Here is a 57,671-nt window from a genome sequence, read left to right on the forward strand (position 1 = left end):
TCGCCGATTCCCGGTCACGCGCGTCGATCGGGATGATCGGCACGTCCTCGGAGATCGCGAGGGCCGCCCGAATGTCCTCGATCGGATAACGGGGGGCGTCGTCGAACTCGTTGATCGCGACGAGGAACGGCAGCTGCCGGGCCTCGAAGAAGTCGACCGCCGCGAAACTCTCGTCCAGCCGGCGGGTGTCGATCAGGACGATCGCGCCGATCGCACCGCGGATCAGGTCGTCCCACATGAACCAGAACCGGTGCTGACCGGGCGTGCCGAACAGGTACAGCACCAGGTCGTCGGCCAGGCTGATGCGACCGAAGTCCATGGCGACGGTGGTCGTGCCCTTCTGCGGTGTCGCAGCCAGGTTGTCGACGCCGTCGCTGGCGTTGGTCACGAGCGCCTCGGTGCGCAGCGGGACGATCTCGGAGACCGCCCCCACCAGCGTGGTCTTGCCGACGCCGAACCCGCCGGCGATCACGATCTTGGTCGAGGTCACCCGATTGCGGGGATCAGATTTCGCGAAGTCCACTGAGGACCCTTTCGATGAGTTCACGACGTTCGGAGTCGGTCGAGTCTTCCTTCAGGGTGGCCAGGATCTGAAGATGACCGGCCTCGACCAGGTCGGCGACGAGGACGCGTGCCACTCCGAGGGGCACACCCACCCGGGCGGCGATCTCGGCGACCGAAGGCGACTGCTGGCACAACGCGACGATGGCCGCGTTGACGTCGTCGAGTTCCCACTGCCGGTCCACCGACTGCGGCAGTGCCTGAATCAACGCTTCGAGCGCGAGCTCGACCGCGGGCCGGGTCCGGCCCGACGTCAGCGAGTACGGGCGCACGATGTTCGGGCCCCGCTGCTCCGAGTGGTGGTCGTTCATGGGCATGGGCTGGTCAGAGGCCCTGCGGGGTGCGGGCCGTGGCCTGCACCGATGCGCCGACGCGGTCGACCAGGATCGCCATCTCGTAGCCGACCTGCCCGATGTCGCACTCGGCGTCCGTGAGCGTCGCGAGGTGCGAGCCGTCGCCGACGCTCATGAGCAGCAGGTACCCGTGCTGCATCTCGACCACCGACTGCAGCACGCCGCCGCCCTCGAAGAGCCGGGACACGCCGGCCGACAGGCTTGCGAGCCCCGACGTGACCGCGGCCAGCTGCTCGGCCCGGTCGATCGGGAGGTGGGCGCTGGCCGCCATCAGGAGACCGTCCGCGGACACCAGCACGGCGTGCGAGACACCGGGGACGTCACTGGCGAAGTTCGACACCAACCAGTCGAGAGGTCGCGTGACGTCGGATCCATGAGCGGTGTTCATCGGTCTCCTTCAATGCTGTTACGTTCCGCGAGCCTCGTGGCCCTGCCGTTTCGGACGCCCTGCTGGTGACGACTGAGATTGGCGCGAATCGTCTCGGGGTCGCGCACCCGGCGCAGGGTCCCCGTATTGTGCGCGCCTTCGACCGTGCCGGGAACCAGCCGGTCACCGGGGCGCCGCTTCGGCAGTCCGATCTCCGGGTCGACCTCGACGGGGGTCTCGCTGATCCGTTCCGCGGCGGACCATCCGGCGTCGCCGGCGGAGTGCCAGACGCCGGGTGCGCCCTCGGCGCCGGTCGGATCGGTCAGCCAGTCGGACACCATGTCGGAGAAAATCGGGGTGCCGCCGCCGGGCCGCGGGGTCGCCGCGGCCGGGGGCGGATCGATCCGCGACTGGAAGAACGACGCGGTCTTCGCCGAGTTGGTGCGGTAGCGGTGCCGGACCGGTGCCTGGTCGTCGCCGTTCGACAACAGGGGCGCCGGTTGTTCCGCGGTCCGCGCCTCGATGCGGTTCTCGCTGCGGGGTGCGTGCGGTGCGTGCTGCGGCTGCGATTCCGCCGGCGCCGTCTCCGGCCGCGATGCCGGGGTCGCCGCCTGCGGCCGCCGCACGGGCAGCTTCGGCATCGCTCCGGATCCGCGGACGTTGACGGTGTCCTGGGACTGCGCGGCCGGGGCAGCGGCCGACGATCCCGCGCCGGCCGCGATGCCGCTGGCACCGGGCTGCCGTCGGGGCAGGCTGGTGCCCGACGCCGTCGTCACCGCACCCGCGGGAGCCGGGCTCGGCGCCGGCGGAGGCGTCGACGGGGTGCGGGTCGGCAATCCGTTGCGGGTCGCYGGCAACTGCGGGGTGTCCTTGCGCGGCGCCGGGGCCGCGGGCGCCGGGATGGCGGTCCGAACCGGTGCCGCGGGAATCTTCCGCTGCGATCCCGTGTCCTGCCGCGCCGCCTGCGACACGATCAGCGCGTTCGGGATGTGGATGCTCACGGTCACACCCGGGTTGCGGGCGGTGTCGAACGTCGACCGCAGGCGCACGGTCAGACCGTGACGCTTCGCGAGCCGGCTCACGACGAACAGGCCCATGTGGCGGGCGGTCTCGGGACCGACCTCGCCACCCGACGCCAGGCGTTCGTTGACGGCGCGCATGTCGTCGGCGGGGATACCGATGCCGCGGTCCGCGATCTCGAGCAGCACTCCACCGTCGACGGCGCGAGCGAAGCTGAACGTCACCGCCGTGTCCGGCGGCGAGGCGCGCAGCGCGTTGTCGACGAGTTCGGCGAGCAGGTGCACGACGTCGGTGACGACGGTGCCGCTGAGCGCACCTTCGGGGGTCGCACCCATCTGGACCCGCTGGTAGTCCTCGACCTCGGAGATCGCGGCGCGCAGCACGTCACCGAGCGGGATCGGCGCCGCCTGGGACCGACGCACGCGGGTGCCGGCCAGAATCAGCAGGTTCTCGCCGTTCCGGCGCATACGCGCGGCCAGGTGGTCCAGCCGGAACAGGCTCTCGAGGCGCTTCGGGTCCTTCTCCTCGAACTCGAGATTCTCGATCAGGCCGAGCTGCTGGTCGACGAGCGACTTGCTTCGGCGGGCGAGCGTTTCGAACATGTCGTTGATCTGCAGACGCAGTTGCGCCTGCTCACCGGCGAGCTTGAGTGCCTGCCCGTGGATGTCGTCCACGGCGCGGGCGAGCTGCCCGATCTCCTCGGAGGAGTGCACGGCCACCGGTTCGAACGACAGCCCCCTCGGATCGTCGCTGGCCTTGATCTGCTCGATCGCGTCCGGCAGGTCGCGGCGGGCGGCCTTCAGCGCGCCGTACCGCAGTCGGCGGATCGGGCCGATCAGCGACCGCGACACGAGGAGCGCGAGAACGAGCGCGGCGAGCAGCGTTCCGAGGACGATCGCCGTGTCACGCAGCGCGGCGGACCGGGTCTCGGCGGCGCGGATCTGCACGGTGGACGCGATGTCCTTCGCCACTTCGCTGGTCAGGTCCTGGTAGATGTCGCGGCTGGCGATGAGCGAGGAACGCAGCTGCAGGATGGGCAGCACCCCGCCGCGTGCCGCGTCGGCCAGACCCCGGTCGATGAGGGCGTTGCGGTCGTTGATGTTGTTCCGCAGCGTCTGGAGGCGCTCGTCGCCCTTCGGGTAGTACCGGTCGAGGACGTCGAGGAGGCTCGATTCGGCGCCGGCGGCCGCGACGACGGCCGAGGTGGGAATGTTGCCCGTGCGGGCCTTCTCCCGTCCTTCGGGACTGGCGTACACGTCCTTCACGATCACGAGACCCATGGCCTGTTCGAACAGGCGACGCTGCGCCTGCCAGGCGTTGGTCAGCTGGTAGCCCTTGTCGACGACCTCGCTGTCCTCGATGGGGCGGACGATGTCGTCGACTTCCCGGATGAAGTCCGCGGCGAACGCGCGCTGGCGTTCCGCGAGCAGATCGGTGGCGACACCCGGGGAGTCCATCAGATTGAGGAGGGCCCGGCCGTCCGAGACGGTCTGGTTGATGGAACTCGCGACGGCGGGATCCAGTTCGGGGTTCCGGGCCTGTTCGGACACGTCGTTCATCAGGGATTCCGCGACCGCACGGTCTTCCTTGGTGAGGGTGCCCGAGGCGTAACCACTGGTCACGGTACCCATCGAGGCCTCGAGGGCCACGATGTCCGGGACGACGACGATCTGGTCGGCGGCCTCGGTGAAGTGGACGGCGTTGCTCAGCTCGCCCTGCACGCGGAGCCCGCCGAGCACCATGGCGACGGTGACGGGAACTGCGAGTACCGCAGTGACCTTCCACCGCAGGCCCCAGCCCTCGATATCCCAGAACTTTGCCCGGGGCGGCGAATCGTCGCTCATCCCACGCTTCCTTTCCAACCACTCATAGCTTGTCGCTCTGTGCTCGTGACCCCGCCCGCGAGAGGGCAGCCGTACCGGATCGGACGACACGCGTCGACAGAGGAAAGTGATCGATCAGTTGCGCTGTGCGCAGCGCTGCCCGACGCACCGATTTCCGAATGTAACGAGTTCATCACATCCCCATGGGGAACGTTCTTACCACAGAAATTCCCCGATCCTTACTTCCAAGTAACATCCGCACCACTGATCCCAGACGTTGCCGCCGCGGGGTCGATCAGCCGACCAGGCTACACAGAATCGCCGTTCACAGTCGAGGACGGAATTCTGCGTCATCCGTTCCCGCAACCGGCCCAGACGGGTGCAGCCACCGGGGTCTTCCGACCACCGGTGGCTGCACGCGATCCGTATTCTGTTGTGCCGGATACCTAGACGTCGAGGAAGCGGACGTCCTTGGCGTTACGGGTGATGAAGCTTCGCCGGGCCTCGACGTCCTCGCCCATGAGGACGCTGAACAACTCGTCGGCTGCGGCCGCGTCGTCGAGCGTCACGAGACGCAGGACACGCACGGTCGGATCCATCGTGGTCTCCCACAGTTCCTTGGCGTTCATCTCGCCGAGACCTTTGTAGCGCTGGATGCCGTCGTCCTTGTTGATCTTCTTGCCCGACTCGAGGCCGGCCTTGACGAGGGCGTCGCGCTCGCGGTCGGAGTAGGCGAACTCCGGGTCGGCGCGCTGCCACTTGAGCTTGTACAGCGGGGGCTGCGCCAGGTACACGTGGCCGTGTTCGACGAGCGGCCGCATGAAGCGGAACAGCAGCGTGAGCAGCAGCGTTGCGATGTGCTGGCCGTCGACGTCGGCGTCGGCCATCAGCACGATCTTGTGGTACCGCAGCTTCGCGATGTCGAACTCGTCGTGGATGCCGGTGCCGAACGCGGTGATGATCGACTGGACTTCGGTGTTCTTCAGCACCCGGTCGATGCGTGCCTTCTCGACGTTGATGATCTTGCCTCGCAGCGGCAGGATCGCCTGGTACATCGAGTCACGGCCGGACTTCGCGGAGCCGCCTGCGGAGTCGCCCTCCACGATGTAGATCTCGGACTTGCTCGGGTCGTTGGACCGGCAGTCGGCGAGCTTGCCCGGCAGGCCGCCGAGGTCGGTGGCGCTCTTGCGCCGAACCAGTTCGCGGGCCTTGCGGGCGGCGACGCGGGCCTGCGCCGACGACACCGCCTTGTTCACGATGGTCTTCGCGTCGGCCGGGTTCGCCTCGAACCAGTGCGACAGGTGCTCGTTGCTCGCCTTCTGCACGAACGACCGGACCTCGGTGTTGCCGAGCTTCGTCTTCGTCTGACCCTCGAACTGCGGTTCACCTACCTTGACGGAGATGATCGCCGCTAGGCCCTCACGGATGTCGTCACCGGTGAGTTTCGGGTCCTTCTCCTTGAGGAGTTTCTTGTCGAGCGCGTACTTGTTGACCGTCGCCGTCAGAGCGGACCGGAAACCCTCTTCGTGGGTGCCGCCCTCGTGGGTGTTGATGGTGTTCGCGAACGTGTGGACCGACTCCGAGTAGCCGGAGTTCCACTGCATCGCGATCTCGAGTTCGTGGCCGGTGCCCTTCGCGGTGAACCCGACGACGGAGTTGTGGATCGGCTGCTTCGTGCGGTTGATGTGCCGCACGTAGTCCTCGAGGCCGCCCGGGTAGTGGTAGACGCGGGTCTTGACCTTGTGGACGGCCGGCGCATCGGCTTCGGCGTGCTCGTCCTCGGCGGACTTCGGGGCGTCCGCGACCTGGCTGACGACCTCTTCCGTGACCTCGGCGTCGCTCACGCGCTCGTCGGTCAGGGTGATCGTCAGGCCCTTGTTGAGGAAGGCCATCTCCTGGAGGCGGCGCGCGACCGTCTCGAAGCTGTAGACCGTGGTCTCGAAGATGTTCGGGTCGGCCCAGAACGTGACCGTGGTGCCCGTCTCCTTGGTGGCCTCGCCCTTGACGAGTTCACCCGGCTTCGAGTCGGTGTAGGTCTGGTTCCAGCGGAAGCCGTCGCGCTTGATGTCGACGTCGAGCCGGGTGGACAGCGCGTTGACGACGGAGATACCGACACCGTGCAGACCGCCGGACACGGCATACGAGTCGGAGTCGAACTTGCCGCCGGCGTGCAGCTGGGTGAGGACGACCTCGACGGTGGGGACACCGGAGGCGTGCATCCCGACGGGGATGCCTCGGCCGTCGTCGACGACCTGGACGCCACCATCTTCGAGAAGGGTGATCTCGACCTTGCTGGCGTAGCCGGCCATGGCCTCGTCGACGGAGTTGTCGACGACTTCCCAGATCAGGTGGTGGAGACCGCGTTCACCGGTGGAACCGATGTACATACCCGGTCGCTTACGGACGGCTTCGAGTCCCTCGAGGACGGTGATGGAAGAAGCGCCGTAGTCCTTGCTGGAGGTGCTTTTGTCTGACTTCTGGGCAGCCACGGGTGGGTAGCTCTCCTTCTCCGTCCAATGCCCGACGCAGGCGCCCACCGCCCTGGTCGGGCACGCGGGAGACGAGAATCGGGAATCTTGCCGCTAGTTACCTCGGCCATCTTACTGGTACGTCTGGCCCAGGAGCGGGCTATGACACCCCTGAGCGCCCCGTAGACGAATTTTCAGGGCGCCTCGGGAGTGAAAACCTAGGCTGACGCACTCTCGGACGGCCCGTCCGGGGCATTTCCCCATTGCCGGTCCTCGACGTCCAGCACGAACTCCGCGGCGAGTTGCGCAATGTCCTCGGCGTGGGAGATGGGCGACCAGTGACCGGCGTCGACCCCTCGACGGCGCAGATCGGGTGCCCATTTCTCGGTGTCCTCGTACCCGACGGGCCGTACCGCCTTGTCGTTCTCGTTCAGGATCAGCTGGACGGGGACGTCGGTGTACCGCTCACGCGGCCGCAGCAGGCTGGTCCGGATGTTCGCCCGGTACAGCTTGAGACCGTTGACCATGTCGTCCGCCAGCGTCGGCGCCGGACGCACCAGGGCCGGGTCGAGGCGGTCGAAGAACTTCAGGAACGCCGGCCAGTGCCGGGAGAACCCCAGCCGCAGCGGCAGCGTCGCCAGGCCCGGGATCTGGAACAGGACGGTGTAGCCGGACGCGACGGCCTGCGCGAGCGGCCCGCCGAACCGGCGGTCGGAGATGCGGCGGCGCATCCACTTCCCGAGGTGGTCGAGGTTCGGCCCGGAGACGGACGTGAACGACGCGATCCGCGTACGGGCGCCCGGTTCGCAGACCGCCTCCCACGCCTCCACCGACCCCCAGTCGTGCGCGAGCACGTGCACCGGCCTGCCCGGGCTGACGGCGTCGATCACCGCGAACAGGTCGCCCGCCAGGGCGGGCAGCCGGTAGTCCTCGACCCGGGTGGGCACGGTGCTCTCGCCGGCGCCGCGGCTGTCGTAGCTGACCACCCGGAACCGTTCCTTCAGGAACGGCACCACCCGGCTCCACAGTTCGTGGGTGTCGGGCCAGCCGTGAACGAGCACCATCGTCTCGCCGGCGGGGTTGCCTTCCTCGAACACGGCGAGGTCGACGGAACCGTTGGTGATCCGCCGGGCGGTACCGGACGTGGATGGAGTCATGGGTGTCCTCTGGTTCGGGTTCGGGTTCGGGAATCGGTGGATTACAGGTCGAGGACGAGGCGGCCGCCGTCGGCGCGGGACACGCAGATCAGCATCTCGTTCTCCTGCTCGGCGTCGGTGAGCCGCGTCTCGCGGTGGTCCGGGGTGCCGGACAGCACCTTGACCCTGCAGGTGCCGCAGAATCCCTGCTGGCACGAATACCCCACTCCGGGCATCGTCTTCTTGATCACCGTGAGCGCGGATTCGTCGGCGGGCACGGTGAGCACCTCACCCGTGCTGACGAGCTGCACTTCGAATTCGGTGCCGCCCCGGACCGGCGGCGCCCCGAATCGCTCGAAATGCAACGCGGTGGCGGGGCTTCCGGGAAAGGCGCGGCGCACCGACTCGAGCATCGGCGTCGGCCCGCAGCAGTAGACGGCGCCGCCGGGCGCGGCACGCTCGAGCAATTCCTCTGCGATTGGCAGTCCGAATTCGTCGTCGGGGCGGATGAAAATCCGTGACGGATCGAATGTTTCGATCTCGTCGAGGAACGGCATCGACTCGCGGGACCGGCCGGAATACACGAACTGCCAGTCCATCCCGAGATCGCGCGCGGCGCGCACCATCGCCAGGATCGGCGTGATGCCGATGCCGCCGGCGACGAAGAGCGCGCTCCCCTCGCCCACGAACGGAAATCCGTTGCGGGGTCCGCGAACCGTCACCGACGCCCCCGGCTCGAGGGCATGCATCTCGAGGGATCCGCCACCTCCGTCGGGGATCCGGCGGACGGCGATGCTGTAGCCCGTGCGGTCGGACGGATCCCCGCACAGCGAGTACTGGCGTCGCAGCCCGGACGGCAGGTGGAAGTCGAGGTGCGAACCCGGCTGCCACGCAGGAAGTTCGGCGCCGTCCTCGGCCTCGAACCGCAACTGCACGACGTTGTCGTCCAACGCGACGACGTCCCGTTGGGAGACAACCATTTTCATCGCCACATCGGGGTTGTGACCGGCGACGCCGGGGTCGTACTCGTACGCGGTGAGAACACGAAGGTACTTGGCGGCCACGGCCTCGGTGATCCGCATGGCGCGGTCGGGACGCGAGCGGCCCTTGATGTCTGGCGGCGCGTCGTACCGGGGCAGGCCCTGCCCGGTGAACACCTCCCGCACCTGGGACAGCTTCATCGCTCGGCCGCCTGAGCCGCCGGCGAGGACGCCAGGTACTTCACGGCCTGCGCCGTCGAACCCTCGTTGCTCGGGTGGTACGACCGCGTGAAGTACGTCGACATCCGCTTGCCGAGTTCGCGGGCCGTCGGGAGGGTGCCGCGCTTGCCCGCCGCGAAGAAATCGGTCAGGTGCGGCTTACGCCGGTGCGCCGACCACTGCGCGAGCTCCGGATCGTTCCGCATGAGGAATCGGGTGCCGCGTACCCACAGCCATACGATGACCGGAGTCACGATCAGCTGGGTGCGGATCCGCCGCGACTCCCGCTTGTCGAAGTACCGCATGACGTCGTACGCCACCGACCGGTGCTCGACCTCCTCGGCGCCGTGCCAGCGCAGCAGGTCGAGCATCGTCGGATGCATCCCCACCCGATCGAGGCCCTCGGCGCCCAGGACCCAGTCGCCGAGGAACGCGGTGATGTGCTCGATGGCGGCGATGACCGCCAGCCGCTCGATCAGGTAGTTCTTCTCGCGCAGACCGGTCAGCGGTCGCGGTCCGAGGATCTTGGAGAAGGTCCATTCCATCTGCTCGGTGAAGGGTGTCGGATCGAGCCCCTTCTCCTTCAGGTGCACCAGCACGCCGGTGTGCGCGTTGGCATGCATCGCTTCCTGGCCGATGAACCCGACGACGTCGTCGCGGAGCTGCTCGTCCTCGATCAGCGGCAGGGCCTCTTTGAACGTCTCGACGAACCACTCCTCGCCCGCGGGCAGGAGGAGGTGCAGGACATTGAGGACGTGCGTGCTGAACGGGTCGCCCGGGATCCAGTGCATCGGGAGGTTCGACCAGTCGAACTCCACGTTTCTGGCCTGCAACAGGATGTGGTCCGGTTCGGGGATCGCGTTCCGGGGCGCAGTCGGGGCGGACATCTCATTACTCCTTCGTGCCGGCGGCTGCGCCACGACGAAGGCTTGTGGCACAGTTCACTCGATGACTTGGAGTAACTGTAACACCGGGTAATAGACAAAACTAGGGACCGAACGCCCGCTCCGGCCTATCCGTAGGTGTCGCGGGGGCCGCGCCCCCGGATGTGCCGTTCCCCTTTTCGCCAGCTCGGCGCGGTCGGACCGGTGATCCGCAGCGACTTCACGACGCCGTCGCCGACGGCCGCGGCGATCTTCGCGAGAATCTGCGACTGCATCATCCGAAGCTGGGTCGCCCAGGCCGTCGACTCCGCGGAGACGCTGAGAATCCCGTCCCGCAGCCCGGTCGGCTCGGCGTGCGCGGCGATGTCCTCACCGACCACCTGCACCCACCGACCGAGGACCGTTCCCTCGGACACCTTGGGAGACCAGCCGCGTTGTTTCGCGAGCGCGCTGGTCAGCGCACCGAACGGCTGGGGATCGCGGTCGTCGGGCCCCGGACCGGACCAGCCTCGCCTGCGCCGGGCGCGCAACGCCCGCACACCGGTCCCGGACCGGCGGCCCTGCCCGACGGATTTTCCGCTCGCCTTCGCCGCGGCCCGCGCCTCCTCGAGGGCACGCCGGGCGAGATCGATTCCCTTCACCTCCGGTTCGGGGGTCGCCGCGGGCACGGTGGGTTCGGCATCATCCGTCACGGCGGTCCTCCGTCTCTTCCAGGATGTGTGAGATTCTTCCTCGATCGGTGTCGCGGGCCTCGACGCCGTACCGGACTGCGTCGAGTTCTTCCGGTACATCTTCCGGTACGGCGGCCGTGATCAACACCTGTTCGGCGTCCAATGCGACCTTGGCGAGGGCGCGGCGACGCTTGCGGTCGAGTTCGGCGAACACGTCGTCGAGCATGAGGACCGGATCGCTGCCTTCCGACCGCAGCAGGGCGAATCCCGCGAGCCGCAGCGACAGCGCGAACGACCACGACTCGCCGTGACTCGCGAATCCCTTCGCCGGGGTGTCGCCGAGTTGCAGTTCCAGATCGTCACGATGCGGTCCGACGAGGCACACACCCCGCTCGATCTCCTTCGAGCGCATCACGGACAACTCCTGGAGAAACCGCTCCTCGAGGAACGCGATGTCGCCGGACTCGGGCGCTCGCGCCGGTTCGGTGAACTCCGGCGGCAGCGAGGACCCCAGACTCGAGCGGTAGCGGATGCTCGCGGGCCTCGACTCGGGTGCCAGCGACTGGTACGACTCGGCCAGGTGCGGCGCGAGGTCGTGGACGAGATGCAGCCGCCCGGCGAGCAGCTGGGCGCCGTGCGCAGCGAGGTGTCCGTCCCAGACCTCCAGTGTGGCAAGGGCACTCGCACCGTCCTCGCCCGGCTGACCGCTGCCCCGCGAAGACCGCCGCAACGCGCCGCCCGCGGTCTTGAGCAACGCCGACCGCTGGCGCAGCACCCGTTCGTAATCGGCGCGCACCGCCGCCATCCTGGGGATCCGGGACGTGAGGAGTTCGTCGAGGTACCGGCGTCGCTCCCCCGGATCTCCGCGGACCAGCGACAGATCCTCCGGCGCGAACAGCACCGTCTGCAGAATCCCGAGAATCTCCCGCGGCCGCCGGGTTGGCGACTGGTTGATCCGCGCGCGGTTCGACTTGCCCTCGTTCAACTCGAGATCGACGGTCAGTTCCCGGCCAGTGTTGACGACGGTGGCCCCCGCGAATGCCTGAGCGGTACCCGTCCTGATCAGCGGTGCGTCGGAGCTGACCCGATGCGACGAGAGCGTCGACAGGTAGCCGAGCGCCTCGAGCACATTCGTCTTGCCGTGCCCGTTGGGTCCGACGAAGACGGTGCAGCCCGGACGCAGGTTCAGACCGAGGGCGTCCCAGGAACGGAAATCTCTGAGCGAGAGTGCGCGAACGAACACCTACGTTCCAGAACCGGCTTCTGCCTCGCCTGCCGCCTTCTTCACGGCGTGACCACCGAACTGGTTGCGCAGCGCGGAGACGGCCTTCATCGCGGGGGAATCGTCCTGACGGGACGCGAACCGCGCGAACAGCGCGGCCGAGATCACCGGCGCGGGCACGGCGTGGTCGATCGCCTCCAGCACGGTCCAGCGGCCCTCACCGGAATCGTCTGTGTAACCGGAGATCTCGGCGAAATCGGGATCCTCACCCAGTGCCTTGACGAGCAGTTCCAGCAGCCACGACCGGACGACGGTGCCGTTGGTCCACGCGCGCAGCACACCGTGGACGTCGGTGACGAGGTCTTCGGCCTCGAGCAGTTCGTAGCCCTCGGCGTACGCCTGCATCAGCCCGTACTCGATGCCGTTGTGGATCATCTTCGCGTAGTGGCCGGCGCCGATCGGGCCTGCGTGAACGAACCCGTCCGCACGCTCACCCTCCGGGCGCAGTGCGTCGAAGATCGGCAGCGCCCGCTCGACGTCCGCGGCCGACCCGCCGACCATCAGCCCGTAGCCGTTCTCGAGTCCCCAGACCCCGCCGGACACACCGCAGTCGAGGTAGCCGATGCCGTGGGATCCGAGCAGCTCACCGTGAATCTTGTCGTCGGTGTATCTCGAGTTGCCGCCGTCGATCACCAGGTCGCCACTCTCGAGCACCGACGCCAGCCCGGTCACCGTGTCCTGGGTGATCTTTCCTGCCGGAACCATCACCCACACGACGCGCGGAGACTCGAGTCGCTGGGCGAGTTCCGCCAGTGACGCCACATCCGTGACCTCGGGGCGGGGGTCGTAGCCGACCACCTCGTGCCCGTGCGCGCGCAACCGCTCGCGCATGTTGAATCCCATTTTTCCGAGCCCGACCAACCCGATCTGCATCGTGATCTCCGTCCACTCGTGAGATTTCTTACGGCAGTACTGGTTTCGCTTCCGCGAATCGTCAGCCCGGCAGACGCACCGGCATCAGCAGGTACGTGTACGCGCTCTCCGGTGCCGCGAAATTGCCGGAATCGTCGGGCTCGATCTCTTCCTCGGTGGCCGGACGCAGCACCGCGGGGCGGCTGGGGGTCGTGAAGCCGAACAGCACCTGCTCGCTGTGCAGCGAGGACAACCCGTCGATCAGGTAGCCGGGGTTGAAGGCAATGGTGAGCGGCTCGCCCTGGAACACCGCGTTCAAGCCTTCCTCGGCCCGACCGGCGTCGTCGCCGCCGGCGGAGAGCAGCAGCCCCTCGGTGGAGAACTGCAGGCGGACCTGCGCACCACGCTCGGCGACGAGCGCCACACGCTTGATGGCCTCGACGAGCGGAGCGATCTCCACGGTGGCCAGTGCAGTGTGCTCGGACGGCAGCAGCTGCCGGAACTTCGGGAACTCGGCGTCCAGCAGTCGGGTGGTGGTGCGACGGCCTTCGTTGACGATGCCGAGGAGGCCGTCGTTTCCGACCGCGGAGCCCGAGCCGAGAGCCAGCTCGACCGGTGAAGTGGCATCTCCCGCAAGCGTTTTCGCCGACTCGGAGAGGGTCTTGGCCGGGATGAGGACGGCCGCGGCGGTGTCGGGGTTCGCCGGCGACCACTCGAGTTCACGAACCGCGAGACGGAACCGGTCGGTGGCCGCGAGCACGATCGCGTTGCGTTCGATCTCGACCCGGATGCCGGTGAGCATCGGCAGGGTGTCGTCCTTGCCCGCCGCGACAGCCACCTGACTGATCGCCTCGGAGAACAGGTCCGCGGGAATCGAGCCGGTCTGCTGCGGCAACTGCGGAAGCTGGGGGTAGTCCTCGACCGGCATGGTGGGCAGGGAGAACTTGGCGCTACCGCAGGTGATCAGCACACGAGTGCCCTCGAGCGTCACGTCGACGGGCTTGTTGGGAAGCGACTTCGTGATGTCGGCGAGAAGCTTGCCCGAGACCAGGACCTGACCGGCGCTACCGACCTCGGCCCCGACCCTGACCTGGGCCGACACCTCGTAGTCGAATCCGGAAACCGTCAACCCTTGCTCGGTCGCGTCCAGGAGAACTCCGCCGAGGACGGGCACGGGAGGCCGCGACGGCAGACTGCGAGCGACCCATGCCACTGAATCAGCGAATTCTTCCCGGGAGACACGAAACTTCAGGCTTCCAAGCTCCATCGCCGGGTTGTTCCTCTCGGTAGGCACGGTTGTTCGCCACGGTCGGGCCGTGACCACAGCACTGCAGTCTTTCACAGAGCGGCGATGCATAACCGTATGCCCTCGAGGACGAACTTGAAAGCGGAACGCCTCCGTCCTCGAGTCTCCGACGGAGGCCTGTGAACGGACGCGATCCCCAACCCTGTTTTCAAAGAGTTTTTTATAAGAATTAATGAGAAGTACTATTAGGTCCTGTGGAATCTGTGGACGAACAGCTGTAGACGCTGGTCCCTCCGCGTACTTGTATGGGGAATTCTCGAGGACAAACTCGAGGACCGATCCGGCACCCGTGTGGACTACTCGAGGTTGTTCAAAGTTCTGCACGTTCTGTCCACAGAGATTCCACCTCATCCCCACATTTATCCACAGGTGTGCATGCTTTATCCCAGGTCCCGGCGTCGGCGTGTTGCCCCGGTGTGTCGCGCCGGCGGGGGTTTGCGCGAGCCTCGAGTAGACCCTCGAGCGGTGCCTCGAGGACCCGCTCGAGCCCACCCTCGAGGACCCGCTCGAGGAGCCCCTCGAGTTGCTTGCGGCGGCGGAGTCGGACCATCACGCCCGCAAAACGACCTGTGCCCCCGGTAGGCGAGCTACCAGGGGCACAGGAGAGGCAGAGGCGGGTGACTACCTCTTGGAACGCTGCTTGATCCGGGCGGTGAGCTCCTGGACCTGGTCGTAGACCTTCCGCCGCTCCGTCATCTCCTTGCGAATCTTCTTGTCCGCGTACATGACGGTGGTGTGGTCGCGGCCGAACGTCTGCCCGATCTTCGGAAGGGACAGATCGGTCAGCTCCCGGCACAGGTACATGGAGATCTGGCGGGCGGACGCCAGCGGACGCGCCTTGCCGGGCCCGCACAGGTCGTCGATCGACATGTTGAAGTACTCCGCGGTGACCGCCATGATCGTCGCCGCATTGATCTCGAGACTCGACGAGTCCGGCATCAGGTCACGCAGCACCACCTCGGCGAGCGTGAGGTCCAGAGGTTGCCTGTTCAGGGACGCGAACGCCGTCACCCGGATGAGGGCACCCTCGAGTTCCCGGATGTTGCGTTCGATCCGGGAGGCGATCAACTCGAGGACGTCGTCGGGCACCTCGAGCCGGTCCATTCGGGCCTTCTTGCTGAGGATGGCGATACGGGTTTCGAGTTCGGGGGGCTGAACGTCGGTGATCAGGCCCCATTCGAAGCGGGTGCGCAGGCGTTCCTCGAGTGTCGCCAGCTGCTTCGGCGGCCGGTCGGAGGAGACGACGATCTGCTTGTTCGCGTTGTGCAGGGTGTTGAAGGTGTGGAAGAACTCCTCCTGGATACCTTCCTTGCCCTCGATGAACTGGATGTCGTCCACCAGCAGCACGTCGGTCTCGCGGTAGCGGCGTTTGAACGCCACCTTGCGGTCGTCGCGGAGGCTGTTGATGAAGTCGTTGGTGAATTCCTCGGTGGAGACGTATTTGACGCGCATCCCCGGGAACAGCCGCTGGGCGTAGTGGCCGGCGGCGTGCAACAGGTGCGTCTTGCCGAGGCCGGACGCTCCCCAGATGAACAACGGGTTGTACGCGCGCGCCGGTGCCTCGGCGATGGCGACCGCCGCGGCGTGGGCGAACCGGTTGGACGAGCCGATCACGAACGTGTCGAACGTGTACTTCGCGTTGAGGCTGTTCCCACCCGTCGCCGCAGGTGCCGGGCCCGCGGGCGGCTTCGTGAAATACGACGGCCAGGATTCGTGGACGCTGGCGAGGGCCTCGGTGTCGTCGTCCACCTCCTCGAAGTCCGTGGTGTCCGAGTAGGGCTGGTCTTCTCCGGAGCCGAAGCGGCGCCTGCGGAACGTGCCGGAACTGGTGACGGAAGGCTCGAGATGGCGAGGGGTGTGGACCGGTTCCGGGTCCGGCCTGCGCTCCCGGCTCGGGGCCTCGGATTCGGGTTCGTCGTCGACCGGGGCGGCGATGCGCACACCGAGACCCTCGACCTGCTCACCGAGATGCCGGCCGAGCGCGTGGAGGATCGGCTCACGCAGATCCCGTTCGATCGCTTCCTGCGCGAAGGGCGACGGAACGGACAGGAGCGCGAAGCCCTGTGCGAGTGTCAGCGGTTTGACGAGCGCCAACCACGCCTTCTGTCCCCTCGTCAACGGCGGCAGATCGCCGCCGGGCGAATCGGATGTGAGGTCGGCGACGACGTCGATCCAGATCCGTGCGAGCGCATTCGGATCGTCGTTCACGTGGTTCCTCCCCAGTGTGTTCGCGGACTCGGCGGGTGCGGTGCCGAGTCCAGTGTCGGTGCCGTCGTCGAGGCGGAAATGGGAGCTTCCCCGACCTGAGGATGGACCCCGTACGGACCTACGAATATGCCATCTGAACTGTGTTTCCACACAATTATCCACAGATGTGGACAAACCGCAGACGCCTGCTGTCGCGGCGTCGTGTGACGGTGAGGAGTCCAGATTGAGCGCGCTGACCTGCGCATATGCATGCGAAACCTGGATGAGCGGGTGTGGGGACCCGAGAAGTGAAGGGTGTCAGGAACCCTCGTGATGATCCGAAGCGGGACACCATCTGTGCCCTGTGGATGAATTGTGGTGAATGTGCAGATGAGAACGCTGAAGTCGAGAGCTGGGCACTCGATCAGGGTTCATCGGCGAGACCATGCATAGACGCTAGCAACAGTGTCGGCAACCTCACAGCGGTTTGGCACATTGGAAGTTGGGGTGCAAGCATTTGTCGATCCTCGGCGTGTCGGTCAGCCGATTCGCGGGGGAATCGCAGGTGAGCGAGTTTGACCTGACCGGGAGTGGTAAGTACTCTCGAACAGTCACCCTGTGGTGAGGTGGCGGTTTCGTGCTGGCTTGAGTCCAGTTTCGAAGTCGTTTCATCCCCACCCTGTGGATGAACACCTGAGTTTTCGCCAATGTTAGATCCATGACGCCGGGAGGCGTCGATGAACTTCGAGGAGTGTTGACCGTGGCCAAGGGCAAGCGGACGTTCCAGCCGAACAACCGACGCCGCGCGCGCGTTCACGGCTTCCGTCTTCGTATGCGGACCCGTGCGGGTCGTGCAATCGTTTCGGCGCGTCGCCGTAAGGGCCGCGAATCCCTCACCGCCTGATCCCGACACTGGGTTCGGGAGCTCGGGGTGTTGCCTGAGCCGCACCGATTGCGTCGTCATTCAGATTTTTCGTTGACTGTGCGACGTGGTCGTCGGATGGGAAGACGCGACCTGGTTGTGCATGCTTTCGACCGTGTGCAGGCAGATGAGCTGGTGAGTAGCGGCGGTCCGCGATTCGGACTGGTTGTGAGTAAGGCTGTCGGGCCGGCGGTGATTCGACATCGAGTCGCACGCCGGCTTCGTCATATCTGCATCGACCTCGTGGACGTGGTTCCACGGGGAACCGATGTGGTGATTCGCGCTCTTCCGGGAGCTGCGACTGCAAGTAGCCGGGACCTGGAGAAGCAACTTCGTGCAGGTCTCCTTCGATTGGACCTTCTTGCGCCMGTGAGTAACTCCACATGAAACGCGCACTCCACGAGTCGCGCACCGACACGGCCGAGGGCAGCTCCTCGGCCTCTTCCGCGTGGAAGTCGGTCCGTGCGTTACCGGCGCGCACTCTCATTTTCTTCATCGAGCTCTACCGGACGTATGTGTCGCCCTTGAGGTTGCCGACCTGCCGGTTCATGCCGACCTGTAGCGAGTACGCGGTGGAATCCCTGCGTACCCACGGGGCGATCAAAGGCCTTCTTTTGACGGTGGTTCGGTTGGCGAAGTGTGCCCCCTGGCACCCTGGAGGGTGGGACCCGGTCCCTGCCCGTCACGACCGTCATGCGGGTAGCCGTCGTTGCTGTCCGGCGAACGTGGACGAACAGAGGAGTACATAGAGCCGTGCTCGACTTCATTTACTATCCGGTGTCCGGGATCCTGTGGGTCTGGCACAAGGTTTTCGGTGCCATTCCCTTCCTGGGTCCGGACAGCGGCATCACGTGGGCGCTCTCCGTGGTGTTCCTCGTGTTCACGCTGCGTGCCGTGCTGTACAAGCCGTTCGTCAAGCAGGTCCGCACGACGCGCCAGATGCAGGAACTTCAGCCGCAGATCAAGGCTCTGCAGAAGAAGTATTCGGGTGACCGCCAGCGTCAGGCCACCGAGATGCAGAAGCTCCAGAAGGAGCACGGGTTCAACCCGATCATGGGCTGCCTCCCGGTTCTCGCGCAGGCGCCGGTCTTCATCGGCCTGTTTCACGTGCTTCGCTCGTTCAACCGCACCGGCACCGGTATCGGTCAGCTCGGCATGTCGGTCGAGGCCAACGCGAACACACCGAACTACTTCTTCAGCGTCGAGGACGTGCAGTCCTTCCTGAGTGCCCGCCTGTTCGGTGCCCCCATCTCGGCCTGGATCACCATGCCGAAGGCTCAGCTCGACGCGTTCGCCGCATACGGTCCCATCCCCACGGTGCTGAACATCGCCGTCGTCGCGGTTCCGCTGATGATCATCGCCAGCATCGCAACGCACTTCAACTCGCGTGCCTCCGTCGGGCGCCAGAGCCCCGAGGCGGCCGCGAACCCGCAGTCGGCGATCATGAACAAGCTCGCGCTGTGGGTCTTCCCGCTCGGTGTGCTCGTCGGTGGCCCGTTCCTCCCCATCGCGATCCTCCTGTACTGGGTGAGTAACAACATTTGGACGTACGGGCAGCAGCACATCGTCTTCCGCAAAATCGACGAGGAAGAGGAAGAGAAGAAGCAGGCTGCCATCGCACGCCGGGCGGACAACGCTCCGAAGCCCGGCGCACGGCCCGATCTCACCAAGAAAAAGAAGAAGGCCGCGACCGAAACGGACGGTTCCGACGCCGACAACGAAACGGAGATCGTCGAGGGCATCGTCGAAGGCGACATCTCCGATCAGCCGAATGGTGACGGTTCGGCGTCGAAGCCGAAGCCCGGTGCCCGCCCCCAGTCCAACCGCGGAAAGTCCCCCAAGCGCAAGCGGCGCTGATTCAGAAAAGAGAACGAGCATGGCTAGTGAGCCTGACATCGCAGTGGACGGAGATGAGACAGACGTGACTGCACCGACGCAGAACCCGGACACCGAGGTGGATTCCGATTCTGACGACTACCTGATCGAGGAAGGGGAAATCGCCGGCGACTACCTGGAGCAGCTGCTCGACGTACTCGACTTCGACGGCGACATCGACCTGGACGTCGAGGGTGACCGCGCTGTTGTCAGCATCGACGGTGGAGACGATCTCACCAAGTTGGTCGGGCGCAAGGGTGAGGTGCTGGACGCACTTCAGGAACTGACTCGCCTCGCCGTGCAGCAGGCGACGGGCGAACGCAGTCGACTTATGCTGGACATCGCCGGATGGCGTGCCGGCCGTCGCGCCGAACTCACCGAGCTGGGTTCCTCGGCGGCACGTCGCGTACTCGAGAGCGGTGAACGCGAGGAGCTCGCTCCGATGACGCCGTTCGAGCGCAAGATCGTTCACGACGCAGTCGCGAAGGTCGACGGCGTCTCGAGTGAGAGCGAAGGCGCCGAGCCGTCACGTCGCGTGGTCGTCATCAAGGACTGATCCACCCACGCACCAAGGCGGGGCTCCCGGATTCACTTCCGGGAGCCCCGCCTTTTTGGTCCCACCCCGTCACTTTGGGTGCGTTTCGTTTCACGTGAAACACAGACCCCTCCCCTCCCCCACCGAGGGGTCCGTGCCCGGCCTCCATCGCGCAGCAGAATTCAGACGCGGCGGAACCCGAGAACTGAACGCAGTGTGGCAGTGAAGAACGCCGACAGTGCAGCGGGCGCAGTGGGCGGCACACGACGAGGTATCGGATCTCGAGTAAGTTCCGGTGCCCGCTGATCCCGACTCGAGTCGGCCAGGAGGGGCGCCGGGATGTTGTCCGTGGAAGGTCGGGCAGAGGCTGCGTACCGGCGGATCGAAGTCACCGACGACTTTCCCGCGGGGGCGCCCCCAACCACAACCGCCAACCGAGAAGGGCAATCTTCAGTCGCCGAAGAGGGGGTCGGTATTCGGGTTCCGGTAGTGGGATAGGTCGACCAGGCGCGACACCTCAATGCAACCGTCGTGAACAACAGTCGGCGTCACTCTGACAGGCACGGATCGCGAGCCCGATCGCCAGGTGGATCTTGCCGGTGCCCCCGAAGTCGAGCGGCCCCGGTAAGTGCTCGAGTCCCGCTCGAGACGATGGGCGCCGACGATGGGAACTCCTCGAAATGAATTGCGGTCCCGGACGTCGCACCGGCGATGAGTTTCGACGCGTTCCGAAGTCCACACCTTCCAAGGGGCCGAACCGGGGCCCGTCGACTGGATGGAGTGACAGATGAGCGAGGACGAACAACAGATCCGGAATCTGATCGAAAGTTGGGCCGAGGCTGTGCACGGTGGTGATATGGCTGGGGTTCTCAGGGACCACACCGACGACATCGTGATGTTCGACGTGCCACCACCCTACGAGGGCGCTCGCGGAATCGATGAGTATCGCGAGACATGGCCGTCATTCTTCGAATGGCAGTCGAGAGGTGCCAGGTTCGAGTTGGTGTCATTGGATGTGACTGCGGGCGAGGATGTCGCATTCGCCCGCGCGCTCCTCCGGTGCGGAACGGAAGCGGAGCTCGCCGACAATCCGGAGAACCGTCTTCGGCTCACCGTCGGGTTGCGGAAGGAAGACGGTCGTTGGCTCGTCGCTCACGAGCATCATTCCTTTCCGGACACCAGTGTCTGACGGGCGATCGATGTGGGTCGGCGACAGTCATTCTTTGGGGCCTTTTCGGGCGAATTTAGGTTGTAGTTTCACCCACCCAACCACACCCGGGAGTTTCGTCACTGTGATGATTACGAAATCGGAATCGTAGGTGTGAAAGCGAAATTTCGATAGAAGGGCGCGCCCGGCTCGAGTAACGTTCGCGAGACGGTTGGCACCGATCCCACAGAGTGTGTTCCACGTGAAACACCACCCCGATGTTCCCCGTGAAACTGCTCGCGACTCGACCGGCGCGGTGAACTCTGCTCGTCGAGGTGACACGGGTCCGGCCGGGTAGGAACGAGAATCAGTGCCATCGAGGGCGCGGCGACGTGACCTTGCCGCGACACCGCGCTCGCCGCTGCGGTTCCACGTGAAACATCCCGCGGGCGACCCCGATGCGGTGTGGCGCCATCAACGGCCGAAGGCAGCGCGCCGTTGGGAGGATGCGCACCGAGTGTCATGGCTCCCGCGGCTAGACTCATCCGTCCCGTATCGAGACGTCACGTCGTGACGAGACAACCCCGCCCGCGGCGCGATACGTCGCGTCGCCGTTGGAATGCCCAACCCCTCCCCTCCCCCACCGGAAGGGGTGCGGCTCGACACTGTCCGGCGTTGCGCGTTCGAGTTGAGGGACATACTCGCGGGCGAGGGCGGATAATGGAGAGGCTGTGTTTGTTGATTTCGCGTTATTCGCGGGAGGATGTTTCACGTGGAACCGAATGCTGGAGAGCCGGCCGAATGGGACGAACAAGCGGCGGCACGCCAGGTGTTCGGTGAACGATTCGATATTGCGGAGCGCTATTACAAATCGTTGGCGACCGACGGTGTCGAGCGGGGGTTGATCGGACCGCGAGAGGTTCCGCGACTCTGGGAACGTCACCTCCTCAACTGTGCCGTCGTCGGCGAGCTGATCGCTGAGGGCGAGTCGGTCGTCGACGTGGGAAGCGGTGCCGGTTTGCCCGGTATCCCCCTCGCGATCGCCCGGCCCGATCTCCGGATCACGTTGGTCGAGCCGTTGCTGCGACGGTCGGTGTACCTCGCGGAGTTCGTGGAGTCGAACGGTCTGGACGTGCTCGTCGTCCGGGGTCGCGCCGAGGAGTCCGGGGTGGTGAAGGAAGCCGGTGGCGCGGATGTCGTCACTTCCCGCGCGGTGGCCCCGTTGGAGAAGTTGGCCAAGTGGTCGCTGCCGCYGATTCATGAGCATGGGAGAATGCTCGCATTGAAAGGTTCGAGCGCCGCCGAAGAGATTTCCCGTGATCGCGCTTCCTTGACTCGGTTGGGTGCTGGCAAGCTGGATATCGTGGAATGCGGAGTGGGCCTGCTTCCTGTCCCCACCGTTGTCGTTCGGGCAGAACGTTTACCGAAACGCCGTCAGCGTCGATGACGATGAGCACACTGGACCAGGGAGTGAGTATGTCGAGTAACGAGCGATTCCCAATCGAAGGAGTAGTCAATGTCGGGTGGGCCTGAATCCGCCGTTTCACGTGAAACCGTTTCACGTGAAACCGACCATCAATCCGACCAGGCGCCTAGCTCCGGGAACGGAGACGACGGATTCACTGCCCCCTACAACGGAATCTCCGTCGAGGAGACTCCGATCGGTGCCGCCGCGCACCGCGCGAGCCAGGTGCTGCACCCGCACTCGGTGGGCCTGCCGAAACCACCCGAACGGCGGATCCTCACCATCGCCAACCAGAAGGGCGGCGTCGGCAAGACAACGAGTGCCGTCAACCTCGCATCCGCTCTCGCGGTTCAGGGGCTGACTGTTCTGGTGATCGACCTCGACCCGCAGGGCAACGCCAGCACCGCGTTGGGGGTGGCCCACCACTCCGGTGTGCCGTCCAGTTACGAGCTTCTGCTCGGTGAGGTGACGGCCGCGGAGGCGATCCAGAAGAGTCCGCACAACGACCGGCTGTTCTGCATTCCGGCYACGATCGACCTCGCCGGCGCCGAGATCGAACTGGTCTCCATGGTCGCTCGCGAGGGACGGCTGAAGGGTGCGCTGTCCGAGAAGGCGCTCGGCGAGGTGGATGCCGATTTCATCCTGATCGACTGCCCGCCGTCGCTCGGACTGCTCACGGTGAACGCGATGGTCGCCGCCAAGGAGGTACTGATCCCGATCCAGTGCGAGTACTACGCACTCGAGGGTGTGGGACAGCTGCTGCGGAATATCGAACTGGTGCAGGCGCATCTCAACCCCGACCTGCACGTGTCGACGGTTCTCCTCACGATGTACGACGGCCGCACCAAGTTGGCGGACCAGGTGGCCGAGGAGGTTCGTACCCACTTCGGGGACGCCGTCCTCCGCGCTGTCATTCCGCGCAGCGTCAAGGTGTCCGAAGCTCCCGGGTACGGGATGACTGTGCTCGACTATGACCCCGGTTCACGGGGGGCCATGAGTTACCTCGATGCGGGACGTGAACTCGCAGCACGCACCGCGCACATCACGAAGCAGGAGCAGCGATGAGTCAGACGCGTAAGGGTGGACTTGGCCGTGGACTGGCTGCGCTCATTCCTACCGGGCCGACCACGACCGGACCGGGGTTGGGCAACGCCGCCGCCGACGTCGTGATCGGGACGGACCGGCGCAACGTGCTGACCGCGCCCGCACCGAACTCGTCGGACTCTGCGACCGACGAGAAATCTGCTCCCGCGTCCACGGGAAACAACGGAAGGCGCAAGGGAGCTAGCAAGGGCGCCGACGGCGCATCCGGCAACGGTGCCCAACCCCTCCCCTCCCCCACCGGTGCGGTGTACCGGGAAATCGCTCCCGACCTGATCGAGCGGAACCCGAAGCAGCCGCGTCAGGTGTTCGATGACGACGCTCTCGCGGAACTCGTTCATTCGATCCGCGAGTTCGGTCTGATGCAGCCGATCGTGGTGCGCCCGCTCGAGGACGGCAAGTTCCAACTCGTCATGGGCGAGCGTCGGTGGCGTGCCAGCCAGGAAGCCGAGCTGGAGACGATCCCGGCCATCGTCCGTGAGACCGGCGACGACGCCATGCTCCGCGACGCGCTGCTGGAGAACATCCACCGCGTCCAGCTGAACCCTCTCGAAGAGGCTGCGGCGTACCAGCAGTTGCTCGAAGAGTTCGAGGTGACCCACGAGGAACTGGCGGCGAAGATCGGCCGCTCCCGTCCCGTCGTGACGAACATGATCCGACTGCTGAAGTTGCCGATTCCCGTGCAACGACGCGTCGCGGCGGGTGTGCTGTCCGCCGGTCACGCTCGGGCCCTCCTGTCCCTGGAGGCGGGTGCCGATGCGCAGGAAGTGATGGCGGCCCGCATCGTCGCGGAGGGCATGTCGGTTCGCGCGACGGAAGAGGCGGTGACGCTCGCCAACCGCAGCGACGACCAGGCGCAGCCCGTCCAGCGACGCAAGCCGATCCAGATGCCGGGCCTGCAGGACGTCGCCGAACGGTTGTCCGATTCGTTCGACACGAGGGTCACGGTCAGCCTCGGTAAGCGCAAGGGCAAGATTGTGGTCGAGTTCGGTTCGGTGGACGATCTTCAGAGGATCGTTGGGATGATGGAGGCACAGAAGGCCGATTCGTGAGCGCCTGAGAGAGGTAGAAGGACCCGCGGATGATCCGTCACTGTGACAGCGGCCGCCGGCGGACCGATTCCAGCAGAACTATCGGGGGCGAAACACATTGAATACCAGAGGATGTCGAATGATCTGCGGTAGTGACATTTGGAGGCTGAGCTAGCCAGTGTCGACTCACGTCACATCGCTCACTCTCGACGGCTTGGACAAACTCTCCGCCCATGCCCGTCGCTGTGTCTTCTGGGAGATGGATCCGGCGGCGATCCACAGTTCGCGCGGATTCTGCGACCAGGAATTCGAGAAGGAAGCCTGGCTGTCGATGGTCATGCTCGAATGGGGATCGTGCGGGCAGGTTGCCGTCATGGACGGGAAGCCGGTCGGCAGCGCCCTCTACGCTCCCCCGCGGACCGTGCCCCGCGCGCAGTTACTCCCGACCGCTCCGGTCGGCGCCGACGCCGTCCTCCTCACGAGTCTCCGGCTCGAGCCCGCCGGCGAAGAACAGAACCTGGGGACCACGTTGATCCAGGCCGTCGTGGCCGATCTGGTGCGCCGCGGTGTTCGTGCCCTCGAGGCGTTCGGGATCCGCAACACGGAGGGAACCGGGCCGATCGACACAATGGGACTGGCCTCGGCGACCGCGGCTCGCGAATGCTCCCCCGAGGAGTGCATGATTCCGGCGACCTTCCTCGAGGACAACGGTTTCGAGATCGTCGCGCCCCACCACCGGTTCCCGCGACTGCGGCTCGAACTGAACCGGGATCACGGATGGAAGGAAGACGTGGAGGCCGCGCTGGAGCGTCTCATCCACACCGCCTCGGTGAGCATGGTCGACATCGGAGAACGCACGCCCGTCGGAGCGCACTGAGCGCTCGGCGGGAGATCAGGAACGTTCGGAGGAAGACAGCTCTTCGGCGAGCAACTCCGCGAACGTGAACGTTCCGGTCGGCTGATCGTCCTGACCGAGCAGGTACAGGCGCTTCACGGAGATGAGGATCGCCTCGGCGATGGCGTCGCGCGCCCGCGGGTTGGAGAGCACCGCGGCGTCCAAGTCGTTGGTGAGGTACCCGAGGTCGATCTGCACGGTCGGCATGTTCGTCAGGCGCAGCAGATCCCAGGTGCGGCCGTGGGTGCGGCAGTCCTGCAGCGGCGTGCGTGCCACGATCTCCCGCTGGATGAATCCGGTGAGAACCTGACCGATCATCGACGTCGAACCGTGCGAGTTCCCGAAGTGGAAGCTGGCGACACCGTTCGCGGAGGGGCTGGTGTTTCCGTCGCAGCGCAGCGAGATCATCAGGTCGGCATCGAAGGCGTTCGACGTGGATGCGCGTTCGATGTCTGTGGGGTTCTCGTGGTGCGGGCGGGACAGGAACGTCTCCATCCCGGTGGCGGCCATGCGACCTTCGAGTCGGCTGGCGAGGTCCCACAGGATATCGGACTCCGAGATCGTGCCGTACGGGGAACGGACGATGGTTCCGTAGGTGTTGCCGCCGAGGCCCGGATCGATGACGATCCGCTTGCCGCTCAGCTGCGGCCCGGAGCTGCGGACCATTTCCTCTTCGCTCATCGCGTGCGGGGACCCACCGGTGACGCGGGTGCCGAGCAACTCGAGCGACCGCAGGGTGGCGGGACCGCAGATGCCGTCGGCGGCGATGCCGATCTCCCGCTGGAACGAGGACAGGGAGTCGTGGGTCTGCGGGCCGAAGAAGCCGTCGACCCGTCCGACGTAGAAGCCGAGGTCCTGCAGGCGGGTCTGCAGGGTGGCGACGTCGTCGCCGTAGAGCGGTGCGGACAGCTGGTAGATCAGCGTGCGCGCGCCCAGGCGGTACGACGCCTCTTTCATGGACCGGTAGGTGGCCGGACCCACGATTCCGTCGACGAGGAGCCCACGCTGCTGCTGGAAGGCCCGTACGGCGCTGTCCAGGTGATGATCGAACACGGCGTCGGGGGCGATCCAGTGGGATCCGTTGGCGCTCTCACGCCGGGTGCCGGGGACACCGTTGTGCAGGAAACCGAGACCGGCCAGAGTGCCCCGAATCTCAGCGACGGCCGGACCATGGTCGCCGTGACGGAGTCGGTGCATGTTTCAGGGCCTCTCAGTCCGAATCAACGAGAAATACGAATCTCGGTACAAACAAAACGATCGATGTGCCCGGTCGGTCTAGCTGATGCGACTGGAGCACATCGATCGATTGTCTCAGAGATTCCCACAAAATCGGGAATCGCGCTGGGTGTTCGGGTGTCGATCAGAGAACGTCGGCGAGCTCTTTCAGCAGCGCAGCCTTGCCCTTGGTGCCGACGATCGTGTTGATCGGCTTGCCGTCCTTGAACAGGATCAGCGTGGGGATCGACATGACCTGGAAGTCGCGGGCAGCGCCCGGGTTGGCGTCGATGTCGAGCTTCGCGATGGTCAGCTTGTCGCTGTGCTCACCGGCGATCTCCTCCAGGACGGGGGCGATCATCTTGCAGGGGCCGCACCAGGTGGCCCAGAAGTCGACGAGGACGGGCTTGTCGCTGGAAATGACGTCCTGCTGGAACGAATCATCGGTGATGGTGACGGTATTCGACACGGGGATTTCCCTTACTCGAGATGGGTAGGTGGGTGTGGGTGGCCGGCTCAGGCGTCGACCGGTGAGCCGGCGGCGGCGACGGTGTTGGCGGTGATGTCGCCGCGCTCGGCCAGCCAGCGCTCGGCATCCATCGCCGCGGAACATCCGGTACCGGCAGCGGTGATCGCCTGCTGGTAGATGTGATCGACGAGGTCGCCGGCGGCGAAGACGCCGTCCACCGAGGTGGCGGTGGACGGGTTCTCGACGATCACGTAGCCGGCGTCGTCGAGGTCGACCTGACCCTTGACCAGTTCGCTGCGCGGATCGTGACCGATGGCGACGAACATGCCGGTGACGTCCAGCGTGGACGTGTCACCGGTGACGGTGTCGCGGATCACGAGGCCGGTGACGCTGTTCTCCCCCAGCACCTCGACGGGCGCCGCGTTGGTCACGAACCGGATCTTCGCGTTCGCCTTGGCGCGCTCGAGCATGATGCGGGACGCGCGGAACTCCTCACGGCGGTGCACCACGGTGACGCTGCGGGCGAAGCGGGTGAGGAAGGTGGCCTCCTCCATGGCGGAGTCGCCGCCGCCGACCACGACGATGTCCTGATCCTTGAAGAAGAATCCGTCGCACGTGGCACAGGCGCTGACGCCGCGGCCGAGCAACTTCTCTTCACCGGGAATCCCCAGGTAGCGGGCTGCGGCACCCATCGCCAGCACGACCGCGTGAGCCTGGTAGGTCTCGCCGTTCACGACGACCTTCTTGATCGGGCCGGTGAGGTCGAGTTCCTCGACGTCCTCGGTGCGGATGTCGGTACCGAAGCGCTTGGCCTGCTCGCGCATCTGGTCCATCAGGTCGGGTCCCATGATTCCCTCGCGGAATCCGGGGAAGTTCTCGACGTCGGTGGTGGTCATGAGGGCGCCACCGAACTGGGTCCCCTCGAACAGCAGCGGCTCGAGTTCCGCGCGCGCCGCGTAGACGGCAGCGGTGTATCCGGCAGGTCCCGAACCAACGATGATGAGTTCATGAACCGTCGATGGAGTGGTCATGCGGGCCTTCCAGTAGTGAGGGGTGCTCAGTCGTATGGATCAACACAAGACTAAAGGGTGTTGTTCCCGGACTGCAGGTGATACCGGTCGCTCCCCCGGCAGGCCACGTGATCAGCGCAGAGTCTCCCGGATGACGCAGCGCGTCCCCGTGTAGATCGTGGGCATGCACTTGTTGCAGTGGATGCACAGTCCCTCGGCGACGTGCCGGTCGCGGAACTTGTTCACGAGGTCCGGGTCGCGGAGCAGTGCGCGGGCCATCGCGACGAACTCGAATCCTTCGCCGAGCGCGTTCTCGATGGTGTCGAGCCGGTTGATTCCGCCGAGGAGGATGAGCGGCATCGACAGGGCGTCGCGGAACTGCCGGGCCATCGGCAGGAAGAAGGCCTCCTCGAATGGGTAGGTCGGAAAGATGCGCGGCCCGTACACCTTCAGTCCCCAGCCCACCAGCTTCGGCTGTGAGGCAACGAATTCCGCCATCGGGACTTCGCCACGGAAGAAGTACATCCCGTTGAGCAGCGAGCTGCCGCCGGTGAGCTGCATCGCGTCGAGGTGCCCGTCGGCCTCGAGGAGCTGGGCGATGCGGAGACTGTCGTCGAGCCACAGCCCTTTCGGAACACCGTCCGTCATGTTGAATTTGGCGGTGACGGCCACCGAGTCGCCGACGGCGTGGCGCACCCGCTCGAGCACCCGGCGCGGGAACGCCGCCCGTCGCTCCAGGCTGCCCCCGTACTTGTCCGTGCGCCGGTTGAGATTGGGGCTCATGAACGAGCTGAGCAGATAGTTGTGGCCGAGGTGGACCTCGATCGCGTCGAATCCGGCGTCGACGGCGTTGCGTGCCGTGCTCTCGAAGTCGTGGGTGACCTCCTCGAGTTCGTCCCGGGTGGCACCTCGCACGAGACCCATCGCCGGCGGGCTGAGCCGAGTGGACGGCGCGAGCGTCCCGGTGCGGTTGGACAGCGTGTTCGCGACCAGACCGGCATGACCGATCTGGGCCGCGGCCAATGCCCCCTCGGCGTGGACGGCGTCGGTGAGCCGGCGCAGGTCGGGGACGCGGGCGCGGTCGAGCACCAGGGTGTTTGCGTGGACGCGTCCGCCGGGTGAGACGGCGCAGTACGCGACGGTCGTCAGTGCGGCGCCGCCGCGGGCGACCTCGGCGTGGAAGTCGACGAGCCGGTCGGTGACGCGGCCGCGTGGCATGACGCCCTCGAACGTGGCCGCCTTCACGATGCGGTTGCGCAGCGTCAGGGGGCCCAGGCGGGCCGGCTCCCAGATATCGGGCTGGGGTGGTGGAACGGTCATGGTGGTCTGCCTTCTGGGGTGCTGGGTGCTCAGGCGAAGGTCGCGGCCAGCGCCGCGCGGGCCGGTCGCCAGGTGAGCCCGAGTTCGTCGCGGGTTCTCGAGTCGTCGGTGGGGGTGGCCGAGGTGAGGAGCCAGGCCGCCTCGTAACCGAGCCCGGGGCTGAGGTGTGTGAGTCGGGCGCTGAAACTCGCGACGTGGACGATCGGATCGAGTCCGAGGAAGGCCGCGCGGGTGAGGATCGCGGCGGTGGCCTGCGTGTTGATCTCCCACATCAACTGTTCGCGGCGGTCGTCGGTGCCCACTACGCCCGCGGCGTGGAGGAGGGCGTCGCAGCCGTCGAGGAGGCGCGCCACCGTCTCGGCGTCGCGGATGTCGCCGACCACCGGTTCGATCCGCGCGGCCTCACGGCGGCCGCCGCGAGCAGGGCGTCGGGAGTTTCGGTGGCCGGTGACCGCGGTCTTCATGTATCCGCCCCCATCGAATTACGGTGCCACTGGACCCGTAATGGGTACGATATAGCGCGGACGGCACTTCTGTCCCACAATTCGAACCAATGAATGCAACCGGAACCGGCCGCCCCCGCGACCCGCGGATCGACACCGACGTCCTCGCGGTCACCCGCGCGATGCTCGTGGAGTCGGGCTGGGAACAACTGAGCATGCGAGCCATCGCGACGCGGTCCGGGGTGAGCAGGGCGTCCATCACCAGGCGGTGGCCGTCGAAGGCGCACCTGGTTCTCGACGCCATCCTCGGCGCGACACCCGACCTGACGCCGTTCGAGGGCACCGATCGCGAAGGCTGGATCCGCTGGGTGGTGACCGGCAGCGCCGAACTGTTCTCACGACCCGAGGTGCGGGCGGCCACGCCGGGACTGCTGGCCGCGATACGGGACCACGACGATCTCCGGACCGCGCTCTGGCGGGGATTCAGCGGGCCGAGTACTCAACTGTTCGGAAGCGCGGATTCCGGGGAGTCGAGCACCGCGACCGCCGTGCTGGTGCTCGCCGCCGGCGCGGCCCTGTTCACGAGCATGATCGCCGTGGAGGACGACACTCCCGCATTGCGGGCGAAGATCCTCGAGTTGCTCATGCCGGTCGCCCATTCGGAACCCGAACGGGACTGAGGGTCAACCGATGTCGGTGACGGCGATCGTGGCCGGGTCGCCTGCGCCGCACTCGCGGCCCACCACCAGGGCGGTGATCTGCGGCGGGCGCGGCGCGGCCACCAGGAGCAATACCCCGGGCACGCCGTCGAGGCGGACCTCACCGGAACCGAGAAGCGCACGGGCCGGATCGATACCGTTGGCGCGCAGGCATTCTGCCAGCTGATCAGGATCCTCGAGCGGTCCGAGCTGCCGCGAACCGATCACGGTGAGGAGGCGTCCGGAATCGAGATCGGAGCCCAGGTCGAGAACCTCCGGTGCCTGCGAGGTCTCGGAACTGGGCAGGGCAACGGGCGGCGGCTCGGATTCCCGGCCGTCCGGTACGACGACCGCAACGGCCACCACGACCGCTGCTGCCGCCGCGAACGTTCCCGCGGCCGCGGCAGCCCACTTCCGGCGCCGGGCGATCGGCACGACGGTGGCCTCGGCGGGGGTGTCGCGTTCCGCGGCGAGCGCGCGGTTGATGCGGTCGGCGATGTCGGCGGGAATCGGGGTCGAGACGGAGTGATCGCGGCCGAGCGCACCGAGCTGATCGGTGACCCGGTCGAGGGCGTCGATGACGGCCATCGCCTGCGGGTCGCTGCGGACGAGCGGCCACAGACGATCGCCGACCGACTCCGGCAGCACCCCGGCATGCAGATCCGCGAGTAGGTCCTCGGAATAGGGAGGTTCGGGCAGTGCGGCATCGGACGGCTCGGATTCACGGTCGGCCATGGCACCTCCTCACCGAATCATCGTGGTCCGGGACATGGTCCGGGACGTCAGGACACTTCCCCGCTCCTATTAGGTTTTGACGCTGCGGAGTCATGATCGGTTCCCCTCCACCCGAAAATATTCGAGAGAAGCGGCCAGCTTCTTCCGGCCGCGGGCGCAGCGGCTCTTCACGGTGCCCTCCGGAACCCCGAGGAGAGCCGCGGCCTCGCTGGTCGACCGGCCCTCGAGGTCCACGGCCACGATCGCGGTCCGCTGATCCGGCGGGAGCTGCGCCAACGCGCGCTCGACCACCAGGCTGAGCTCCACCTCGGAGACGTAATCGCGGGTGTCGCGCGGTTCGTCGTCCTCGTCGGCGGACAGGGACACCGCCGGGCGGGCCTTGTTCCGGCGGATGCGGTCGAGGCAGGCGTTGACGACGATCGTGTGCAGCCAGCTCCGGACCGCGGCGTCCCGGCGGAACGAGCCCGCGTTGCGATGGGCCGACAGCAGCGCCTCCTGCAGGGCGTCCGCCGCGTCCTCGGTGGTGTAGCTGGTGCGTTTGGCGACGTGCCACAGGTGGTCGTAGTGCCGTCCGAGCAGGGTTTCGAAGGCGTGCCGATCGCCGGCGACGTGCGCAGCCAACAGGTCGACGTCCGAGGGCTCACCCTCGGAATCCCCCCGGAAGATTCGCACCGGCGGATGTTAGCTCAGTTCGCCGGCCCGCGAGCACCGGGTGCCGACTACGTGGAGGCGTTGAAACCGATGTCGGCGATGGACGATTGGTTCGTGCCGCGGGAATTGCTCAGGCCGGTGATCCACACCAGGACGTTCTTGGTGGGTCCCTCCGACTTGACCGGGATCTCGGTGACGCCGTTGCCGAGGACCTTCGAACCGAGCACCTGCGTCTGGTCGAGCGTCGGATTCTCGGACGGGGCGCTGCGGATCTCGACGTTGGTGCCCGGGGTCGGCGAGTTGATCCACACACTCGACAGGGTCGCCGGCTCGTCCAGCGTGACCATCAGGCCCACACCGTTCTTCAGCGAAGGGAACGGCTGAAAGTACGAGTCGGTGCTCCACACGGTGGACGTGTTGCCGTCGATGGCCAGCCGGGCGTTGGCGGCGGAGTCGGGTGTGCCCTGCGGCGAGAACACCGTCGCGCCCGAGGGGGTGATCGGAGCGACGTTCGCCGCCGGGGCGGGCGCGGCGGCGGGCGACTCCGGGTTCGGTGGGGCCTCGGCCGAGGTGGTGAGTCCGAAGTCCTGTTCGGTGAGCGGCGCGTCGGAACTGCTGCCCGTGAGGAACGTGGCGAGCCAGAATCCCAGCAGCGCCAGCACGATGATCGTGACGACCGCCAGGCCGACGAGCGCGGCGATCATCCGGTTGGACTTCTTCTTCTCTGCCTCCAGCGCTTCCGGGTCGGCGAGAGCGTGACCGGACGGGCTGGGGCCCCGCTGCCCGAGCCGCAGCACGGGGATGAACTCGGTCTTGTCGTTGACGACGGCCGCCTGATCGAGGATGTGCTGCACGGTGGCCGCCGTGCGGATTCCACCGTTCGGCTCGAGCGAGCGCAGGGCCACCGCGGAGATCTCGAACGGGACCTCCGGCCGGATCACCCGCGGACCGATGGGCTGCCCGCTGGAGTCGCGGTCGGCCAGTCGCATGCCGCCGACGCTGCCCGGGCGGTTCGAACCCGACGGCTCACCCGCGGGAGCGGACGGGTCGCCGAGCGGCCAGCGGGCGGTGATGAGCGCGTAGAGCATGGCGCCCAGCCCGCGCACGTCGGAACTCGAGTCGGAGTCGGCGAGCGTGGCCGGGAACGCCAGCACGGCATCGCCGTTGATGCTGATCCGGACGCGGTCGGGATGGTCGATGGACAGTGCCCCGCCGGCCCGGTGCGCGGTCTCGGCGGCCGCGGCGAGCGCGCGGATGGCGCTGGCGGCGCCGATCGGAGACGGCTTGGTGTCGGCCATCTCCCGTAGCGACCGGCCCGGAGTCCACTCGGCGACGACGATGCCGCCGGAGCTTCCCCGGACCACGTCGAGGACACGGGCGAGACCGGGCGAATTGATCCGGCCCAGTCGCAGGGTGCGCGACAGAATTGCTTGCGGGCCTTCGGGACCGGCCGAGGTGGAGCGCTGCTCGGAGTCGACGAACGTCAGCGCCACCTCGCGGTCGAGCTTGACGTCCAGTGCCTGCCAGAACTGCAGTCCCCGCGAACCGCCGTGCGGGGTCAGCAGGCGGTATCGACCACCGGCGACGGAGGCGCCGGGAATGAGCTTGGGGCCACGGGGAGTACGACGCGGGCCCGCTCCGGGGTCACGACCGGGCGCGGGTGTGATCGGAATCACGCCGGTGTCGTAGCTGAGATCCCGTGCGGGTGCGGAGCCCATGTGACGTGTGTCTCGACGTTCGTCGGCGGGCGACTCGCCGGAGTTTTCGCTGGGAGTCTTCGGCGCCGCCTTCTTCTCGGCGTTCGCCCCGGTCTCGTTGCTCTGCGCAGGTTTCGGAGTGCCGGCAGAGGCCGCGGACGCGTCGGCGGCCTTCTTTTGCGAGGTGTCCGCGTCTTTCTTCTGCGGTGCGTCGGCGCCGGCCTTCTTGTCGGACTTCGCGGAGTCGGTGGAGGCCGACTCGGACAAGATCCGGGTCGTCGGGGCGTCGACGCCGTTGGGTGCGGCGGCCGAATCGCGTTCGGACGCTTGCACCGTAGAACCTCCGGCTCTCTTGCTGCCGGCCACGTCGTCGTCGCTCACCCTCACTCCTTCATTTTCGAATGCCCAACTCCGACCAGTGCCGGGCGGCGATCCGACCCGCTCGTGTCCAGGGTACGGGAGTCCACCGGGTCGTTCGATACCACGCGGCTGTCCTCCGGCGTCGCGCGGTGTGGCGCGGACCACGGGAATCAGTTCTGTTTCGGCGTCTGCGAGCGGGTCGACCTCCGGTTCCGGTGCGGCGCCGCGACCGCGCAGGGCGCGGACCTTACGGGTGACGGCGACGGTGATGGACACGATTTCGGGGATCTTCGCGAACCAGAGGATCGCGAACGTGACGACGAGCATCAGCATGCCGCTGATGGCGACGCGGACCATGGAACCCGGTCCGCCGAACAGTTCGGTGAGCCGGTCGAGTTGCAGCAGCCGGTCGGCGCCGAGCATGGCGAGGGCGCCCGCGAGGGATGCGAGGACCACCACCCACACGGTCTTGCCGACGTTCGCCATCTGGAGATTGCCGAGACTGCGGTGCAGCAGGTACCCGCCGACGAGGGCACCGGTGATGTAGCCGAGGCCGTTGGCCACGCCGAGCAGGATCACCACCTGGTCGTCGCTCGAGGCGATCATCGGGGTGAGCGCGGACAGCGCGATCTTCACCGCGGTGATGCCGAGGACGATCCACGTGGGAGTCCACGCCTGTTCGCGGGCGTAGAACACGCGGAGCTGGATCAGCACGAGCGAGTACGGGATGAGCGTGAACGCGGACCAGCTGACGGCCTCGCCGAGACGTTCGGCGTCACCGGACCCGAAGTTGCCGTACCCGTACAGCGCCTGACCGATCTCCGGTCCGGCGAACGTGAGGAACGTGATGATCGGGATCAGGGAGATCATCGTCAGCCGGGTGGCGACGGACAGGTCGTCGACCACGGCGGGGGTGTCGTCGGCGGCGGCGTTGCGGCTGAGTCGCGGCATGATCGCCGTCAGCACCGTCACGCCGAGCACGCCGTACGGCAGCTGCAGCAGTAGCCACGCGTTGTTGTAGATCGCGGGACCCGACGCGTCCGCGTGGGACGAGATGCGGGTGGCGACGATCATGCCCGCCTGGCTGATCAGCACGTACAGGATGATGGCGACGGCCATGCCGCCGAACTGCTTGAGCCGGTCGTCGAGGCCCCACAGCGGTTTCAGCGAGATGCCCTCGCGCCGGATCGCCGGCACCAGACTCATCGCCTGCACCACGACACCGAGCGTGACGCCGACGCCGAGGACCAGCAGTTTCGGGTCGCTCATCCGGACAGGGTCGAGGGTGATCTCTCCCGGCGTGGCGTAGTAGATCACCAGCACGGTGAGCATCACGACGTTGTTCAGCACGGGGGCCCAGGCACCGGGTTTGAACACCTGCCGGGTGTTGAGAATCGCCGTGAGCAGTGCCGACAGTCCGTAGAACAGGATCGCGGGCAGCAGCAGATAGGACAGGGCTGTGGTGAGGGACGTGTTCACCTTGCCGTCGGCCGACAGGAAGACGTGGGTGGTGAGCACGGGCGCCGCGGCGGTCGCCAGCAGCGCCGCCGTTCCGAGCAGCACACAGGTGGCGGTGAACAGGCGGCGCACGAACGCGGCACCCTGGTCCGGGTCCTCCCGCTCGGCGCGCACCAGGACGGGCACCACGATGGCGGTGAGCACCGCGCCCAGCACCAGCTCGGAGATCATGTTCGGGATCTGGCTGGCGACGGTGAACGAGCTGGCCACCGACCCGCCCAGCAGTGTCAGGACGAGAAGCTGCTTGGCGAAACCGGTGATGCGGCTGACGAGCGTCGCCACCGCGATCGACCCGGTCGACGCCAGCAGGCGGGAGTTGCTCTGTTTCTGCGGCGCCGTCGACGGCCCCGAGTCCTGGACCGGAGGTGGTGGCGGAGGGTCGACCCGGATGGCCGCGAACTGCACCGTCGGCGCCTCGTCCGGCCGGATCTCCCGAGCCCAGTGGTCCCGCTCCCACGGCGCGACCCGGGGATGGGAGCGATCGGGAAGCCTCTGGCCCCTACTGGGCAAGTTCCCGGTCATGAACGTTCGTACCCTTCGTCAGCTGGATCCGGCTGGCCGCGGAATCGATGCCACAGCCGGCGGCCGGCGAGGAACAGCAGCAGAGCACCCGCGCATGCTGTCAGTATCGCCAACGCCTGCCCGTACGCGTTGGACCGTACCGTCACGCTGGTCGGCTCTCCCAGTTGCTGTCCATCGGCGGTGGTCAGAGAGAAGTTGACGACGAGCTTGCGGGAGTCGTTGGCCTCGGTGGGAACGGTGAGGGTGCGACTGCCCCGCGGAGGCAGCGTGGTGGGGCCGATGTCCGTGATGGTCATCCCGGAAGGCGCGTCCACCTGCAGACGGACGGTGATCCCGACCGGGAGGTCGTTTCTGGCGACCAGCAGCAGCGGGCTCTGTTCCGACGCCAGCGTGTAGACGCCGCCCGGCGACACGACGGTGACGGCCCCGAACATGTCGTCCATGGTTTCGGCCACCTCGTCGGCGCGCGTGTCGGACGCTTCTTCCGCGGACCGGCGTTCGTCGTCGCGGCGATGCGCGAGGCTCATCGACCGCACCAGGTCCTCGCGGAGCGGCGCGGTGAACCGCTCCGGGGTGAGCGGGGCCTGCGGGTCGTCGACCAGCGCCGCGTTCAGTGCCTCGATCCGGGGCATCTGGGTGGCGGCGGCGTCGCGGATGTGGGCGGGGACGCCGTCCTCGGCGGCCTGATCCGGGTAGTCCAGGCTCGCGACCTCGGGTGATCCGGGCTGACGTCCGAGCAACGCGGGCAACGGCCGGGGCGTCGCGAGCCCCGAGCGCATCAGCGACGACACCGTCGACAGCAGCGTCTTCGCGTCGTCGGCGCCTGCCGTCCACAGCTGCGGCGGCACCACCATCAGCGATCGGGGGACACCGGCGGCCCGTGCGGCCTCGGGTTCGAGGGCCGACCACGACACCGCACCGAGCGCGTCCTGCAGCCGGGCGGTCTGGGAATCGTCCGAGAGGTCGTACCGGGCGCGCTGGGGTGTGTAGGACGGAGTCTGCGGAGTCGTTCCCATCGCGGCGAGCGCCGTGCCGACGGACGGATCGAACAGCAGCGCGTCGACGCTCCCCGTGGCCGCGGGCGTCTCGGTGGCCGCCGGGGTGGTGGTCTCCCCGTTCGCCGGGACGGGGGCTGCGGGCGGCGGTGTCGCCTCGATGACGTGGGCGCTGTCCCGGGGCGTGGTCGTGTCGACGGAGTTCGCGGCCACGAGCGCGGTGGTCGCGTCGTCTCCGCGGAGCATCTGCGCGGTCGCGTCGTCGAGCACGCCGGCGTCGCTCCACACGAAATTGCGCAGCGACGTGACACCCAGCACATTGTCGACGATGTCGGCGGGGGCGTCGACGGCGGTCGCGGTGAGGTCGGCGTTCCCGACCTCGGTGATCGCGGACAGGTCGGCCTGCGCGAACGGCACCGACGTGGTGCACATCGTCGCGGCCAGCGTCCGGGCACGCTCGAGCCACGCCGACGCGGCCTCCTTGCCCGCACCCTCGTGCGCGGAACCGGTGGGATCGGACGGGTTGTCCACCACCAGATAGCCGCGCGTCATGTTCTCGACGGTGATCAGCAGGTCCGGGTCCACCGCCAGGCACAGACTGTCCCTCAGCGTGTGGTCGCGGTCGACGCTCTCCCGGGTGGCGAATTCCGCCGCCCCCAGCAGTTCGTCGAGCCGGCCGCCGTCGTCCAGTGAGGTCGCGAGGTCGTCGTCGACGAGACGCACCGGTTCGGTGACGGAGCCGGCGACACCCGCCGCGAGCCGGGGGCGGTCGGCGAGGGGCCACATCATGGTGACGGCGACGGGACTGGAGATGTCCGGGGGCACCGCCGGACTGCCCGGGACACCGAACACGGGCAGCAGGAACCGGGCGTCGTCGAGGCGCGCGGCCCCGCCGTACTCGGGGGTGCCGTTCACGTTCACCATCAGCGGGTACACGCCGGGTTCGGTGATGTCGAGAGAGAGGTCGGTGTCGGAACGCAGCGGCAGCGACAGCGTGAACTGCTTGCTCTGGCCCTCGTCGAGGCGGCCCGCGACCGTGTCGAACATGCCGACCGTGTCGTAGCGGGACTGATCGAGGGTGAGGGACGTGCGGAGACCCTCGCTGCTCGCGACGGCCGGAGCGCGTTGCAGTCGCACACTGACGTCGCGGACCGTGCGGTCGCCGATGTTCTTCACCGAGCCCGTGACGGTGACGATCGGGTCGCTCGTGGTGGTCACCGTGGACGGGGTGACGTTGTCGATGTGCAGTTCGAGGAACTCGGGGTCCTCGTCGACGAGCTGGGTCCCGGCGCTCTCCGGCGGCACGGGTTCCTGGGCCGACGCCACCACGGTGCTGGTGGGAACCAGAACGACCGCGAGTGCGGTCAACGTCACGGCACCGACCCGACGCAAAGCCATCCTCATCCGGCGTCTGGCCCCTTCTGGAGCTTCAGGTCGGAAGTGGGCGGAGTGGTAGTCATCTTGGAGATCAAGTCACCGGCGATTTCTGCGAGTTTCCGTTCGTCTGCGTAGGCCAGGCGTGATCCCAGCTCGGCGAGCGGCACCCACGCTACCTCGGTGACTTCCACGTCTTCGTCCGACAGTTCCCCGCCGAGGCATCTCAGCAGATAGTGATGGACGGTCTTGTGGACCCGGCGGCCCTCGGTGACGAACCAGTAGTCGATGCTGCCGAGTGACGCCAGGACGGTGCCCTGGATGCCGGTCTCTTCCTGGACCTCACGCATCGCGGTCTGTTCGGCGGTCTCGCCCTGCTCGATATGCCCCTTGGGCAGTGACCACAGCAGCCGCCCGCGACGGTCGGTGCGCCCGATCAGCGCGGCGCACAGATTCTCCCGCGGGCCGCCGAGTCCGTTGACGACGAGCCCGCCCGCCGACGTTTCCCGCACCGTCCTCATGTGGGGTTTCGCGGGTTTGCCGACGGCGCCGCGCCGCCGCGAGTTGCGGCGACTCCTGTTCGCACGTTCGGCAGCAGACACCCCATCGATAGTAGTTGGCTTTGCCGTTTCCACCGGAACGCCGCACCCGAACCGAGACGCTTCGTGACACACCTGTGGTGAACCGAACTGCGAGGTGACAGCGTGTATGCGTATCCCGCTATTTGCGCACCTCGGTAAGCTTCCTGGACGTGACTGCCCCTTCTCTCGACGACGAGCGCCGTACGCGACTGCTTGCCGGCGCCGCGGTGACGCTGCGCGAGCTGTCCGAAGTCCTGACGCCGCTCGGTGAGAAGTTCGCTTCCGCCGGTCACGAGTTGTACCTGGTGGGGGGCAGCGTCCGGGACGCGATCCTGGGTCGCCTCGGCACCGACCTCGACTTCACCACCGACGCCCGCCCGGAGCAGGTGCAGAAACTGCTGTCCGGCTGGGTCGACAACCAGTGGGACACGGGTATCGAGTTCGGGACGATCAGCGCCGCCAAGGCGGGTCAGCAGATCGAGATCACGACGTACCGGGCCGATGCCTACGACCGGGTGTCGCGCAATCCCGTCGTCCAGTTCGGGACGAAACTCGAGGACGATCTGGTGCGGCGCGATTTCACGGTCAACGCGATGGCCGTCCGGATCGGTGCGGACGGCTCGCAGGACTTCGTCGACCCCCTGAACGGCATGGACGCGCTGCTGGCCGGGGTGCTGGACACGCCGTCGGCGCCGGAGAACTCGTTCAACGACGACCCGCTGCGCATGCTGCGGGCCGCCCGGTTCGTGTCCCAGCTGGGATTCACCCTGCAGGAGCGCGTGCATCGGGCCATCGTCGACATGGCCTCGCAGATCGAGCGGATCACCGCCGAACGCGTGCGTGCCGAACTGGACAAGCTGATCCTCGGCGAGTTCCCCATCGACGGCATGAACGTGATGTGCGAGACCGGTCTGGCCGATTTCGTGCTGCCCGAGGTGCCGCAGATGAAGCTCGAGATAGACGAGCACCACCAGCACAAGGACGTGTACTGGCACTCGCTGACGGTGCTGAAGCAGGCCGTCGACCTCGAGGACGGCGACCCCGACCTGGTGCTGCGCTGGGCGGCGCTGCTGCACGACATCGGCAAACCGGACACGAAGCGCAACGAGCCGGGTGGCGGCGTGAGTTTCCACCACCACGAGGTGGTCGGCGCGAAGATGGTCCGTAAGCGGATGCGGGCCCTGAAGTACTCGAAGCAGATGGTCGACGACGTCTCGCAGCTCGTGTTCCTGCACCTGCGGTTCCACGGCTACGGCAAGGGGCAGTGGACCGATTCCGCGGTGCGCCGGTACGTGACGGACGCCGGTCCGCTGCTGCCGCGCCTCCACAAGCTGGTCCGCGCCGATTGCACCACCCGCAACAAGCGGCGGGCGGCTGCGCTGCAGGCGACGTACGACGACATCGAGGAGCGGATCGCCCGGATCGCCGAGCAGGAAGACCTCGCCCGGGTGCGCCCCGACCTCGACGGCAACGCGATCATGGAACTGCTCGGCATTCCCGCGGGGCCGGAGGTCGGGAAGGCCTGGAAGTACCTCAAGGAGCTCCGGCTCGACCGCGGTCCTCTCAGCCGGGACGAGGCCGAGGCCGAACTCCTGTCGTGGTGGGCCGCGCAGCAGGCCTGACCGATCCGCTGGTTCCTCCCCTGCTCAGCCACCCTGCACACCCAAATCGAGTGACGTCGGTCACATGAACTGGCCGTTGCCGTGGTGCCGACATCACCACCGCGCCCGCGGCCGGGTGCGAGAGACGTCATCGAACGCTCACCGGGGTTAATCCCGACGAAACACGCCGGTCGGCACCATTGATACAGGTCGTGAGCCAGGTGGACACGCGGCGACCGTGCAGGTGAGGAGCGAGTCGATGCAGCAGCAGAAAGCCGGGACTTCCACAGTGAAGACCGCCTGCTCGTACTGCGGTGTCGGCTGCGGCATGGTGCTCGAGGTCGGGATCGATCCCGAGACGAATGCCCGCCGGGTGCTCAAGGCGTCCGGCGACAAGGACCATCCCACCAACTTCGGGCGGCTCTGCACCAAGGGCGCGACGAGCGCGGAGATGCTCGTGGCCGGTGGCCGCATGGAAACCGGGTACGTGCGGGACGAGCGCGGGGAGGCGCCCACCGCGGTGGACGTCGGCGCCGCCATCAGCGAGACCGCCCGCCGGCTGAAGGAACAACTCGACGAGCACGGTCCCGACGCCCTGTCCTTCTATGTCTCCGGCCAGATGTCCATCGAGGCCCAGTACCTGATCACCAAACTGGCGAAGGGCTTCGTCGGGACCAACCAGATCGAGTCGAACTCGCGTCTGTGCATGGCCAGCGCCGGCACCGGCTACAAGCAGTCCCTCGGCGCCGACGGTCCGCCCGGCTCGTATCAGGACTTCGACAAGGCCGACGTGTTCTTCGTGATCGGCGCGAACATGGCGGACTGTCACCCCATCCTGTTCCTGCGGATGATGGACCGGATCAAGGCCGGCGCCAAGCTGATCGTCGTCGACCCGCGCCGCAACGCGACGGCCGACAAGGCCGGCCTGTTCATGCAGATCGCGCCGGGCACCGACCTCGCACTGCTCAACGGCCTGCTGCACCTGCTCGTGCAGAACGGGCACACCGATCCGGCGTTCATCGCCGAGTTCACCGAGGGCTGGGAGGTGATGCCCGAGTTCCTCGAGGAGTACACCCCCGAGAAGGTCGCGGAGATCACCGGCATCCCCGAGGCCGACATCCGGCAGGCCGCCCAGTGGATCGGTGAGGCCGAGAACTGGATGAGCTGCTGGACGATGGGCCTCAACCAGAGCACCCACGGCACCTGGAACACCAACGCGATCTGCAACCTGCACCTGGCCACCGGGGCCATCTGCCGTCCGGGCAGCGGCCCGTTCTCCCTCACCGGTCAGCCGAACGCCATGGGCGGCCGCGAGATGGGATACATGGGTCCCGGACTGCCTGGCCAGCGGTCCGTGCTCGCCGCCGACGACCGGGCGTTCATCGAGGATCTGTGGGAGCTGCCCGAAGGCAGCATCCGCACCGAGGTCGGCACCGGCACCGTCGACATGTTCGAGCGCATGGTGGCGGGCGACATCAAGGCGTGCTGGATCATCTGCACCAATCCCGTTGCCACCGTGGCCAACCGGCGGACCGTGATCGAGGGCCTCGAGGCCGCCGATCTCGTGATCACCCAGGACGTCTTCCTCGACACGGAGACCAACGGGTACGCCGACATCCTGCTGCCCGGCGCGCTGTGGGCGGAGTCGGATTCGGTGATGATCAACTCCGAGCGCAACCTCACCCTGCTGCAGCAGGCCGTCGACCCGGTCGGCCAGGCGCTGCCCGACTGGCAGATCATCGCCCGCGTCGCCTGCGAGATGGGATATGCGGACGCGTTCACCTACGAATCCTCGGAGGACGTGTTCGAGGAGATCAAGCGCACCTGGAATCCGAAGACCGGCTACGACCTTCGCGGCGTCAGCTACGACCGGCTGCGGGAGACGCCGGTGCAGTGGCCGAGCCCGCCCGGCAACCGTACCGATCGCAACCCGATCCGCTACGTCAACGACGGCGTCAGCCAGAACCTGCTGTCCGCTCCCGACGGTTCACTCCCCCGCCTCGCGTTCGCCACCGCGAGCGGCAAGGCCGCCTTCTTCCCGCGCCCGCACATGCTGCCCGCGGAGATGCCCGACGACGACTACCCCCTGGTCCTCAACACCGGGCGCCTGCAGCACCAGTGGCACACCATGACGAAGACCGGCAAGGTCGCCAAGCTCAACAAGTTGAACTCCGGCCCGTTCGTCGAGATCAACCCGGCCGATGCGCAGAAGCTGTCGATTTCCGAAGGCGACAAGGTGGAGGTCGCGTCCCGGCGCGGTCGCGCGGTGCTTCCCGCCGTCGTCAGCGACCGCGTGCTGCCAGGAGGCTGTTTCGCCCCGTTCCACTGGAACGACTCGTTCGGTGAATACCTCAGCATCAACGCCGTCACCAACGACGCCGTCGACCCCACGTCCTTCCAGCCGGAGTTCAAGGTGTGTGCCGTCTCCCTGACCCGGGTGGCCCCGGTGTCCGAGCCCGAGGTTCCCGAATCGGGTGGGGCTCTCACCCTCGCGAGCGGCTCGCCCGCCGCGGAGATGAGCCGCATTCTCGGACTGGATGATTCGGCATCCCCCAGCTTCGACGAACACGAGCGCACGTACCTCGCCGGACTTCTGGCGGGTCTGCAGTCCACCGAACTGCAGGGCGTTCCGGTTCTTCCGCGCACCGCGCCGATCTCCGGGTCGAAGAGGGTGTGGCTGGACGGTCTGATGGCGGGGCTGTTCTCCCGCTCCGCCGTACCGGACGGCTCCGCGGCGCCGGACACGAGTCCCGCGACCGCTGAATCGGTCCAGCACCCCGTGGTCGTGGTGTGGGCGTCGCAGACCGGCAACGCGGAGGAGTTCGCCGCCGAATGCGCCCGCCAGCTCGAGGAAGCCGGCCACGGCACGCACCTGACCAGCATGGACGACTACGACGTCGCGGGCCTTGCCGACGTCCGCGATCTCCTGATCATCACCAGCACGTTCGGGGACGGCGACGCCCCCGACAACGGCAGCAGCTTCTGGTCCGCGCTCAGCAGCGACGAGGCACCGAGGCTGGCGCAGACCCGCTACGCCGTACTGGCTTTCGGAGACTCGAACTACGACGACTTCTGCGGGCACGGCAAGCGGATCGACGCCCGGTTGGAGCAACTCGAGGCGAAGCGGCTGACCGAGCGCGTCGACTGCGAACCCGACTACGAGGACCAGGCGCACCAGTGGCTGACCCAGGTGCAGAACCTGGTCCGTGAGCGCGCGGCCGGCGGTGCTGCCCAGGCCGCCCCAGCGCCTGCCAGGCCCGCGGCGAAGAAGGCGGCGACGTTCACCCGGAAGTCTCCCCTCGTCACCCGGTTGACGAGGAACATCCCGCTCAGCGCGGCCGGTTCGTCGAAGGACGTGCGGCAGTTCGGCTTCGAGGTGAACGATCCGGAATTCTCCTACGAGGCGGGCGACGCGCTCGGTGTGTGGCCCACCAACAGCGATGGCGTCGTCGACGAGTGGTTGAAGGTCACCCGGTCGATCCCGGACACACCCGTCACGCTGCCGGACCTGCCGGAGATGACACTGCGGGAGGCGCTGCGCACGAAGCTCGAGATCACCAAGGTGACGCCCGAACTGCTGCGGTTCGTGCAGAGTCGCACGCAGGACACCGAGTTGGCGCGACTGCTGCGCCCGCACAACAAGATCGCGCTCCAGCAGTGGTTGTGGGGACGGCAGTCGATGGACGTGCTGGCGCAGTACGAAGTCGACGCCGACGCGGAGGAGTGGCTGGGCGTCCTCAAGCGCCTCCAGCCGCGGCTGTACTCGATCTCGTCGAGCCCCAAGGTGGACCCGGGTGAGGTGCAGCTGACCGTCTCCGCGGTGCGCTACAACCACGAGGGCAAGAACCGCTCCGGGGTGTGCTCGACGTTCCTCGCCGATCACTGCGACGACGTCGACGTGCCGATCTTCGTGCAGAAGTCGGCGCACTTCCGTCCCCCGTCGGCCGCCGATGCGCCGATGATCATGGTCGGTCCCGGCACCGGGATCGCACCGTTCCGCGGATTTCTGCACGAACGCAGGGAATTGGGTCACACGGGCAAGAACTGGATGTTCTTCGGTGAGCAGCACGAGGCTACCGACTTCTACTACCGCGAGGAGATGGAAGCTATGCACCGCGACGGATTTCTCACCCACCTCGATGCGGCGTTCTCCCGGGACCAGCGGCAGAAGATCTACGTGCAGGACCGCATCCGCGAACACGGCGCCAAACTGTGGGGCTGGATGCAGGAGGGTGCCTCCCTCTATGTGTGCGGCGACGCCAGCCGGATGGCCAAGGACGTCGACGAGACGGTTCGTGAAGTCGTCCGCACCCACGGTCGCCTCGACGAGGAGGACACCGAGCTGTACATGAAGCAGCTGTCCAGCGACAAGCGCTACGTGCGGGACGTGTACTGATCCGCATCTTCGGCGGTTTCTACTTGTTCGGTCCGTATATGCCGACATAGTATGGCGGTCATGACGCATGCGCGGACGACCTCCGGATGACGGGTATCCGGATACGACAGGCCGCGGAACTCCTCGGCGTCAGCGACGACACGGTCCGGCGGTGGATCGACAACGGCAGCCTCGCGGCGGACAAGGACGAGTCGGGCCGCAAGGTGATCGACGGTCCCGCCCTCGCCGAGTTCGCGCGCGCCAACGCGTCGAAGTCGCCCGACCTGCTCGGATCGGAATCCTCGGCACGTAACCGATTCACCGGCATCGTCACCGCGGTCGTGATGGACAAGGTGATGGCCCAGGTCGAGATGCAGTGCGGGCCTTTCCGTGTCGTTTCCCTGATGAGCAGTGAAGCCGTTCGCGACCTCGGGCTCGAGCCCGGCAAGGTCGCGGTAGCCGTCGTCAAGTCGACCACGGTGATCGTCGAAACTCCTGGAGGAATTTCATGAAAATGTCCTGGCGCCGGGTCACGACGGGGGCTGCTGCGGCCGCGCTCGGTCTGGGCCTTCTCACCGGTTGCGGTTCGAACGACGACAGCGGTGCCTCGGGTTCGGCCGAGTCGACGTCCGCGGCCGCATCGGGCGGCGACATCACGGTGTTCGCCGCGGCGTCGCTGAAGGGCACGTTCACCGAACTCGGCGAGATGTTCGAGACCGCGAACCCCGGATCCCACGTGGAGTTCAGCTTCGCGGGTTCGTCCGACCTCGCCGCGCAACTCGACCAGGGCGCTAGCGCCGACGTGTTCGCGTCCGCCGACACGAACAACATGAAGAAGGTCGTCGACGCCGGACTCGTCGCGGGAACCCCCGTCAACTTCGCGACCAACACGCTGACCATCGTGACGGCACCCGGAAACCCCAAGGGCATCACGTCGTTCGCGGATCTGAACCGTGAGGGAACGCTCGTCGTCACGTGTGCCCCGCAGGTTCCGTGCGGTTCCGCGACACAGAAGGTCGAGACGGCTTCGGGTGTCGACCTCACCCCCGTCAGCGAGGAGTCGTCGGTCACCGACGTGCTGAACAAGGTGACGGCCGGTCAGGCGGACGCCGGACTCGTGTACGTCACCGACGCGGCAGGTGCGGGCGACAAGGTGACCGCCGTGCCCTTCCCGGAGGCGGCGCAGGCCGTGAACACCTATCCGATTGCCGCGCTGTCCGCTTCGAAGCAGCCGGAGGCGGCGCAGGGCTTCCTCGACCTCGTCACCGGACCCGAGGGCCAGGCGGTGCTGGCGAAGGCCGGATTCGCTCAGCCGTGATCCGAGCGCCGCGCGTGAAGGTTCCGTCCGGGCTTCCGGGCTGGATCTTCGTGCCCGCAGCGGTGGGCGGCCTGTTCGTCGTCCTGCCGTTGTTTGCGATGCTGGCGAGTGTCGACTGGACGCGCTTCTTCGAACTGGTCACGTCGGAATCCTCACTCGCGGCGTTGGAACTGAGTCTGCGCACCGCCGCCGCAAGTACTGCCCTGTGCATCCTGCTGGGCGTCCCGATGGCGGCGGTGTTGTCCCGCAGCAGCTTTCGCGGACTCAACGTGCTGCGTTCGCTGGTGCTGCTGCCCCTGGTACTCCCACCGGTGGTCGGGGGCATCGCCCTGCTCTACACGTTCGGCCGGAAGGGTCTGATCGGGCAGCACCTCGAGGTCGCGGGCATCCACATCGCGTTCACCACCACGGCCGTGGTGCTCGCACAGACCTTCGTCGCGCTGCCGTTCCTGGTGGTGAGCCTCGAAGGGTCGCTGCGGACCGCGGGCAGGCGGTACGAGCACGCCGCCGCCACGCTCGGTGCGAGTCCCACCACCGTCTTCCGGCGGGTGACGCTCCCCCTGGTGCTGCCCGGACTCGTGTCCGGTTCGGTGCTGGCGTTCGCGCGGGCGCTCGGCGAGTTCGGGGCGACGCTGACGTTCGCGGGCAGTCTGCAGGGCGTCACACGGACCCTGCCGCTCGAGATCTACCTGCAGCGCGAGACGGACGCGGATGCGGCCGTGGCATTGTCGCTGGTGCTGGTGATCGTCGCGGTCGTCATCGTGGTGGGTTCGCGGGGCTGGGCGTCGAGGGCGGCGCTGTGACCGGCCTGAGCGTCGAGGCCAGGGTCGCGGCGCGCGGCGTCGAGGTGGGATTCGACCTCGCCGACGGTGAGGTGCTGGCGGTCCTCGGACCGAACGGCGCAGGCAAGTCGACGGTGCTGTCGGTGGTCGCGGGCCTGGTCCGGCCGGACGCCGGACGTGTCGAACTGAACGGTCGCGTGCTCACCGACACCGAGCGTGGCATCGCGGTGCCGCCGCACCGGCGCGGTATCGCGCTGCTCGCGCAGCAGGCACTGCTGTTTCCGCATCTGACGGTGGCCGCGAATGTGGCGTTCGCGCCGCGTAGTTCGGGCCGCGGACGCCGGGAGTCGCGGGCGGTCGCGGAGAAGTGGCTGGACGCAGTCGATGCGGCGCAGTTCGCCGATCGCCGTCCGCACGAGTTGTCCGGGGGGCAGGCGCAGCGGGTTGCGGTCGCCAGGGCACTCGCCGCGGAACCGCAGGCGCTGCTGCTCGACGAACCCATGTCCGCCCTCGACGTCGCTGCGGCCCCCGCCCTGCGGGTGCTGCTCAGGCGGGTGCTGCGGGAGGGCGACCGGACCGCGGTCGTCGTCACCCACGACGTTCTCGACGCGCTGGCACTGGCCGACCGGGTGATCGTCGTCGAGGGCGGACAGGTCGTCGAATCCGGTTCGGTGCGCGACGTGCTGACGCGCCCGCGCAGTGCGTTCGCCGCGCGGATCGCCGGACTCAACCTCGTCCCCGTGTTCGCGGCGCAGGACGGGTTCGAGACGGAGACCGGTGTTCGGATGCAGGGTCTGCTCGACGCCGACTTCGTCGGGGGCGCGCCGGCCGTCGCGGTGTTCGCACCGCATTCGGTGGCCGTGCACAGGCGGTCTCCGGAAGGCAGTCCACGCAACGTCTTCCAGGTGACCATCTCGGAGATTGAGGTGCGCGGGCCGACGGTCCGGGTGCGCGCCGCCGAAGCCGGAGGCCGGCTGGAGCTGAGCGCCGACGTGACCGCGGCGTCCGTCGCGGAACTCGATCTGGTGCCGGGCCTGGACGTGTACTTCGTGGTCAAGGCCACCGAAGTTGCGCTTCACACCGTGCGTACTTGTTAACGTCGGGCGGTTGAGAAGTACTCACGGGTGCAGGGACGCATGCATCAGGTAGACGTTGTAGCTGTCCCACTCCGAGATCGTGAAATACAGATCCTCGCCCGTCGACCACGGGTGGATGAAGCCGCCGTACGCCTTCGGATAGTCGGCCGTGTCGACGAGCGTCGCCGCGTCCGACCATGCACCCTGCGGGCTCGACGACTGCCGGAGGATGATCGAACCGCCGACGGGTTCGAGGTAGCTCATCTGCCACGTGTCCGCGGCCGCGTCGTAGCGCACCGACAACTCGCTGGCCACCCCACCGACGATGGGGGTCGCGAGGCGCTGGGACACGGGTGTCCACGTGCCGTCCGACCAGTACTGGTACGACGTGGTGTTGAGTACCTGGTCGACGGGTACCCGGGCCAGGCCGATGGTGCCGATCCGCCCGTTGGGGGTGCCGAACATGTACACGTAGTCGCCGTGCGGCACCATCGCGGACACCTGGAACCGGGCACCGAAGATGTTGTCCCACTTGGCGTGCTGATCCTTGATCCAGGTCTGCCCGTTGTCGTCGGAGTAGGCGATGCCGCCGTAGTTCGTGTACCACATGCCGGGGACCATGCTCCAGCGCTTCACCGACATGTAGCTGAGGTACTGACGGTCACCGATCGCGAACCCCGACGTGGGGATGGTGGTCGTCTCGAAGTTGTTGATGTGCCTGCTGTCGATGATCTCGGCGGCGTGGCACCGGCTGTCCTGGACCATGCTGTCGATGGTCATGCCGTCGGACAGGTCGGTGTCGGTGCTGTGGCCGAGAACGTTGCTCCGCCAGTCCTCGCCGAAGGCGCCGGGCGGGGCCCAGTCCTTGCCGAACGTGTCACCGAACGCGACCGCCACCTCGCCGGGCCTCGTCTCCCACGTGATGCCGAGGTCGGTGCCGTCCACCTGCCAGCGCTTGTCCGTCCGGTTCTCCGAACCCTGTCCGGTCAGCTGCGACACCAGCCGGACGTCGCCGACGGCCGGCTTCGCCATCGCGGCGGTGAGGGAACCACGTACGGCCGGGTTGATCTCGACCGGCGGCGCCGGTTTCGGTTCGGGTCCCGGACCGCCGGGAACGGGAATGGGAATGGTCTCGGGCCGCGGATCGATCGAGATCTTCGGGATGGTCAGCGCACTCGAGCCCGACGACCCCGATGACCCCGACGACCCTGCCGAACCCGAAGAACCCGGGCCGGTTTCCGGTTCGTCGACGTCGTCGGTGAGGTCGGGGCACGGGTCCGCGCACGGATCGGCGGGGAGGTCCTGGGCGACGCGGCTCTGGTCGATGCGCGGTCCGGGGACGGGGACGGGCACGAAGTCGGGGTACGGGATCGGGATGCTCACGGTCGGCGGGATCGGGGGCAGCAGTGGCCCGCCCGGGCTCGGCGGCTCCTTCGCCGGGTTGAATCCGGTCTCGCCGCAGGCGTTCACCGGGAGCCAGGGCAGGGTCTCGGCTGACGCCGGTGCGGCGGTGAAACCGATCGTCGCGGCGACGACGGCGGCCACGTACAGGGGCACTCCGGGCACAGACCAGGACTTGTCGACCACGGGACCCCTCCACATCGGTGGTCGGAGTGACGGTGGACCGACCTGCACGCGCGGGGTCGAAGATAACATCGGGGGACGGCATCCGCGGCGCACGCGCCCGGCCCGTCCGGTTGCGGTCCGGTCACAGTGCGGTTTCACCGTCGCAGCGGAATTCGCGGATATTCGGTGGAACCGGATGCGGTCGCGCTGCGTCCAACCTTCATATGGATCCTCTCGAGTACTCGTTCGGAACCGGTGCCGACGCCCCGGTGGCGTGGACGTCGCCCGCCGATCTCGACCTCGGACCGTCCGGCGGTGTCGACGCGGTACGCCTGGACTTCGACGGCGACGGACTTCTCGACGACGCGATGTGGGATTCGGACGGCGACGGGGTGGCCGATCGTTCGGTGCTCGACTACGACGCCGAGGACGAGTCCCGCTACTTCACCGATCCTTCCGGCGGCGGGACGTGGAACGCCGAGATTCCGCGCGAGCCACCGGTGATCGCGGCGGTGCACACGTGGCGCCCCGATCCGGTGGTCGGCACCGCTGGGACCATTGACGCCGGCGCCGAAGCCGGGCAAGGTGGGTTGGGATTTCAAACTTACCGAGGGTTCGACGAGGAGAACACACGATGACCGATCTGACCCGCGAGGCGGCGAGCGCCTTCGTCGTCGCAGCCGGACTGGAACTCGACGAAGTGTCGGGAACGAAGGTGGTCGGCCACATCGACCTGTCCGCCGACCATCACACACCGTGGGGAGTAGTGCACGGCGGCGTCTACACGACGGCGGTCGAATCGGCCGCGAGCATCGGCGCGAGCACGGCCGTCGCCGACCGCGGTCAGTTCGCGGTGGGCGTGCACAACGGCACCGACTTCCTGCGGGCCCGCACCGAGGGGCGGGTCGACGTGGTCGCGGTGCCCATCCAGCAGGGCCGCGTGCAGCAGTTGTGGTCGGTGGTGATCACGGCGTCCGACACCGGCAAGGAGGTGGCTCGCGGTCAGGTCCGCCTGCAGAACGTGCCGATGCCGGGGTCGGAATAGCCCGGTTCTCAGGCAGGTTCGCGCCGGGTGTTGAACAGCACGCCGACCAGTCCGAGGCCGTAGAACGCCCCACCCGCCAGCACCAGTGCGAGTGATCGGCCGTCGGGGGCGATCACGAGGGACGCCGCGGCGATCGACCCGATGAACGCGACGTTGAACACGGTGTCCTGAAGCGCGAACACCTGTCCCCTGCGGTCGTCCTCGATCTCGATCTGCATCGCCGCGTCGCCGCTGAGTTTGATGGACTGTCCGGCGAATCCGAGTAGCAGCGCGCCGCACAGCAGCGACGCCTGCGTGAGGGTCGCGACGAACGTGCACTGCACGACGAGCGCGAGGATCAGGCCCCCGACGATGGTGCGGGACCGTCCGATGCGCGGAATGAGGAACGGTGTCGAGATCGCTGCCAGCAGCATGCCCGTGGCGGTGGCGCCGAGCGCGACACCGAAACCGGCGAGGCCGCCTGGCAGGGCGCTGACGGTGGCGGTGTCGCGCAACACCAGAACCATGATCAACGTGTTGACGCCGAACACGATCCGGTGCGTGCCGATCCCGATCATGGCGGTCGTGACGCCCGGAGAATGCCACACGGCGAGCGCCCCGTTGCGCAGTCCGGCGGCGACGGCGCGGACCGCCCCGTATTCGGGTTTCTCGTCGGCGTGCGGACCGAGAAGTCGATGGTGGAAGCGCGACGCCGCGAACGCGGCCACCGCGGAACCGCAGGCGGCGGCCGCCACGGCGATTCCGGAGCCGCGGTCACCGGCGCCCACGAACGAGATGATGGCGACGGACGTCGCGGCCCCCAGCGCGGCGACGACGGAACCGGTGGTGGCGAGCACCGAATTGGTGGCCACGAGCCAGGAACGGTGCACCACGCGCGGCAGCGCCGCCGAGACTCCCGCGAGAACGAACCGGCTCACACCGATGGCGGAGAGGGCGAGCACGAGGAGCGCGGATTCGCCGGTCCCGGTCTCCAGCAGCGCGGCGGTCACCAGAATCAGCAGTCCGCGCAGCACATTCGCCCACAGCAGCACGCTGCGGCGGTCCCAGCGGTCCAGGAGTGCGCCCGCGTACGGTCCGATCACCGAGTACGGCAGCAGCAGCACCGCGAAGCCGGCGGCGATCGCGACGGGATCCGTCTCCCGCTCGGGGTTGAACAGAATCGCGCCACCGAGTGCCGCCTGGAACATGCCGTCGCCGAGTTGGCTGGCGAATCGCACGGTGGCGAGACGGGCCAGTCCGGGCGACCGCCGGAGCGTGTACGCCGTTCTGCGCCACGCCTCGCGCCGGTCCCCGAGCTGTTTCGCCATTCACAGGACCCTATCCGGCGGCCGCGACCGACCTGTCCTGCCACCACCGGACTGTCTCCTCGGCAGCCCGGTCGAGTGGCGTCGGGGCCAGTCCGAGGCGGGCCTCGCTCTCGGACGAGTCCATCACGAACGGCTCCTCGAACTGGTACAGCATCTCCGCGAGTTCGCGGGTCCCCTGGTGGACGAGCCCGCCGCCGCGGATCACCCAGCCGGGCAGGGTGCCCACCTTCGGGGCGGGAACCCCGGCGGCCTTCGCGTAGGCCTCGACCATCTGCCGCTGGGTGACGGCCGGCGCGGTCGGTGCGTGCAGCACCGAGTTCCACAGCGCCGGGTCGTGGGCCGCGGCGATCATCGCGGCCGCGAAGTCGTGGATGTACGTGAACGAGTGGGGCAGGTCGGCGGAACCGAGGACGCGCATCGTCTTGCCCGCGAGGACGACGGGCACCATGCGCTCGCCGGCGTGCGCGTTCAGCACCCGCGGTCCGAAGAAGTCGGACGCGACGACGCTGACGGTGGGCGTCGAGGACTCGGCGCGGGCCTTCAGCAACCGGGTCCGGATGCCGCGCTTACCGGAGTCGGCCGACCGCGGCGTGTGCTCGGTCATCGGCTGTCGAGACGCGTCGTAGGAGTAGAGGCTCTCGGGGAAGACGACGACCGCGCCGACGCGTCCGGCGGCCTCGAGGACCGTCTGCTCGGCGGCGGGGAGTTCGCGCTCCCAGGCGTCGGCGTTGTAGGCGGCGTGGATGCAGTGGTAGACGGCGGTCGCTCCGTCGAATGCCTCCTGCAGCGCGGCGGCGTCGGAGACGTCGACCTTCCGCCGCTCGATCAGGGGATGGTCCGGGCCGCTGCCCGAGCGGGTGAGGACCCGCACCCGTCGGCCCTGTTCGGCGAGCTGCCGGGCGACGGTCCAGCCGACGGGTCCTGCTCCGGTGACGATCTCGAGGTTCGACATTTCTGCTCCCGCTGAGTGAGTCGATTTCGGTGATTCGAGAGCACTGCTCTCTGTTATTCGAGAATGCTCCCTCCGGTCCGCAATGTCAAGAGCAGTGCTCTCGTTTGTTGACACTGCTCTCTGAAATTGCGACGCTGGACCCCATGCCAGGAACACCACGCGAGCGCGCCCGCGAGCAGACGTTGCAGGACATCACGAGGATCGGTCGCGAACAGTTGGCCTCGGTCGGGGGTGCGGCCCTGTCGCTGCGGGCCGTCGCGAGGGACCTCGGCGTGGTGTCGTCCGCCGTGTACCGGTACGTCAAGAGCCGCGACGAACTGCTGACGCTGCTCGTCGTCGACGGATACAACGAACTCGGCGACGCCGTGGAGGCCGCGGTGGCGTCCGCGGCCGGACCGCGGGAGCAGTTCCTGGCGCTCGGACGTGCGGTGCGGGAGTGGGCGCTGCGCGAGCCCGCCCGCTACGGATTGCTGTTCGGCAGCCCGGTTCCCGGTTACGACGCGCCCGGGGAGCAGACGACGACTCCGGGAACGCGGGTGATCTACGCGCTCGTCGGGATCTTCGACAACGCGTTCCGGGCGGGCAAGCTCGCGGCGGACGCGGCGGCGCCCATCGACGACCGGCTCGCCACCGACCTCGACCGCGTTCGCGCCGAACTCGGCCTCACCACACCCGACCATCTGCTCGCCCGCGGCGTGCTGGTGTGGTCGGCACTGTTCGGGGCCGTGAACTTCGAGGTGTTCGGGCAGTACGGCGCCGACACGTTCACCACACCGGGCGCACTGTTCGAGCACCACCTCGCCGTACTTGCCGAGACGGCGGGGCTGCCTGCGGCGTAAAGCGGCGAACCGGACGCAGGTCGCGTCCTCCGTCACATCGCGTTCGCCGCGGTGGGATGATGTTCAGGTGGCGCACGCAGAAGAACCCGAAGATCGAACGGCGTCGACGGAACCGGTGGTCCGGCCCGGCAGCCTGTTGGTCTCGTCCACAGATCTCGTCGAACCCGCATTCCGTCGCACCGTGATCTATGTGATCGAGCACAACGAGGCCGGAAGCCTCGGTGTGGTCATCAACCGTCCCAGCGAAACCGCCGTCCACGACGTGCTGCCACAGTGGGCGCCGCTCACCGCGCGCCCGTCCGCGCTGTATGTCGGCGGTCCCGTCAAACGTGACGCCGCACTGTGCCTGGCGACGCTGCGCACCGGCGCGCAGGCCGACGGCGTCCCCGGTCTGCGCCGGGTCCACGGCCGCGTGGTGATGGTCGATCTCGACTCCGACCCCGAAGTCGTCGCCCCGCTGGTGGAGGGTGTCCGGATCTTCGCCGGCTACTCGGGCTGGACATACGGTCAGCTCGACTCGGAACTTCAGCGCGACGACTGGATCGTCATCTCGGCGCTCGCGTCGGACGTCGTCGCCCCCGCCCGGGTCGACGTGTGGGCGCAGGTGCTGCGCAGGCAGCCGCTCCCCCTCGCCCTCCTGGCCACCCACCCGATCGACGTCGAGCGGAACTAGCCGACACACCCCGCGCACGTCCCTGGGCTGTCGGGGACGGGTGGTATCAACAGAGGTGGGGAACGAGAAGTGAGGAGGACAGCACACGTGATCGACACCTGTCACGGAACATTGATCGTGCACACGCTCTACGGAGCCGAATGCACCGACGAGTCGTGCGTCGAGTTGTCCGAGGTCCGGCACGCACTGATCATCGACTGCGACGAATTCGGTGACTGCGGGTGCTCGGCGGAGTTCGCCGAGCAGTTGCGTCACGCCTCCTGAGAATCCACCTCGAGCGTCACCCCGACCTCCGACAGTCGCCGGCTCAGCTTCGGGAGATGGCTGCCCGGCCAGTACAGCTGCGCACAGTCCCGGCACCGGCTGAACTGGTGTTCGTTGCGCGCGACCCCCGGCGGCGCCTCGGCGAGCGCGTCGTCGCGGGGAATCGGCGTGAGTAGCCCGTTGCATCGCGCGCACCGCGTGAACGGCGTGATCCGCGACCGAAGGTCGAAGCGGTCCAACACTTCCCGCAGCTGCCGGCGTGGGTCCGTTTCGTGTAGGAACGCCCCGTGGGTGACCGCCGACCTCTTGAGCAGTCCCGTGTCCCGGGTCAGGACGATGCGGTGCTCGGCGAGGGAGATGTCCACCAGTTCCGTGTCGTCGAAGTCGTTGCGGTAGCGGGTGTCGAAGCCGAGCAGGCGGAGGTAGCGGGCGAGGCGGCCGAGGTGCACGTCGAGCACGAATGTCGGGTCCCGCAACGGTCGCGGGCGCAGTTGCGTCACCCCGGTCAGGTCGAAACGCTCGAACACGGGATACACCGCGACGCGTTCGCCGCCGCGCAGGAGATACGCGAAATCGACGGACACTTCGTCGACGAGGATCAGATCCACCTCGGTGTGCGGGACGCCCAGCGCCTCGATGCGGTCCTTCACCGACGGGGTGCCGTCGAATCGGTGCTCGAAGGTGCGCTTGCGCTGCACCGGCGGCAGAAAGTCGTTCAGCTCCTCGTAGAAGCGGAACTCGCAGTGGCGAAGCGGTTCGGGCATCGGCATTTCACGTCCTCAGGCCACAGTACTGGCCGCCTCGGCCCGGTCCCCACCCTTCGTGCGGACGCCCAGCACGGCGACGACGCCGCACAGGACGGCGCCGATGATCGCGAGTTCGAGGACGGCCACGTGCATGCCCTGGACGGTGATGGCGATGCCCGCGCAGATGGACGGTACCGCGAGACCGACGTAGCCGACGGTGAAGAACGCGGCGAGTGTCCCGCCCTGGGCATCGGGGGCGTGCTCGGCGGCCGCGGCGCCCACCGCGCGCATCGCACCGGCGAACGAGAGTCCGTGTCCCACACCGACGACGACCGTCACGGCGCACAGCAGGGCGAGGGACGGCGCGAAGTCGACGACGAGCAGACCCACCATGCCGACGCCGACGGCGCCGATGCCCAGCGTTCGGCAGAGCACCGTTCCGAGCCGGTTGGCGACGAGTTGCGCCGACACCGAGCACACCATGACCAGTGCGGCGGCACCGCCGGCGACCACCAGGTTGCTCACGTCGAGCAGGTCGATGATCCACGTCGGGACCACCGACTGGAACAGGCCGACGGCGCCCCACGCCAGCGCCACTCCGAGGGAGGACAGCCAGAACACCCGGCGGAGCGGTGCGGGGACGTGCGGCACCTGGAACAACTGGGTGGGGCGTGACTGTCCGCCGGTGGGTGCGGGGAGCAGCAGCACCAGGATCAGCGCGGGCAGGAGCGCCAGCGTGAACAGCACGTACGGCAAGACCAGGGCGTGTGGAAGGTACTGCGCGACGGCGCCGCCGAAGAGCGGGCCGAGCGCCGCACCGAGGGCGGTGGTGAGGGTGGCGGCGAGACCGGCGCGGCGAAGGTTCCGGGCGGGTTCGTGCTCGATCAGGGCGGCGGAACCGGCGGCCGAGCACGCGCCGACGGCGATCCCCTGGGAGATCCGGCCGAGGAACAGCCAGACGGTCGAATCGGCGAAGGCGAGGAGCACGGCGCCCAGCACGCTGAAGAAGATCGCGGCCAGCAACACGAAGCGGCGTCCGAGCGCGTCCGACAGCGGGCCGAAGAACAGCAGCGAGGGAAGCAAACCGGCGACGTAGACGGCGAAGATCAGCGTCTGGACCAGCGGGGTGAAACCGAATTCGTGGCGGTACAGCGAGTACAGCGCCGTGGGCATGTTGGAGCCGAGGAGCAGGACGACGAGGAGATAGTTCAGACCGTGGAAGTGGCGGCTGGTGGTGCGGGCGGTGGCGGTCGGGAGGGTGCCGGCGCGAGCGGTTGACGTGGACGTGTGGGGTCGCCTCCTCGGGCTGTCCGAATATGTGAAGCTGTCCAAATACATGGGACGTCCTACGTAGTTTAGACGGGCCGGTCGGGACGAGCGAGCCGACGAGGTGTGAGGATGAGTACATGACGGTGGTTCGGCGCGAGTCCGCGTATCAGCAGTCCCTGGACTGGATGCGCGGCAGGATCGCCGAGGGCGACTGGAAGGTGGGCGAGCGCATCCCCACCGAACCCGAGCTGATGACGCTGCTCGGGGTCGGGCGCAACACCGTGCGCGAGGCCATCAAGACCCTGACGTCCACGGGCATCCTCGAGATCCGGCGGGGATCGGGGACGTTCGTGCGGGCACGCACCGACATCGGCGGGCTGCTCGGGCGGCAGGTCGCGGTCGCCGAGATGCTCAACGTCTTCGAGGTCCGGCGGGCCCTCGAGACGGAGGCCGTCCGGCTGGCGTGCGGGCGGCGCACCGACGACGACCTGCGGTCGCTGTCCGCGCTACTCGACGAACGGCAGCGCACCGCCGACGAGGCATCCCGATTCGCGGACGCCGACCTCGCGTTCCACCTCGGGGTCGTGGAGGCCGCGCACAATCCGGTGCTGTCCGACCTGTTCGCCGGGATCCTCGAACCCACCCGCGCCACCTACGACTTCACCGAGGGCGTCCACCCGCCGTCGCTGACCACCGACGACCACCACGCCGTCGTCGACGCGATCGCCGCCCGCGACGAGGACGCCGCCGTCCGCGCCGCCCTCGGCTACCTCGACCGCGTGCTCGACGCGGTGCACCAAGCCTCCCGCCCGTGAGTGGTTAGCGAGTCCCTGCACTCTTTGCGCACTCACGGGCGGCGGAGCCGCCTGTCGGCGAACGCGTTGAGTGCGCCGGCCATCTCCTCGGCCCGCGCGCTGGTGACGGTCAGGCGGTCGCCGCACGCGGTCGTGACGATCACTGCGGGGCCGGTCCTCGTCACGACGCCGTAGTTGCGCCTGCCCTTGACCTTGAGTCCCCAGCCGCCGAAGTCGTCGAACGGTGCGATGACGTCGACGCGGGCGCCCTCGATCTCCTCGATCCCGTACTGCAGCGCGGTCATGCCCATGTTCACCACCCGGATACCGGTCCGGTCGACGATCACCCGGAATCGGAGCAGGCTCACGATCAGCAGCCCCACCGGAACGAACACG

General features: G+C 67.5%; 51 protein-coding genes and 1 pseudogene (2 of these 52 only partly in view). 23 read left to right on the forward strand and 29 right to left on the reverse strand.

Features of this window, described 5'->3' with window-relative positions:
* From AC1DWT_RS08975 to dnaA, 13 genes and pseudogenes are all read right to left on the reverse strand, one after another.
* Positions 1-490, reverse strand: the 5' portion of a protein-coding gene (locus tag AC1DWT_RS08975) for a GTP-binding protein (RefSeq protein ID WP_005249094.1). The gene continues 62 nt to the left of window position 1, outside the view; the window shows 490 of its 552 coding nt (coding positions 1-490); its start codon is at positions 488-490; its stop codon lies beyond the left edge, outside the window.
* Between the two features lie 13 nt (positions 491-503).
* Positions 504-878, reverse strand: a complete 375-nt coding sequence (locus AC1DWT_RS08980) for a DUF742 domain-containing protein (protein ID WP_072942764.1) — start codon at positions 876-878, stop codon at positions 504-506.
* Positions 879-885: 7 nt separating this feature from the next.
* Positions 886-1,302 (reverse strand): roadblock/LC7 domain-containing protein, encoded by a 417-nt coding sequence (locus tag AC1DWT_RS08985; protein WP_005249096.1) that lies wholly within the window; start codon positions 1,300-1,302, stop codon positions 886-888.
* Positions 1,299-4,145 carry a sensor histidine kinase gene (locus AC1DWT_RS08990; protein ID WP_206014156.1) on the reverse strand — a complete coding sequence of 949 codons (2,847 nt, stop codon included), beginning with the start codon at positions 4,143-4,145 and terminating at the stop codon, positions 1,299-1,301. Before AC1DWT_RS08990 ends, AC1DWT_RS08985 begins: the two co-directional genes overlap by 4 nt.
* 425 nt (positions 4,146-4,570) lie before the next feature.
* Positions 4,571-6,613, reverse strand: coding sequence for a DNA topoisomerase (ATP-hydrolyzing) subunit B (gene gyrB / locus AC1DWT_RS08995; RefSeq protein ID WP_072942754.1), 2,043 nt, complete (start codon positions 6,611-6,613; stop codon positions 4,571-4,573).
* A gap of 197 nt (positions 6,614-6,810) precedes the next feature.
* Entirely contained in the window at positions 6,811-7,749 is a 939-nt protein-coding gene (locus tag AC1DWT_RS09000; RefSeq protein WP_206014155.1) for an alpha/beta fold hydrolase, read from the reverse strand.
* Between the two features lie 41 nt (positions 7,750-7,790).
* Complete coding sequence (locus AC1DWT_RS09005; protein ID WP_206014154.1) at positions 7,791-8,909, reverse strand: PDR/VanB family oxidoreductase; 1,119 nt, start codon at positions 8,907-8,909, stop codon at positions 7,791-7,793.
* Positions 8,906-9,814, reverse strand: a complete 909-nt coding sequence (locus AC1DWT_RS09010; RefSeq protein WP_072942749.1) for a metal-dependent hydrolase — start codon at positions 9,812-9,814, stop codon at positions 8,906-8,908. The genes AC1DWT_RS09005 and AC1DWT_RS09010 overlap by 4 nt, the downstream gene beginning before the upstream one ends.
* A gap of 125 nt (positions 9,815-9,939) precedes the next feature.
* The gene (locus tag AC1DWT_RS09015) at positions 9,940-10,503 is read right to left on the reverse strand and encodes a DUF721 family protein (RefSeq protein ID WP_072942747.1); all 564 of its coding nucleotides are present in this window, start codon (positions 10,501-10,503) and stop codon (positions 9,940-9,942) included.
* Positions 10,493-11,725: a DNA replication/repair protein RecF gene (gene recF, locus AC1DWT_RS09020; RefSeq protein ID WP_095865460.1), complete on the reverse strand. Its 1,233-nt coding sequence runs from the start codon at positions 11,723-11,725 to the stop codon at positions 10,493-10,495. The genes AC1DWT_RS09015 and recF overlap by 11 nt, the downstream gene beginning before the upstream one ends.
* Positions 11,726-12,658, reverse strand: a pseudogene (gene gnd / locus AC1DWT_RS09025) (phosphogluconate dehydrogenase (NAD(+)-dependent, decarboxylating)); the annotation flags it as partial.
* Between the two features lie 40 nt (positions 12,659-12,698).
* A complete protein-coding gene (gene dnaN / locus AC1DWT_RS09030) occupies positions 12,699-13,883 on the reverse strand; it encodes a DNA polymerase III subunit beta (RefSeq protein ID WP_072942744.1) in 1,185 nt (394 codons plus the stop codon).
* A 660-nt stretch (positions 13,884-14,543) separates the two neighbouring features.
* A complete protein-coding gene (dnaA, locus tag AC1DWT_RS09035) occupies positions 14,544-16,130 on the reverse strand; it encodes a chromosomal replication initiator protein DnaA (RefSeq protein WP_072942742.1) in 1,587 nt (528 codons plus the stop codon).
* 739 nt (positions 16,131-16,869) lie between these two features.
* Here dnaA and rpmH point away from each other — a divergent pair.
* From rpmH to AC1DWT_RS09085, 10 genes are all read left to right on the forward strand, one after another.
* The gene (rpmH, locus tag AC1DWT_RS09040) at positions 16,870-17,013 is read left to right on the forward strand and encodes a 50S ribosomal protein L34 (RefSeq protein ID WP_005263481.1); all 144 of its coding nucleotides are present in this window, start codon (positions 16,870-16,872) and stop codon (positions 17,011-17,013) included.
* A gap of 27 nt (positions 17,014-17,040) precedes the next feature.
* A complete protein-coding gene (gene rnpA, locus AC1DWT_RS09045) occupies positions 17,041-17,418 on the forward strand; it encodes a ribonuclease P protein component (protein ID WP_072942740.1) in 378 nt (125 codons plus the stop codon).
* Positions 17,415-17,780 (forward strand): membrane protein insertion efficiency factor YidD, encoded by a 366-nt coding sequence (gene yidD / locus AC1DWT_RS09050; protein ID WP_072942738.1) that lies wholly within the window; start codon positions 17,415-17,417, stop codon positions 17,778-17,780. Before rnpA ends, yidD begins: the two co-directional genes overlap by 4 nt.
* 4 nt (positions 17,781-17,784) lie before the next feature.
* Positions 17,785-18,888, forward strand: coding sequence for a membrane protein insertase YidC (gene yidC / locus AC1DWT_RS09055; RefSeq protein WP_206014153.1), 1,104 nt, complete (start codon positions 17,785-17,787; stop codon positions 18,886-18,888).
* A gap of 19 nt (positions 18,889-18,907) precedes the next feature.
* Positions 18,908-19,462, forward strand: a complete 555-nt coding sequence (locus AC1DWT_RS09060; protein WP_037234922.1) for a Jag family protein — start codon at positions 18,908-18,910, stop codon at positions 19,460-19,462.
* 766 nt (positions 19,463-20,228) lie between these two features.
* Positions 20,229-20,630, forward strand: coding sequence for a YybH family protein (locus AC1DWT_RS09065; RefSeq protein WP_206014152.1), 402 nt, complete (start codon positions 20,229-20,231; stop codon positions 20,628-20,630).
* Between the two features lie 721 nt (positions 20,631-21,351).
* Complete coding sequence (rsmG, locus tag AC1DWT_RS09070) at positions 21,352-22,035, forward strand: 16S rRNA (guanine(527)-N(7))-methyltransferase RsmG (RefSeq protein WP_477920300.1); 684 nt, start codon at positions 21,352-21,354, stop codon at positions 22,033-22,035.
* A gap of 69 nt (positions 22,036-22,104) precedes the next feature.
* Entirely contained in the window at positions 22,105-23,118 is a 1,014-nt protein-coding gene (locus tag AC1DWT_RS09075; protein WP_206014151.1) for a ParA family protein, read from the forward strand.
* Positions 23,115-24,206, forward strand: coding sequence for a ParB/RepB/Spo0J family partition protein (locus tag AC1DWT_RS09080; RefSeq protein ID WP_072942730.1), 1,092 nt, complete (start codon positions 23,115-23,117; stop codon positions 24,204-24,206). Before AC1DWT_RS09075 ends, AC1DWT_RS09080 begins: the two co-directional genes overlap by 4 nt.
* A gap of 157 nt (positions 24,207-24,363) precedes the next feature.
* Positions 24,364-25,062: a GNAT family N-acetyltransferase gene (locus AC1DWT_RS09085; RefSeq protein ID WP_072942728.1), complete on the forward strand. Its 699-nt coding sequence runs from the start codon at positions 24,364-24,366 to the stop codon at positions 25,060-25,062.
* A 15-nt stretch (positions 25,063-25,077) separates the two neighbouring features.
* Here the strand turns inward: AC1DWT_RS09085 and AC1DWT_RS09090 are convergent, their stop codons facing one another.
* The 5 genes from AC1DWT_RS09090 to AC1DWT_RS09110 all read right to left on the reverse strand — a co-directional run bounded on the left by AC1DWT_RS09090 (position 25,078) and on the right by AC1DWT_RS09110 (position 29,558).
* Entirely contained in the window at positions 25,078-26,277 is a 1,200-nt protein-coding gene (locus AC1DWT_RS09090; protein ID WP_072942726.1) for an N-acetylmuramoyl-L-alanine amidase, read from the reverse strand.
* A 163-nt stretch (positions 26,278-26,440) separates the two neighbouring features.
* A complete protein-coding gene (trxA, locus tag AC1DWT_RS09095) occupies positions 26,441-26,764 on the reverse strand; it encodes a thioredoxin (RefSeq protein ID WP_005249122.1) in 324 nt (107 codons plus the stop codon).
* Positions 26,765-26,811: 47 nt separating this feature from the next.
* Positions 26,812-27,795 (reverse strand): thioredoxin-disulfide reductase, encoded by a 984-nt coding sequence (gene trxB / locus AC1DWT_RS09100; RefSeq protein WP_206014149.1) that lies wholly within the window; start codon positions 27,793-27,795, stop codon positions 26,812-26,814.
* 111 nt (positions 27,796-27,906) lie between these two features.
* Positions 27,907-29,094 (reverse strand): 4,4'-dithiodibutanoate disulfide reductase, encoded by a 1,188-nt coding sequence (gene nox / locus AC1DWT_RS09105; protein WP_206014148.1) that lies wholly within the window; start codon positions 29,092-29,094, stop codon positions 27,907-27,909.
* A gap of 29 nt (positions 29,095-29,123) precedes the next feature.
* Positions 29,124-29,558 (reverse strand): NAD-dependent epimerase/dehydratase family protein, encoded by a 435-nt coding sequence (locus AC1DWT_RS09110; protein ID WP_420855119.1) that lies wholly within the window; start codon positions 29,556-29,558, stop codon positions 29,124-29,126.
* An 89-nt stretch (positions 29,559-29,647) separates the two neighbouring features.
* On the opposite strand from AC1DWT_RS09110, the gene AC1DWT_RS09115 reads away from it, so the two are divergent.
* Complete coding sequence (locus AC1DWT_RS09115; RefSeq protein WP_206014147.1) at positions 29,648-30,217, forward strand: TetR/AcrR family transcriptional regulator; 570 nt, start codon at positions 29,648-29,650, stop codon at positions 30,215-30,217.
* Positions 30,218-30,220: 3 nt separating this feature from the next.
* Here AC1DWT_RS09115 and AC1DWT_RS09120 read toward each other — a convergent pair whose 3' ends face one another.
* The 5 genes from AC1DWT_RS09120 to AC1DWT_RS09140 all read right to left on the reverse strand — a co-directional run bounded on the left by AC1DWT_RS09120 (position 30,221) and on the right by AC1DWT_RS09140 (position 38,689).
* On the reverse strand, positions 30,221-30,970 hold the full coding sequence (locus tag AC1DWT_RS09120) for a hypothetical protein (RefSeq protein WP_072942716.1): 750 nt from the start codon (positions 30,968-30,970) through the stop codon (positions 30,221-30,223).
* Between the two features lie 90 nt (positions 30,971-31,060).
* Complete coding sequence (sigM, locus tag AC1DWT_RS09125) at positions 31,061-31,642, reverse strand: RNA polymerase sigma factor SigM (RefSeq protein ID WP_005263510.1); 582 nt, start codon at positions 31,640-31,642, stop codon at positions 31,061-31,063.
* Positions 31,643-31,689: 47 nt separating this feature from the next.
* A complete protein-coding gene (gene murJ / locus AC1DWT_RS09130; protein WP_206016118.1) occupies positions 31,690-35,601 on the reverse strand; it encodes a murein biosynthesis integral membrane protein MurJ in 3,912 nt (1,303 codons plus the stop codon).
* Between the two features lie 113 nt (positions 35,602-35,714).
* Complete coding sequence (locus AC1DWT_RS09135) at positions 35,715-38,111, reverse strand: DUF6049 family protein (protein ID WP_206014146.1); 2,397 nt, start codon at positions 38,109-38,111, stop codon at positions 35,715-35,717.
* Between the two features lie 2 nt (positions 38,112-38,113).
* Positions 38,114-38,689: an NUDIX hydrolase gene (locus tag AC1DWT_RS09140; RefSeq protein WP_072942710.1), complete on the reverse strand. Its 576-nt coding sequence runs from the start codon at positions 38,687-38,689 to the stop codon at positions 38,114-38,116.
* A 149-nt stretch (positions 38,690-38,838) separates the two neighbouring features.
* Here AC1DWT_RS09140 and AC1DWT_RS09145 point away from each other — a divergent pair, with 149 nt between their 5' ends.
* The 6 genes from AC1DWT_RS09145 to AC1DWT_RS09170 all read left to right on the forward strand — a co-directional run bounded on the left by AC1DWT_RS09145 (position 38,839) and on the right by AC1DWT_RS09170 (position 47,841).
* On the forward strand, positions 38,839-40,290 hold the full coding sequence (locus AC1DWT_RS09145; RefSeq protein ID WP_072942709.1) for a CCA tRNA nucleotidyltransferase: 1,452 nt from the start codon (positions 38,839-38,841) through the stop codon (positions 40,288-40,290).
* A gap of 238 nt (positions 40,291-40,528) precedes the next feature.
* Complete coding sequence (locus tag AC1DWT_RS09150; protein WP_206014145.1) at positions 40,529-44,665, forward strand: bifunctional nitrate reductase/sulfite reductase flavoprotein subunit alpha; 4,137 nt, start codon at positions 40,529-40,531, stop codon at positions 44,663-44,665.
* An 86-nt stretch (positions 44,666-44,751) separates the two neighbouring features.
* The gene (locus tag AC1DWT_RS09155) at positions 44,752-45,156 is read left to right on the forward strand and encodes a TOBE domain-containing protein (RefSeq protein ID WP_072942706.1); all 405 of its coding nucleotides are present in this window, start codon (positions 44,752-44,754) and stop codon (positions 45,154-45,156) included.
* Positions 45,153-45,962 (forward strand): molybdate ABC transporter substrate-binding protein, encoded by an 810-nt coding sequence (modA, locus tag AC1DWT_RS09160; protein ID WP_072942704.1) that lies wholly within the window; start codon positions 45,153-45,155, stop codon positions 45,960-45,962. Before AC1DWT_RS09155 ends, modA begins: the two co-directional genes overlap by 4 nt.
* Positions 45,959-46,765 carry an ABC transporter permease gene (locus tag AC1DWT_RS09165; RefSeq protein WP_072942702.1) on the forward strand — a complete coding sequence of 269 codons (807 nt, stop codon included), beginning with the start codon at positions 45,959-45,961 and terminating at the stop codon, positions 46,763-46,765. Before modA ends, AC1DWT_RS09165 begins: the two co-directional genes overlap by 4 nt.
* Positions 46,762-47,841 (forward strand): sulfate/molybdate ABC transporter ATP-binding protein, encoded by a 1,080-nt coding sequence (locus AC1DWT_RS09170; RefSeq protein WP_072942701.1) that lies wholly within the window; start codon positions 46,762-46,764, stop codon positions 47,839-47,841. Before AC1DWT_RS09165 ends, AC1DWT_RS09170 begins: the two co-directional genes overlap by 4 nt.
* 21 nt (positions 47,842-47,862) lie before the next feature.
* Here AC1DWT_RS09170 and AC1DWT_RS09175 read toward each other — a convergent pair whose 3' ends face one another.
* Positions 47,863-49,422: a DUF4185 domain-containing protein gene (locus tag AC1DWT_RS09175; RefSeq protein WP_420855118.1), complete on the reverse strand. Its 1,560-nt coding sequence runs from the start codon at positions 49,420-49,422 to the stop codon at positions 47,863-47,865.
* Positions 49,423-49,610: 188 nt separating this feature from the next.
* On the opposite strand from AC1DWT_RS09175, the gene AC1DWT_RS09180 reads away from it, so the two are divergent.
* Positions 49,611-50,024 (forward strand): hypothetical protein, encoded by a 414-nt coding sequence (locus AC1DWT_RS09180; RefSeq protein WP_206014144.1) that lies wholly within the window; start codon positions 49,611-49,613, stop codon positions 50,022-50,024.
* Positions 50,021-50,431: a PaaI family thioesterase gene (locus AC1DWT_RS09185; protein ID WP_072942698.1), complete on the forward strand. Its 411-nt coding sequence runs from the start codon at positions 50,021-50,023 to the stop codon at positions 50,429-50,431. The genes AC1DWT_RS09180 and AC1DWT_RS09185 overlap by 4 nt, the downstream gene beginning before the upstream one ends.
* 8 nt (positions 50,432-50,439) lie before the next feature.
* Here AC1DWT_RS09185 and AC1DWT_RS09190 read toward each other — a convergent pair whose 3' ends face one another.
* Both AC1DWT_RS09190 and AC1DWT_RS09195 read right to left on the reverse strand, forming a co-directional pair.
* Entirely contained in the window at positions 50,440-51,738 is a 1,299-nt protein-coding gene (locus AC1DWT_RS09190; protein WP_206014143.1) for an MFS transporter, read from the reverse strand.
* 10 nt (positions 51,739-51,748) lie between these two features.
* Complete coding sequence (locus AC1DWT_RS09195) at positions 51,749-52,690, reverse strand: NAD-dependent epimerase/dehydratase family protein (RefSeq protein ID WP_206014142.1); 942 nt, start codon at positions 52,688-52,690, stop codon at positions 51,749-51,751.
* Between the two features lie 143 nt (positions 52,691-52,833).
* Here AC1DWT_RS09195 and AC1DWT_RS09200 point away from each other — a divergent pair, with 143 nt between their 5' ends.
* The 3 genes from AC1DWT_RS09200 to AC1DWT_RS09210 all read left to right on the forward strand — a co-directional run bounded on the left by AC1DWT_RS09200 (position 52,834) and on the right by AC1DWT_RS09210 (position 54,466).
* A complete protein-coding gene (locus AC1DWT_RS09200) occupies positions 52,834-53,529 on the forward strand; it encodes a TetR/AcrR family transcriptional regulator (protein ID WP_206014141.1) in 696 nt (231 codons plus the stop codon).
* A gap of 67 nt (positions 53,530-53,596) precedes the next feature.
* A complete protein-coding gene (locus AC1DWT_RS09205) occupies positions 53,597-54,202 on the forward strand; it encodes a YqgE/AlgH family protein (RefSeq protein ID WP_095865449.1) in 606 nt (201 codons plus the stop codon).
* An 87-nt stretch (positions 54,203-54,289) separates the two neighbouring features.
* Positions 54,290-54,466 carry a hypothetical protein gene (locus AC1DWT_RS09210; RefSeq protein ID WP_174705501.1) on the forward strand — a complete coding sequence of 59 codons (177 nt, stop codon included), beginning with the start codon at positions 54,290-54,292 and terminating at the stop codon, positions 54,464-54,466.
* On the opposite strand, the gene AC1DWT_RS09215 is transcribed toward AC1DWT_RS09210, so the two are convergent.
* Together AC1DWT_RS09215 and AC1DWT_RS09220 are read right to left on the reverse strand one after the other, a co-directional pair.
* Complete coding sequence (locus tag AC1DWT_RS09215; protein ID WP_206014140.1) at positions 54,454-55,236, reverse strand: Mut7-C ubiquitin/RNAse domain-containing protein; 783 nt, start codon at positions 55,234-55,236, stop codon at positions 54,454-54,456. The two genes, AC1DWT_RS09210 and AC1DWT_RS09215, sit on opposite strands and share 13 nt — an antisense overlap.
* Positions 55,237-55,245: 9 nt before the next feature.
* On the reverse strand, positions 55,246-56,550 hold the full coding sequence (locus AC1DWT_RS09220; protein ID WP_083395683.1) for an MFS transporter: 1,305 nt from the start codon (positions 56,548-56,550) through the stop codon (positions 55,246-55,248).
* A 68-nt stretch (positions 56,551-56,618) separates the two neighbouring features.
* Here AC1DWT_RS09220 and AC1DWT_RS09225 point away from each other — a divergent pair, with 68 nt between their 5' ends.
* A complete protein-coding gene (locus AC1DWT_RS09225; protein WP_072942684.1) occupies positions 56,619-57,296 on the forward strand; it encodes a FadR/GntR family transcriptional regulator in 678 nt (225 codons plus the stop codon).
* Positions 57,297-57,328: 32 nt separating this feature from the next.
* Here the strand turns inward: AC1DWT_RS09225 and AC1DWT_RS09230 are convergent, their stop codons facing one another.
* Positions 57,329-57,671 carry the final stretch of a DUF1648 domain-containing protein gene (locus tag AC1DWT_RS09230; RefSeq protein ID WP_206014139.1) on the reverse strand. Its footprint extends 629 nt past the window's final position, so only the last 343 of its 972 coding nucleotides appear in the window; the start codon falls outside the window, past its right edge; its stop codon occupies positions 57,329-57,331.

Source organism: Rhodococcus sp. P4_B6 (assembly GCF_056402215.1).

Bases quoted from the DNA above. Each gene is read 5' to 3' on its own strand.
- AC1DWT_RS09195 (WP_206014142.1), bottom strand. From the start codon at position 52,690: ATGTCGAACCTCGAGATCGTCACCGGAGCAGGACCCGTCGGCTGGACC.
- dnaN (WP_072942744.1), bottom strand. From the start codon at position 13,883: ATGGAGCTTGGAAGCCTGAAGTTTCGTGTCTCCCGGGAAGAATTCGCT.
- AC1DWT_RS09220 (WP_083395683.1), bottom strand. From the start codon at position 56,550: ATGTATTTGGACAGCTTCACATATTCGGACAGCCCGAGGAGGCGACCC.
- AC1DWT_RS09090 (WP_072942726.1), bottom strand. From the start codon at position 26,277: ATGCACCGACTCCGTCACGGCGACCATGGTCCGGCCGTCGCTGAGATT.
- AC1DWT_RS08985 (WP_005249096.1), bottom strand. From the start codon at position 1,302: ATGAACACCGCTCATGGATCCGACGTCACGCGACCTCTCGACTGGTTG.
- AC1DWT_RS09120 (WP_072942716.1), bottom strand. From the start codon at position 30,970: ATGGCCGACCGTGAATCCGAGCCGTCCGATGCCGCACTGCCCGAACCT.
- AC1DWT_RS09110 (WP_420855119.1), bottom strand. From the start codon at position 29,558: ATGAAGACCGCGGTCACCGGCCACCGAAACTCCCGACGCCCTGCTCGC.
- AC1DWT_RS09215 (WP_206014140.1), bottom strand. From the start codon at position 55,236: ATGCCGATGCCCGAACCGCTTCGCCACTGCGAGTTCCGCTTCTACGAG.
- yidD (WP_072942738.1), top strand. From the start codon at position 17,415: ATGAAACGCGCACTCCACGAGTCGCGCACCGACACGGCCGAGGGCAGC.
- AC1DWT_RS09135 (WP_206014146.1), bottom strand. From the start codon at position 38,111: ATGGCTTTGCGTCGGGTCGGTGCCGTGACGTTGACCGCACTCGCGGTC.
- AC1DWT_RS09180 (WP_206014144.1), top strand. From the start codon at position 49,611: ATGGATCCTCTCGAGTACTCGTTCGGAACCGGTGCCGACGCCCCGGTG.
- AC1DWT_RS09200 (WP_206014141.1), top strand. From the start codon at position 52,834: ATGCCAGGAACACCACGCGAGCGCGCCCGCGAGCAGACGTTGCAGGAC.
- AC1DWT_RS09005 (WP_206014154.1), bottom strand. From the start codon at position 8,909: ATGAAGCTGTCCCAGGTGCGGGAGGTGTTCACCGGGCAGGGCCTGCCC.
- AC1DWT_RS09175 (WP_420855118.1), bottom strand. From the start codon at position 49,422: ATGTGGAGGGGTCCCGTGGTCGACAAGTCCTGGTCTGTGCCCGGAGTG.
- trxB (WP_206014149.1), bottom strand. From the start codon at position 27,795: ATGACCACTCCATCGACGGTTCATGAACTCATCATCGTTGGTTCGGGA.
- AC1DWT_RS09060 (WP_037234922.1), top strand. From the start codon at position 18,908: ATGGCTAGTGAGCCTGACATCGCAGTGGACGGAGATGAGACAGACGTG.
- AC1DWT_RS09185 (WP_072942698.1), top strand. From the start codon at position 50,021: ATGACCGATCTGACCCGCGAGGCGGCGAGCGCCTTCGTCGTCGCAGCC.
- AC1DWT_RS09065 (WP_206014152.1), top strand. From the start codon at position 20,229: ATGAGCGAGGACGAACAACAGATCCGGAATCTGATCGAAAGTTGGGCC.
- modA (WP_072942704.1), top strand. From the start codon at position 45,153: ATGAAAATGTCCTGGCGCCGGGTCACGACGGGGGCTGCTGCGGCCGCG.
- nox (WP_206014148.1), bottom strand. From the start codon at position 29,094: ATGACCGTTCCACCACCCCAGCCCGATATCTGGGAGCCGGCCCGCCTG.
- AC1DWT_RS08980 (WP_072942764.1), bottom strand. From the start codon at position 878: ATGCCCATGAACGACCACCACTCGGAGCAGCGGGGCCCGAACATCGTG.
- AC1DWT_RS09115 (WP_206014147.1), top strand. From the start codon at position 29,648: ATGAATGCAACCGGAACCGGCCGCCCCCGCGACCCGCGGATCGACACC.
- AC1DWT_RS09225 (WP_072942684.1), top strand. From the start codon at position 56,619: ATGACGGTGGTTCGGCGCGAGTCCGCGTATCAGCAGTCCCTGGACTGG.
- AC1DWT_RS09190 (WP_206014143.1), bottom strand. From the start codon at position 51,738: ATGGCGAAACAGCTCGGGGACCGGCGCGAGGCGTGGCGCAGAACGGCG.
- AC1DWT_RS09080 (WP_072942730.1), top strand. From the start codon at position 23,115: ATGAGTCAGACGCGTAAGGGTGGACTTGGCCGTGGACTGGCTGCGCTC.
- AC1DWT_RS09010 (WP_072942749.1), bottom strand. From the start codon at position 9,814: ATGTCCGCCCCGACTGCGCCCCGGAACGCGATCCCCGAACCGGACCAC.
- AC1DWT_RS09155 (WP_072942706.1), top strand. From the start codon at position 44,752: ATGACGGGTATCCGGATACGACAGGCCGCGGAACTCCTCGGCGTCAGC.
- AC1DWT_RS09000 (WP_206014155.1), bottom strand. From the start codon at position 7,749: ATGACTCCATCCACGTCCGGTACCGCCCGGCGGATCACCAACGGTTCC.
- AC1DWT_RS09150 (WP_206014145.1), top strand. From the start codon at position 40,529: ATGCAGCAGCAGAAAGCCGGGACTTCCACAGTGAAGACCGCCTGCTCG.